General features: G+C 70.0%; 57 protein-coding genes (2 of these 57 running past the window's edge). 31 read left to right on the forward strand and 26 right to left on the reverse strand.

The features are described from left to right. Nucleotides 1-1,076 carry the 3' portion of an NAD(P)/FAD-dependent oxidoreductase gene (locus G406_RS45080; RefSeq protein WP_211241054.1) on the forward strand. 145 nt of this gene lie to the left of the window's left edge, so 1,076 of the gene's 1,221 nt are visible here — the last part of the coding sequence; its start codon lies off the left edge, out of view; its stop codon occupies nucleotides 1,074-1,076. Between the two features lie 53 nt (nucleotides 1,077-1,129). On the opposite strand, the gene G406_RS0106935 is transcribed toward G406_RS45080, so the two are convergent. Further along, the gene (locus G406_RS0106935; protein WP_037075444.1) at nucleotides 1,130-1,933 is read right to left on the reverse strand and encodes an SGNH/GDSL hydrolase family protein; all 804 of its coding nucleotides are present in this window, start codon (nucleotides 1,931-1,933) and stop codon (nucleotides 1,130-1,132) included. A gap of 123 nt (nucleotides 1,934-2,056) precedes the next feature. Here G406_RS0106935 and G406_RS56510 point away from each other — a divergent pair, with 123 nt between their 5' ends. Further along, nucleotides 2,057-2,221, forward strand: a complete 165-nt coding sequence (locus G406_RS56510; RefSeq protein WP_156934709.1) for a hypothetical protein — start codon at nucleotides 2,057-2,059, stop codon at nucleotides 2,219-2,221. Between the two features lie 14 nt (nucleotides 2,222-2,235). Here the strand turns inward: G406_RS56510 and G406_RS0106945 are convergent, their stop codons facing one another. Then, nucleotides 2,236-2,511 (reverse strand): YciI family protein, encoded by a 276-nt coding sequence (locus tag G406_RS0106945; RefSeq protein WP_028933282.1) that lies wholly within the window; start codon nucleotides 2,509-2,511, stop codon nucleotides 2,236-2,238. 44 nt (nucleotides 2,512-2,555) lie between these two features. Continuing rightward, complete coding sequence (locus tag G406_RS0106950) at nucleotides 2,556-3,362, reverse strand: helix-turn-helix domain-containing protein (RefSeq protein ID WP_028933283.1); 807 nt, start codon at nucleotides 3,360-3,362, stop codon at nucleotides 2,556-2,558. A gap of 112 nt (nucleotides 3,363-3,474) precedes the next feature. Between G406_RS0106950 and G406_RS0106955 the strand changes: the two genes are divergently transcribed. Next, nucleotides 3,475-4,329, forward strand: coding sequence for an oxidoreductase (locus G406_RS0106955; protein WP_028933284.1), 855 nt, complete (start codon nucleotides 3,475-3,477; stop codon nucleotides 4,327-4,329). After that, nucleotides 4,326-4,985, forward strand: a complete 660-nt coding sequence (locus G406_RS0106960; protein ID WP_028933285.1) for an SDR family NAD(P)-dependent oxidoreductase — start codon at nucleotides 4,326-4,328, stop codon at nucleotides 4,983-4,985. The genes G406_RS0106955 and G406_RS0106960 overlap by 4 nt, the downstream gene beginning before the upstream one ends. 114 nt (nucleotides 4,986-5,099) lie before the next feature. On the opposite strand, the gene G406_RS0106965 is transcribed toward G406_RS0106960, so the two are convergent. The 4 genes from G406_RS0106965 to G406_RS0106980 all read right to left on the reverse strand — a co-directional run bounded on the left by G406_RS0106965 (nucleotide 5,100) and on the right by G406_RS0106980 (nucleotide 9,243). Further along, entirely contained in the window at nucleotides 5,100-6,026 is a 927-nt protein-coding gene (locus tag G406_RS0106965; RefSeq protein WP_028933286.1) for a PfkB family carbohydrate kinase, read from the reverse strand. Next, nucleotides 6,023-7,471, reverse strand: coding sequence for a purine-cytosine permease family protein (locus tag G406_RS0106970; protein WP_028933287.1), 1,449 nt, complete (start codon nucleotides 7,469-7,471; stop codon nucleotides 6,023-6,025). The genes G406_RS0106965 and G406_RS0106970 overlap by 4 nt, the downstream gene beginning before the upstream one ends. Nucleotides 7,472-7,534: 63 nt before the next feature. Further along, nucleotides 7,535-8,551 (reverse strand): ADP-ribosylglycohydrolase family protein, encoded by a 1,017-nt coding sequence (locus tag G406_RS0106975; RefSeq protein ID WP_028933288.1) that lies wholly within the window; start codon nucleotides 8,549-8,551, stop codon nucleotides 7,535-7,537. Continuing rightward, nucleotides 8,548-9,243 (reverse strand): GntR family transcriptional regulator, encoded by a 696-nt coding sequence (locus G406_RS0106980; protein WP_425414567.1) that lies wholly within the window; start codon nucleotides 9,241-9,243, stop codon nucleotides 8,548-8,550. The genes G406_RS0106975 and G406_RS0106980 overlap by 4 nt, the downstream gene beginning before the upstream one ends. A 107-nt stretch (nucleotides 9,244-9,350) precedes the next feature. On the opposite strand from G406_RS0106980, the gene G406_RS0106985 reads away from it, so the two are divergent. The 3 genes from G406_RS0106985 to G406_RS0106995 all read left to right on the forward strand — a co-directional run bounded on the left by G406_RS0106985 (nucleotide 9,351) and on the right by G406_RS0106995 (nucleotide 11,078). Beyond that, nucleotides 9,351-10,145, forward strand: a complete 795-nt coding sequence (locus G406_RS0106985) for an SDR family NAD(P)-dependent oxidoreductase (protein ID WP_028933290.1) — start codon at nucleotides 9,351-9,353, stop codon at nucleotides 10,143-10,145. Between the two features lie 179 nt (nucleotides 10,146-10,324). Beyond that, nucleotides 10,325-10,642, forward strand: coding sequence for a DUF3040 domain-containing protein (locus G406_RS45085; RefSeq protein WP_037075445.1), 318 nt, complete (start codon nucleotides 10,325-10,327; stop codon nucleotides 10,640-10,642). Nucleotides 10,643-10,673: 31 nt separating this feature from the next. Further along, the gene (locus G406_RS0106995; RefSeq protein WP_028933291.1) at nucleotides 10,674-11,078 is read left to right on the forward strand and encodes a low affinity iron permease family protein; all 405 of its coding nucleotides are present in this window, start codon (nucleotides 10,674-10,676) and stop codon (nucleotides 11,076-11,078) included. Here the strand turns inward: G406_RS0106995 and G406_RS0107000 are convergent. Together G406_RS0107000 and G406_RS0107005 are read right to left on the reverse strand one after the other, a co-directional pair. Beyond that, entirely contained in the window at nucleotides 11,075-11,485 is a 411-nt protein-coding gene (locus G406_RS0107000; protein ID WP_028933292.1) for a RidA family protein, read from the reverse strand. The two genes, G406_RS0106995 and G406_RS0107000, sit on opposite strands and share 4 nt — an antisense overlap. Further along, complete coding sequence (locus G406_RS0107005; RefSeq protein ID WP_028933293.1) at nucleotides 11,482-12,252, reverse strand: IclR family transcriptional regulator; 771 nt, start codon at nucleotides 12,250-12,252, stop codon at nucleotides 11,482-11,484. The genes G406_RS0107000 and G406_RS0107005 overlap by 4 nt, the downstream gene beginning before the upstream one ends. Before the next feature lie 147 nt (nucleotides 12,253-12,399). On the opposite strand from G406_RS0107005, the gene G406_RS0107010 reads away from it, so the two are divergent. From G406_RS0107010 to G406_RS0107030, 5 genes are all read left to right on the forward strand, one after another. Continuing rightward, nucleotides 12,400-13,686 carry an amino acid deaminase gene (locus tag G406_RS0107010; RefSeq protein WP_051341747.1) on the forward strand — a complete coding sequence of 429 codons (1,287 nt, stop codon included), beginning with the start codon at nucleotides 12,400-12,402 and terminating at the stop codon, nucleotides 13,684-13,686. Further along, complete coding sequence (locus tag G406_RS0107015) at nucleotides 13,686-15,302, forward strand: N-acyl-D-amino-acid deacylase family protein (protein ID WP_037075446.1); 1,617 nt, start codon at nucleotides 13,686-13,688, stop codon at nucleotides 15,300-15,302. The genes G406_RS0107010 and G406_RS0107015 overlap by 1 nt, the downstream gene beginning before the upstream one ends. 28 nt (nucleotides 15,303-15,330) lie before the next feature. After that, nucleotides 15,331-16,785, forward strand: coding sequence for a GntP family permease (locus tag G406_RS0107020; protein WP_028933296.1), 1,455 nt, complete (start codon nucleotides 15,331-15,333; stop codon nucleotides 16,783-16,785). A gap of 54 nt (nucleotides 16,786-16,839) precedes the next feature. Then, nucleotides 16,840-17,364 carry a 3-hydroxyanthranilate 3,4-dioxygenase gene (locus G406_RS0107025; protein WP_028933297.1) on the forward strand — a complete coding sequence of 175 codons (525 nt, stop codon included), beginning with the start codon at nucleotides 16,840-16,842 and terminating at the stop codon, nucleotides 17,362-17,364. Between the two features lie 65 nt (nucleotides 17,365-17,429). Then, nucleotides 17,430-18,068, forward strand: a complete 639-nt coding sequence (locus tag G406_RS0107030) for a cysteine hydrolase family protein (protein ID WP_028933298.1) — start codon at nucleotides 17,430-17,432, stop codon at nucleotides 18,066-18,068. A 37-nt stretch (nucleotides 18,069-18,105) separates the two neighbouring features. On the opposite strand, the gene G406_RS0107035 is transcribed toward G406_RS0107030, so the two are convergent. The 6 genes from G406_RS0107035 to G406_RS0107060 form a co-directional block, all read right to left on the reverse strand. Then, entirely contained in the window at nucleotides 18,106-18,465 is a 360-nt protein-coding gene (locus G406_RS0107035; RefSeq protein WP_028933299.1) for an MmcQ/YjbR family DNA-binding protein, read from the reverse strand. Between the two features lie 144 nt (nucleotides 18,466-18,609). Continuing rightward, entirely contained in the window at nucleotides 18,610-20,004 is a 1,395-nt protein-coding gene (locus G406_RS0107040; protein WP_028933300.1) for an MFS transporter, read from the reverse strand. After that, nucleotides 19,997-20,443: a MarR family winged helix-turn-helix transcriptional regulator gene (locus tag G406_RS0107045; RefSeq protein ID WP_028933301.1), complete on the reverse strand. Its 447-nt coding sequence runs from the start codon at nucleotides 20,441-20,443 to the stop codon at nucleotides 19,997-19,999. The genes G406_RS0107040 and G406_RS0107045 overlap by 8 nt, the downstream gene beginning before the upstream one ends. A gap of 58 nt (nucleotides 20,444-20,501) precedes the next feature. Beyond that, nucleotides 20,502-21,818: an MFS transporter gene (locus tag G406_RS0107050; protein WP_028933302.1), complete on the reverse strand. Its 1,317-nt coding sequence runs from the start codon at nucleotides 21,816-21,818 to the stop codon at nucleotides 20,502-20,504. A 34-nt stretch (nucleotides 21,819-21,852) separates the two neighbouring features. After that, on the reverse strand, nucleotides 21,853-23,178 hold the full coding sequence (locus G406_RS0107055; protein WP_028933303.1) for an MFS transporter: 1,326 nt from the start codon (nucleotides 23,176-23,178) through the stop codon (nucleotides 21,853-21,855). Nucleotides 23,179-23,349: 171 nt separating this feature from the next. Further along, on the reverse strand, nucleotides 23,350-24,120 hold the full coding sequence (locus G406_RS0107060) for an IclR family transcriptional regulator (RefSeq protein WP_169736636.1): 771 nt from the start codon (nucleotides 24,118-24,120) through the stop codon (nucleotides 23,350-23,352). A 126-nt stretch (nucleotides 24,121-24,246) separates the two neighbouring features. Between G406_RS0107060 and G406_RS0107065 the strand changes: the two genes are divergently transcribed. From G406_RS0107065 to G406_RS0107095, 7 genes are all read left to right on the forward strand, one after another. Next, a complete protein-coding gene (locus G406_RS0107065; protein ID WP_028933305.1) occupies nucleotides 24,247-24,843 on the forward strand; it encodes an SRPBCC family protein in 597 nt (198 codons plus the stop codon). Then, nucleotides 24,840-25,781: an FAD binding domain-containing protein gene (locus G406_RS45090; protein WP_084215845.1), complete on the forward strand. Its 942-nt coding sequence runs from the start codon at nucleotides 24,840-24,842 to the stop codon at nucleotides 25,779-25,781. The genes G406_RS0107065 and G406_RS45090 overlap by 4 nt, the downstream gene beginning before the upstream one ends. Further along, on the forward strand, nucleotides 25,738-28,080 hold the full coding sequence (locus G406_RS45095) for a xanthine dehydrogenase family protein molybdopterin-binding subunit (protein WP_051341748.1): 2,343 nt from the start codon (nucleotides 25,738-25,740) through the stop codon (nucleotides 28,078-28,080). The genes G406_RS45090 and G406_RS45095 overlap by 44 nt, the downstream gene beginning before the upstream one ends. Then, complete coding sequence (locus tag G406_RS45100; RefSeq protein ID WP_037075448.1) at nucleotides 28,077-28,565, forward strand: (2Fe-2S)-binding protein; 489 nt, start codon at nucleotides 28,077-28,079, stop codon at nucleotides 28,563-28,565. The genes G406_RS45095 and G406_RS45100 overlap by 4 nt, the downstream gene beginning before the upstream one ends. Then, nucleotides 28,562-29,344 carry an alpha/beta fold hydrolase gene (locus tag G406_RS0107085; RefSeq protein ID WP_028933306.1) on the forward strand — a complete coding sequence of 261 codons (783 nt, stop codon included), beginning with the start codon at nucleotides 28,562-28,564 and terminating at the stop codon, nucleotides 29,342-29,344. The genes G406_RS45100 and G406_RS0107085 overlap by 4 nt, the downstream gene beginning before the upstream one ends. 16 nt (nucleotides 29,345-29,360) lie before the next feature. After that, complete coding sequence (locus G406_RS0107090; protein ID WP_245607035.1) at nucleotides 29,361-30,806, forward strand: UbiD family decarboxylase; 1,446 nt, start codon at nucleotides 29,361-29,363, stop codon at nucleotides 30,804-30,806. A 63-nt stretch (nucleotides 30,807-30,869) separates the two neighbouring features. Further along, nucleotides 30,870-31,259 carry a hypothetical protein gene (locus G406_RS0107095; RefSeq protein WP_028933308.1) on the forward strand — a complete coding sequence of 130 codons (390 nt, stop codon included), beginning with the start codon at nucleotides 30,870-30,872 and terminating at the stop codon, nucleotides 31,257-31,259. A gap of 51 nt (nucleotides 31,260-31,310) precedes the next feature. Here G406_RS0107095 and G406_RS0107100 read toward each other — a convergent pair whose 3' ends face one another. Together G406_RS0107100 and G406_RS0107105 are read right to left on the reverse strand one after the other, a co-directional pair. After that, on the reverse strand, nucleotides 31,311-32,531 hold the full coding sequence (locus tag G406_RS0107100) for a M24 family metallopeptidase (protein WP_245607036.1): 1,221 nt from the start codon (nucleotides 32,529-32,531) through the stop codon (nucleotides 31,311-31,313). Continuing rightward, nucleotides 32,524-33,456, reverse strand: coding sequence for an FAD-dependent oxidoreductase (locus tag G406_RS0107105; protein WP_028933310.1), 933 nt, complete (start codon nucleotides 33,454-33,456; stop codon nucleotides 32,524-32,526). The genes G406_RS0107100 and G406_RS0107105 overlap by 8 nt, the downstream gene beginning before the upstream one ends. A 196-nt stretch (nucleotides 33,457-33,652) precedes the next feature. Here G406_RS0107105 and G406_RS45105 point away from each other — a divergent pair, with 196 nt between their 5' ends. From G406_RS45105 to G406_RS0107155, 10 genes are all read left to right on the forward strand, one after another. After that, nucleotides 33,653-34,510 (forward strand): mechanosensitive ion channel family protein, encoded by an 858-nt coding sequence (locus G406_RS45105; RefSeq protein WP_051341749.1) that lies wholly within the window; start codon nucleotides 33,653-33,655, stop codon nucleotides 34,508-34,510. 139 nt (nucleotides 34,511-34,649) lie between these two features. Continuing rightward, complete coding sequence (locus G406_RS0107115) at nucleotides 34,650-35,018, forward strand: DUF6401 family natural product biosynthesis protein (RefSeq protein WP_028933311.1); 369 nt, start codon at nucleotides 34,650-34,652, stop codon at nucleotides 35,016-35,018. Between the two features lie 115 nt (nucleotides 35,019-35,133). After that, the gene (locus tag G406_RS45110; RefSeq protein WP_281172406.1) at nucleotides 35,134-37,347 is read left to right on the forward strand and encodes a glycoside hydrolase domain-containing protein; all 2,214 of its coding nucleotides are present in this window, start codon (nucleotides 35,134-35,136) and stop codon (nucleotides 37,345-37,347) included. Beyond that, entirely contained in the window at nucleotides 37,344-38,660 is a 1,317-nt protein-coding gene (locus G406_RS45115; RefSeq protein ID WP_051341750.1) for a glycosyltransferase, read from the forward strand. The genes G406_RS45110 and G406_RS45115 overlap by 4 nt, the downstream gene beginning before the upstream one ends. Nucleotides 38,661-38,829: 169 nt before the next feature. Continuing rightward, complete coding sequence (locus G406_RS45120; RefSeq protein ID WP_051341751.1) at nucleotides 38,830-39,435, forward strand: TetR family transcriptional regulator; 606 nt, start codon at nucleotides 38,830-38,832, stop codon at nucleotides 39,433-39,435. Beyond that, on the forward strand, nucleotides 39,422-40,330 hold the full coding sequence (locus G406_RS0107135; protein WP_028933312.1) for an NmrA family NAD(P)-binding protein: 909 nt from the start codon (nucleotides 39,422-39,424) through the stop codon (nucleotides 40,328-40,330). The genes G406_RS45120 and G406_RS0107135 overlap by 14 nt, the downstream gene beginning before the upstream one ends. 247 nt (nucleotides 40,331-40,577) lie before the next feature. Further along, entirely contained in the window at nucleotides 40,578-40,862 is a 285-nt protein-coding gene (locus tag G406_RS0107140; protein WP_028933405.1) for a DUF1490 family protein, read from the forward strand. A 14-nt stretch (nucleotides 40,863-40,876) separates the two neighbouring features. After that, a complete protein-coding gene (locus tag G406_RS45125) occupies nucleotides 40,877-43,075 on the forward strand; it encodes a heavy metal translocating P-type ATPase (RefSeq protein ID WP_037075582.1) in 2,199 nt (732 codons plus the stop codon). 80 nt (nucleotides 43,076-43,155) lie between these two features. Continuing rightward, a complete protein-coding gene (locus G406_RS0107150) occupies nucleotides 43,156-44,292 on the forward strand; it encodes a GTP-binding protein (protein WP_028933313.1) in 1,137 nt (378 codons plus the stop codon). Between the two features lie 47 nt (nucleotides 44,293-44,339). Continuing rightward, on the forward strand, nucleotides 44,340-45,677 hold the full coding sequence (locus G406_RS0107155; protein ID WP_028933314.1) for a PQQ-dependent sugar dehydrogenase: 1,338 nt from the start codon (nucleotides 44,340-44,342) through the stop codon (nucleotides 45,675-45,677). Between the two features lies 1 nt (nucleotide 45,678). Here G406_RS0107155 and tatA read toward each other — a convergent pair whose 3' ends face one another. The 4 genes from tatA to G406_RS0107175 are packed head-to-tail and all read right to left on the reverse strand — an operon-like array spanning nucleotide 45,679 to nucleotide 49,160. Continuing rightward, nucleotides 45,679-45,891 carry a Sec-independent protein translocase subunit TatA gene (gene tatA / locus G406_RS0107160; protein WP_245607038.1) on the reverse strand — a complete coding sequence of 71 codons (213 nt, stop codon included), beginning with the start codon at nucleotides 45,889-45,891 and terminating at the stop codon, nucleotides 45,679-45,681. A 43-nt stretch (nucleotides 45,892-45,934) separates the two neighbouring features. Then, nucleotides 45,935-46,243, reverse strand: a complete 309-nt coding sequence (locus G406_RS0107165) for a hypothetical protein (protein WP_028933316.1) — start codon at nucleotides 46,241-46,243, stop codon at nucleotides 45,935-45,937. A 49-nt stretch (nucleotides 46,244-46,292) separates the two neighbouring features. Next, a complete protein-coding gene (locus G406_RS0107170; protein WP_028933317.1) occupies nucleotides 46,293-46,769 on the reverse strand; it encodes a (2Fe-2S)-binding protein in 477 nt (158 codons plus the stop codon). 12 nt (nucleotides 46,770-46,781) lie between these two features. Then, entirely contained in the window at nucleotides 46,782-49,160 is a 2,379-nt protein-coding gene (locus G406_RS0107175; protein WP_028933318.1) for a xanthine dehydrogenase family protein molybdopterin-binding subunit, read from the reverse strand. 408 nt (nucleotides 49,161-49,568) lie between these two features. Between G406_RS0107175 and G406_RS0107180 the strand changes: the two genes are divergently transcribed. Beyond that, nucleotides 49,569-50,153, forward strand: coding sequence for a TetR/AcrR family transcriptional regulator (locus tag G406_RS0107180; protein ID WP_028933319.1), 585 nt, complete (start codon nucleotides 49,569-49,571; stop codon nucleotides 50,151-50,153). Here the strand turns inward: G406_RS0107180 and G406_RS0107185 are convergent. Next, a complete protein-coding gene (locus G406_RS0107185) occupies nucleotides 50,125-50,553 on the reverse strand; it encodes an ester cyclase (RefSeq protein WP_084215846.1) in 429 nt (142 codons plus the stop codon). The genes G406_RS0107180 and G406_RS0107185 overlap by 29 nt on opposite strands. 141 nt (nucleotides 50,554-50,694) lie before the next feature. Here G406_RS0107185 and G406_RS0107190 point away from each other — a divergent pair, with 141 nt between their 5' ends. Further along, nucleotides 50,695-51,666: an asparaginase gene (locus G406_RS0107190; protein ID WP_028933321.1), complete on the forward strand. Its 972-nt coding sequence runs from the start codon at nucleotides 50,695-50,697 to the stop codon at nucleotides 51,664-51,666. 56 nt (nucleotides 51,667-51,722) lie between these two features. Here G406_RS0107190 and G406_RS0107195 read toward each other — a convergent pair whose 3' ends face one another. The 4 genes in view from G406_RS0107195 to G406_RS0107210 are tightly spaced (each overlapping or abutting the next) and all read right to left on the reverse strand, a layout consistent with a single transcriptional unit that may run on beyond the window. Beyond that, nucleotides 51,723-52,856 (reverse strand): alpha-D-ribose 1-methylphosphonate 5-triphosphate diphosphatase, encoded by a 1,134-nt coding sequence (locus tag G406_RS0107195; RefSeq protein ID WP_028933322.1) that lies wholly within the window; start codon nucleotides 52,854-52,856, stop codon nucleotides 51,723-51,725. Beyond that, a complete protein-coding gene (locus tag G406_RS0107200; protein WP_028933323.1) occupies nucleotides 52,853-53,914 on the reverse strand; it encodes a zinc-binding dehydrogenase in 1,062 nt (353 codons plus the stop codon). The genes G406_RS0107195 and G406_RS0107200 overlap by 4 nt, the downstream gene beginning before the upstream one ends. Beyond that, the gene (locus G406_RS45130; RefSeq protein WP_051341752.1) at nucleotides 53,911-55,296 is read right to left on the reverse strand and encodes an MFS transporter; all 1,386 of its coding nucleotides are present in this window, start codon (nucleotides 55,294-55,296) and stop codon (nucleotides 53,911-53,913) included. The genes G406_RS0107200 and G406_RS45130 overlap by 4 nt, the downstream gene beginning before the upstream one ends. Then, on the reverse strand, nucleotides 55,293-55,869 hold the 3' portion of the coding sequence (locus G406_RS0107210; RefSeq protein WP_028933324.1) for a phosphonatase-like hydrolase. Its footprint extends 119 nt past the window's final position; only the last 577 of its 696 coding nucleotides appear in the window; its start codon lies beyond the right edge, outside the window; the stop codon is at nucleotides 55,293-55,295. The genes G406_RS45130 and G406_RS0107210 overlap by 4 nt, the downstream gene beginning before the upstream one ends.

The following is a 55,869-nucleotide window of genomic DNA, read 5'->3' on the forward strand; positions in this document are numbered from 1 at the left end:
TCGTGGGACAGCTCAACGAGACCGAGGTTCTCACCGACCTGGCCAGGATGAGCGCGGACCGCTACGACGCGATCGCCCGCGCGAGCGGCGCCGGGTTCCTGCGGGTCGGTGGCGTGGAAGTAGCGCTCGGCGCGGACGGCCTGCGTAATCTGGAGCACCGTGCCGAGCTGGCGCGCGAACGAGGCCTGACGGCCACCCTGCTCGGGCCGAGGGAGGCGGCGGCGCTCAACCCGCGGCTGATCGATCCGGACCGCTGCGTCGGGGGCCTGTTCCATCCCCGGGACGGCGTCGCCGATGGAGCCACGCTGGCCGGGGCTCTCCGGACGCAGGCCGTCCGCGCGGGTGCGGAGTTCAGCTTCGACACCGCGTTCGAGTCATGGGAGACGGTCCGAGGACGGATGCGGCTGGCACGGACCTCGAGAGGCGCGATCGCGGCCGACGACGTGGTCATCGCCTGCGGGGTCTGGGGTCCGGAGGTCGTCGGGCTCGCGGGCCGGTCACTCCCACTGACCCCCGTCGCCCATCCCTATGTGTACGGGACGACGCATCGGATGACCGACCCGACGCCGTTCGTCCGGTGGCCGGAGCGCCATGTCTGTGCGCGCGACCACGGACGTTGCCTGGGCTTCGGCACGTATGACCACGTGCCGGCGCCCGTCGATGTGGTCGGCGCGTGTGCCGAGCAGGCCTGGCCCGGGGAGCCGTTCGAGCCGGCCGTCGACGCCGCGATCGACCTTCTCCCCTCCGCCACCCGGTTCACGCCGGCCCGGCGGGTCAACGGACTGTTCTCCATGACCGCGGACAACCTGCCGCTCGTCGGCCCGGCCGGCCACACCGAGGGCCTGTGGCTGGCCGAGGCGGTGTGGGTGACCCATGCGGCCGGTGCGGCTCGGGCGCTGGTCGAACTCATGCACGGGGAGCAGCCGAGCGCGACGGGAATGGAGTCCCTCTCACCGTCACGCTTCGACACCGTGTCCGCCGAGGAGCTCACCCGCCGCTCGTTGACCCAGTACCACGACATCTACCGCCACGGCACCGCGGCGGACATCGCACGGGCCCGCACGACCGCACCCTAGCGGGCGTCGGGGTCAGTGCGAGGTGGCAGGGGACTTCCATGACGGGTGCCGCGTCATGGGGTGTGCGCCTCCGGGACGGGACGCAGGTGGGGGCGCTTGGCGGAGCGACCGTCGCCAGACGAGCGGCCGGCGACCCGGCGGACGATCCAGGGGCCGAGGAAGGTGGACGCCCAGCGCAGCTCCGCGACCGGACCCGCGTGCCGGCGGCCGGCGTGCTCGGCAGCGACCGGCCGGGTCCAGCTGTCATCGCTTCCGGGTACCCGCAGCGCGTGAGCAACGGCCGATGCGATGAGCTCGTGGCCGAGCGCGTTGGCGTGGAGCCGGTCCGGCCCGAAGAACCGCCGGTCGGCCACCGCGTCGTGACGGGCGGCGTCCGCCACGACCACGTCCTGACGTGCCGCGGCCGCCCGGATTCGCTCGTTGAGGCGCTCGACCCGTGGCCTCAGCGGCCGCGCGAGCGGCGCGATCCTGGCGACGTCGGGATAGGTGAGCGTAGCGACGCACGCTCCCGAGGCCCGTAGCGCACCGAACATCACCTCCAGCTGACCGGCGACCTCGTCGGCGTCGAAACCCGGGCGCAGGAGATCGTTGACCCCGGCCACGACCGTCACCAGGTCCGGCCTGAGCGCGATGGCCGCATCGAGCTGCCCGGCGCGGACCTCACCCGCGCGTCGGCCACGCACGGCGAGGTTCGCGTACCGCAGGTCCGGGTTCACCCGGGCCAGGCGCTCGGCCAGACGATCCGCCCATCCCCTCAGGCCGGTGGCGTCGTCTCCGTCGCCCACACCTTCGGTCTGGCTGTCGCCGATCGCCACATAGCGGTCGAATCGGCCGTCGTACTCCTCGCCCTGCTGCACCAGGCGACGATAACCGAAATATCACGGCGTTACGATTCACCATCAGGTCGTCCCGTTTGAACGTCACCGGTGCGAGGCCGTACCGTCGACGCACTCGGAGTCCCACACCTTTGGAGGCAGGCCGTGGTCCGCTACCGAGGGGCGAACGAGATCGGCGACGACACGCCCCCTGATCGGCTTCCCGGCACGTCGGACAGCACGCAGTTCTGGGCGACGATCGTCTGGAGCGCGTTCGCGCTGGCGATCGTCGTTCTCGCGGCGATCTTCCTGCCCCTGCCGACGGGCTGAGCGCCCGCGCACGCTCACCCCGTCGGTCCGCTCCACGGCCGGGTCGGATGGAACTCGACGATCCGCGCGGTCGCCACGCCGTTGACGATGAACGGGTCGGCCGCGAGTGCGGCTTCGACCTCCGCCCGCTCACCCTCCACCACCATGAGACCGCCGGTGCGTGGCTCCAGACGACCGGCGAGGCGTACCATCCCGAGGGCGAAGAGCCCGTGCGGATTGTTGTAGTGCTCGTCGAGCAGCTCGTCGATGCGTTCGAGCGGGCCCTGATAGGTCAGCTCCACCAGAAACATGCCCCCCAGGTTATTGCGCGGGCCCGGAGCGGTGGAGGGGTCTCTCAGGTGAGGGTGCGCAGCATCTCGTCGTCGGCACTGCCGGGCGAGGGGAAGTACACGTACAGGACGTGGCCCTCGGGTCCGGTGAGCGCAAAGGTCTCGAAACCCAGGCGCAGGACACCGACGCCCTCGACGCGCAGCTGCTTCTCGCCCATCGTTCGCTCGTACACGTCGTGGGAGTCCCACAGCGCCCGGAACGTCTCACTGCCCTCGCGCAGGTTCGCCACGAAGCCGTCCAGCTCGCCTCGGCGCGCTCCGGCGGTGGCGCGCAGACCGGCGACCGCCTGTAGCGCGATGTCGTCCCACTCGGGGTACACCGTGTGTGCGCGTGCATCGAGGAAAGTGAACTCGATCAGGTTGTGGCCCGGACACCACGCGGGGTTGACCCGGGCCGCGAGTGCGGTGCCGGCCAGGACGTCACGGCGGGGCCCGACGACGAACGCGGGCAGGTCGGCCCACCGTTCCAGGAGCCGCAGCACACCGGGCCGGACGGTACGGGCGGGCGCCACATCGTTGCCCGCCGGTTCCAGCGGCGGTGTCGCCAGCGACCACAGATAGGTCCGCTCGGTGTCGTCCAAACGCAGCGCCCGTGCCAGCGCCAGCAGGATCTCGCGGGAGGGATGCCGGTCGCGGCCCTGCTCGATGCGGGTGTAGTACGAGGGACTGAGTCCGGCCAGCAGCGCCAGCTCCTCGCGGCGCAGCCCTTTCACCCGCCGCCGGGTGTTGTCGATGACCCCAGCGGAGGCAGCGTCGATCCTCTCCCTGCGACTACGCAGGAAAGCACCGAGCTGGTTGTCGTCATGCTCCACCCGACCGACGCTACCGCTGTCGAACTGTGGCCGTCCGCCGCGAGCCTGACCCCGCGAGAGCCACCCTCAAGGGGGTGAGGCGCGATCCTCGGCTCGTCACTTTCATGGAGTCATGCGGAACGACAAGAACACACCGAACGTATGGCTGATCACAGGATGCTCCCAGGGTCTCGGCCGGGCGCTGGCCCGGCACGCCCTGGAACAGGGCGACCGCGTGGCCGTCACTGCTCGCGACCGCGCAACGGTGGCCGATCTCGCCGCCGAGTACGGCGATCACGCACTCGCCCTGGAACTGGATGTCACCGTCCCCTCCTCGGTGGCCGAGGCGGTCCGGCAGTGCGAGCGGACCTTCGGGTGCATCGACGTCCTGGTCAACAACGCCGGATACGGCTACCTGGCAGCCATCGAAGAGGGCGAGGACAGCGCGGTCGGCGCGCTGTACGACACCAACGTGCACGGCGTGGTGACGGTCCTGAAGGCCGTTCTGCCCGGGATGCGTGCCCGCCGCCGAGGGCGCATCGTCAACGTCTCCTCCTTCGGAGGTCTGGCTGCCTTCCCCGCTACCGGCTATTACCACGCGACCAAGTTCGCGCTGGAAGGCCTGTCGGAGTCGCTGGCGGCGGAGGTCGCGCCGCTGGGCATCGCGGTGACGATCGTCGAGCCGGGAGGTCTGCGCACCCAGTGGGCGGGAGGCTCCATGCACCAGTCCCCGATCCGCCTGGAGGACTACGAACAGACCGCGGGCGCCCGCCGTGAGTCGACGCTGGCCGCCTCCGGCCACCAGCCCGGCGACCCGGCTCGCGCCGCCGAGGCCATCGCGGAGGCGATCGGGGCCGATGCGCCACCACGGCGGCTGCTGCTCGGCTCCGACGCGCTCGCCGGAACCCGTGCCCGCCTGGAACGGATGCGCGACGAGATCGATGCGAACGAGGCACTGACGATGAGCGTGGATGGGGACTGGCGATGAGCGACAGGGGCGCATTCGTCGTGGTCGGTGCCGGTCCCGGTCTGGGTGCCGCCGCCGCGAGAAGGTTCGGCCACGAGGGACATCCGGTCGGGATCGTCGCACGCGACACCGCGAACCTGGAGAAGATCGCCTCCGGCTTGGTCGCCGAGGGCATCACGACGGCGTCCGCCGCCGCGGACCTCACCGACGGGAAGGCACTCGCCTCGGCGTTCGACGTACTGCGGCGGCGGCTCGGCGCCGTCGAGGTGGTGCTGTTCAGCCCACGGCCGAGCGTCGAATGGATCAAGCCGGTCCTCGACACCGCACCGGCGGACCTCGAGAGCGCGCTCGCACTGAACGTCGTGGCCGCGGCGGCGGCCGTACGGGCGGTGGCACCGGACATGCGCCGTCAGGGCTCCGGCACCTTGCTGTTCACGACGGGCGGTGCCGCCGTCGAACCGCACCCCGACCGCGCCGTGTCCGGTGTCGCCTACGCGGCCGAGTCGGCGTACACACGCATGCTCCACGACGCGCTCGCCGAGGACGGTGTGTACGCCGCGCAGGTCACGATCGTGGGGCCTCTCGGGTCCGGAGCGAGGCACGAACCGGACGACGTTGCCGGGGAACTGTGGCGGCTGCACACTGCACGTGACCAGCCACTGGTCATCCTGCGGTGACGGCTGCCGGCCCGGATTCGGCACATGCGTCGATGTGCTGAACCCGGCAACTCGCTGTGCTCAGACCGCCGACTCGCCGGGAGCCCGGCAACCACCCGCCGCGAGTCGGGCAGGTCAGCACATCCGTCCGAGCAGCACGGCATCCACGGCCGCGCGCGATGGCGCGGTCGCGGGTCCCGGGATGGTCACGGCGAGCGCCGCCGCGATGTTGGCTCGTCGTGCCGCCAGCTGAAGGTCCGCGCCGCGCAGCAGTTCGGCGGCGAGGACCCCGCAGTGCGCGTCGCCGGCGCCGTTGGTGTCCACCGCCTCGACCTCGTGACCCGGAACTTCACCTAGCTCGCCGTCCCGCACCAGCAGGCAGCCTCGTGCCCCGTCGCGCAGTACGACCGTCGCACCCCGGCTCATCCGCCCGGCGAGGGCCGGACCGGCTGCTCGCGGGTCATCGAGACCCGTGAGCAGCCGCGCCTCACGCGCGTTGCAGCTCAGCACCGTGGTGTGGGACAGCAGCCGTGCCAGCGAACGGTCGTCGATGTCCGCCACGAGCGGCCCCGGATCCATCATGAGCATGGCTCCGGCGAGCTGTTCGACGAAGTCCAGCAGCACCTGCGCCTTACCCCCGGCGAGCAGGCTGTACCCGCTGACATACACGATGTCCTCGGTACGAACGGGGATCGACGCGAGGGCGCCGGCGTCGACGGCCGTCTCGGCGCCGCTGCCGGTCACGAACGTGCGCTCCCCCGCGTCGTCGACCAGGACGACGCACACCCCGGTGTCGACGTCGGGCGTAGCGGCAAGCGCCGCCTCGACCCCTTCCTCCGCCAGTGCCGCCCGCACCGCGTCACCGAACCTGCCGGTCCCATGGCCTCCCGTGTACACGACCCGCGCGCCCGCCCGCGACGCCGCGGCCATGACGTTGAACCCGCCGCCAGGATGGAACGACGTCGCCGAGGCCAGGACGTCCCCGCCGACCGCCGGGACCGAGGGCACCCGCATCACCAGGTCGACCAGCACCTGGCCGGTGTGGATCAGACTGCCGGTCACGAGCGGTCCCGGGCACCGCCGAGCGCCGCGTAACCGGCGGCACCGACGACGAAGGTGATCACCCAGCCCAGGCCGTTCTCGCCGAACCAGGTTCCGGCGAGCGGCCCGGTGAACCAGGGGTCGTCGCTCGGGCCGACGGTGGTGAACAGATAGCCGATCACGATGGCCGCCGCCCACGCGCCGAGGGCTCGCGGCTCGACTCCCCCTCGATACCAGTACACACTGGTCCTGCCGGTGTCCATCAGCCCGGCGGGATCGTAGGTCCGCCTGCGCAGCATGTCGACGACGAACACACCGACCCACGCGGTGATCGGCACGGCGAGGGCGCTGATGAACGCGATGAACGGGCCGAAGAAGCCGTCCGCGACGAGGATGAAGTAGATCGCGCCGAGGAAGGTCACGACGACGTCGACGACCACCGCGTACACCCTGCGCACGCGGACCCCGAGGGTCAGCGTGGTCAGCCCCGCGGAGTAGACCGACAGGTGGTTGGACAGCAGCAGCCCGCCGAACGCGGCGATCAGATAGGGCACCGCCATCCAGGCGGGCAACATGTCCCGGATGGCCGCGACCGGGTCGTCCGCCCGGGACAGTGCCGGGTCGCCCGCGGTGAGCATGCTGCCCAGCGAGATCAACAGGACGAGCGGGATGCCGGCACCCGCGGCGGCCGACAGGACGAGCGCACCGGCCCGCACCGATGGCGCCTGGTAGCGGGACATGTCGGCGGAGGCGTTGGCCCAGCCGATGCCCGTGCCGGCCGCGATCACTCCGACGCCCGCGATCACCGCGCCGACCGGGCCCGGGGGCGCCGCCGCGACGGCGTGCCAGTCGATCGTCGCGACCAGGAAGCCACCGACCAGGATGTTCAGCGCACCGAACACCCAGGTCGCCCATCGCTGGACCGCGACGAGCACCGCGTGACCGAGCCCGGCGACCAGCACGGTCAGCGCCTCGAACACGGCGATCGCGACGACGGTCAGCACCGGATGGTCCTTCGCGGCCGGGCTGGTGCCCAGCGCGATCGTCGCCAGCGACAGCAGGGCGAACGCGGCGGTCGTCGTGTTGACCGTCTCCCAGCCGAGCCGCGACAGCAGCGACACCGCGGTGGGGCCGACGTTGCCGCGCGCGCCGAAGACCGCCCTGGACAGCGTCAGGCCGGGCGCACCGCCCCGGCGGCCGGCGATCGACACGGCGCCGACGACCGCGAACGAGCCGACAGCGCCGACGGCGGCCGCGATGACGGCCTGCCACACCGTGAGGTGCATCGCCACCAGCGTCGCGCCGAGCGGCAGTCCCAGGATCGAGATGTTCGCGGCGAACCAGACCCAGAACAGTTGCCCGGGGCGGCCCGAGCGTTGTTCGACCGGGACCGGTTCGATGCCCCGGGTCTCGAGTGCTCCTTCCCCCGAGGTGGTCGAGGTGTGGGGTGACGTACCGGTGGCCATGGTGCCTCCCGTGCGACTGCGGATGATCGAGGGTTGTCGAAAGAGCACGGCATAGCCGCTGGTTCAGTGATGCCCGGAAGGCGTGCGTCGGGATCGGAGCGCGAGCAGGCCGTCGACCGTCGGGCCGAGATCGAGGGCGTTGACCCGTCGGACGGTCGCCACCAGGTCCGCTGGAAGCGCGCCGGCCCCGTGGTACGCGCCGAGCACGGCGCCGCACATCGCGGCAATGGTGTCGGTGTCGCCACCCACCGAGGCCGCGACCGTGAGGGCGGTCCGGGGATCGTCGCCGAAGCGTTCGGCCAGCGCGAACGCGGCCACCACGGACTCCTGTGCGGCCACGGACGTGCCGATGACCTCCGAGACCGCGTCGACCAGCTGAGCCGTCGTCATTTCCCGGACCCAGCCGCGAGCCCACCGAATCCGGGCCGCGATGTCGCCGCCGGCCGTCCAATGTCCGCGCGACCCGCCGATCGCCGCGGCGTGTTCAGCGTGGTCGAGCGCGGCGTCCAGCGACGCGCCGTCCAGGCAGGCGGAGACGGCCGCGGCGACCGCCGACGCCCCGGCGATCCCGATCCCGGTGTTGTGGGTGACCCTGCTGGCGTCCACCACCGCGTCGACCAGTATGTCGAGGTCTTCGGTGGGAACCGCGACACCCACCGGCGCGATGCGCATCGCCGCGCCATTCGTGGCGCCGTCCCGTCCGGTGCGATCGGGCGACTCGCCGTCGTACAGACGGCTCAGCGCGCGGCGGGTCGACGGTCCGAGCAGGTCCAGCGAGCCCCGGCGGATCATCTCCTTCTCCCAGGACGCAAGTGCCGAGGCGAACTCGAGCGGGTCGACGATCCCGTCCCCCGCGATCAGCAGCTCGGCGAGCATGAGCGCCTGCTCGGTGTCGTCGGTGACCGTCCCAGCCGGAAGGTTCGGAGCGATGGGCTGGTCCTCCGCGCCCGGTAGCAACGTATCGACACGGCCGTAGCGCGATGCGATGGCGGCCCGGGACATCGACTGGGTCGGCATACCGAGGGCATCGCCGAGAGCCAGCCCGGACAACGCTCCGAGTGCGCGGTCGCGGAGCGTCATGACCGGTCCCCGAACGTCAGGTGGAAGCGGAACCGTGCCGGGTCGAGCAGGCTGACCACGTGTTCGACCAAGCCACCGGTGTCGTCGGTGGTCGTCCGGACGGCCCGCAGGAACAGCGCGCCCGTCTCGCGTCCGAGCAGCTCCGCGTCCTCGGCGGTGAGCGGCTCGACCGAGATCCACTGGTCACCGCCCGTCCCGCGCACGTCTTCGGCTCGCAGCGTGGCGGTGATCGAGTCCTCGACGAGACCACGGGTAGGCAGGTCGGCGAGCCCGCCGACGGCGGGCAGCGCGGCGGTCTCCAGCGACACCGGGGTGCCGCTCGCGGTGCTCCGCAGTCGGCGGACGGTCACCACAGGGCCGTAGCGCGCGGTCACGGCCGCGTCACCGCCGGACTCGATGGACAACAGTCTCGCCGTGACGTCCGATCCGGCGAGCGCCCTGGCCCACCCGCTGTTCTGGTCGAGCTGGACACCATCGAAGGTCACGAAGGACCCGACGCCGGTCTCGGTCACGATCAGCTCGCGCCGCTGCAGTTCGGCCAGCGCGTTGCGCACGGTCCCCCGGGAGACGCTGTACCGCTCGGCGAGCCGGTTCTCACCGGGTAGCCGTTCACCGTGGGCGAGCCCTCCGGAGCGGATCCGGCCGGCAAGCTCCTCCACCAGTCGCGCTTGCTTACCGTGCACCTTAGACATGTACATACTTGTACATTGATTGAGCGCACCTGTCCACTCCGTGGTTTAGTAAGCGCCGCACGCAGGTAACCAGCGCTTGCAACTAATGACTATCACGGAGGAGCCTCATGCAGCTGAACCTCACCGGCCGGACCGCGCTCGTCACCGGCTCGACCCAGGGAATCGGGCTCGCCATCGCGGCGGGCCTGGCCGGTTCCGGCGCGCGGGTAGCGATCAACGGACGCTCACCCGAGACCGTCGCGCGCGCGATCGCGCAGCTGAGCGAGCAGGTCCCGGACGCGCAGCTGATCGCGGCACCGGCCGACGTGGCGACCGAGCAGGGAGCCGCCGAGCTGCTCCGAATCCTGCCCGACGTGGACATCCTGACCAACAACCTGGGCATCTTCGGCTCCCGCCCGGCGCTCGAGATCACCGACGCGGAATGGCTGCGCTACTTCGAGGTCAACGTCCTCGCAGCGGTGCGGCTCATCCGCGCCTATCTGCCGGGCATGACCGGCCGGGGATGGGGACGCGTGCAGAACATCGCCAGCGACTCCGCCGTAGTGATCCCGACGGAGATGATCCACTACGGGATGTCCAAGACCGCCTTGCTCGCCGTCTCCCGGGGCTACGCCAAAGAGGCAGCGGGCTCCGGGGTGACCGTCAACTCCGTCATCGCCGGCCCCACCCACACCGGAGGCGTCGAGGACTTCGTCTACCAGCTGGTCGACCGCGATCTGCCATGGGACGAGGCGCAGCGGGAGTTCATGCGCCTGCACCGCCCGCAGTCGCTGTTGCAGCGGCTCATCGAGCCCGAGGAGATCGCCAACATGGTGGTGTACCTCAGCTCCGACCAGGCGTCGGCGACGACCGGCGCCGCCGTCCGGGTGGACGGTGGGTACGTCGACTCGATCCTGCCCTGACGGGCGTCTCGAGGGGCGATTGTTCCGCACACCTGTCGAGCGGCGGCCCGATTGTGCTCCGTCACCGCTCTGTTACCCGAGGTCGGTGACACTCGGGCGTCGCGCGCGTCGGGCACCGCAGGATGGGGACCTCCTACCGGACACCAGGATAGGAATCGACGGAACGGGTACCCCTGACCATGTTCAACGACCGCCCACATGATCCCCGCCTCAGCGAGTCCGAGAATCGCCGGCTCGGTGAGCTGGAGAAGCAGCTCAGAGCCAGCGACCCCGAGCTCGAGGAGGCGCTGCGCACCGGCCGGCGCAAGCCGGGGAACCTCGACCCGGTACAGGCGGCCCTGGTCGGGATAATCGCCACCCCGGTCATTCTCATCGCCTCGTTCCTCGGCGGACCGGTCATCGGGGTCGTCGCGGTCGCGGTAGCGCTGGCGGTCCTGTTCGCCCGGGTGCTGCTGACCAAACGGTCCAGCTCGTCCGGCCCGTCCGCGTACCGCTAGAAACCGTCCGCGCCCGGCTACGCTGACCGGCATGCGCCAGGACAGCGAGCGACCCGCCGCGAAGGACCGCGAGACCGGCGACCGACGCTCACCCTTCGAGCGCTTCGTCGAAACCGCGTGTCTGTGGGTCAGCCGCCCGGTGTTCTTCTACGGCTGCCTTGCCATCGTGTTCGTCTGGCTGATCAGCCTGCCGCTGTGGGCGGACCTGAAGGCATGGCAGGCCGTCCTGCACACCGTGTCGAGCGTCATCTCACTGTTCCTGCTGGCGCTGCTGGAGAACGCGGGCCGCCGCGCGGAAGAGGCCTCTCAGGAGAAGCTGAACGTGATCGCCGAGGCGCTCGCGGCGCTCATGGCGTCCCGCGCGACCGAGGACCACGACCTCGACACGGCGGTCACCAAGCTCCGTGACGCGGTCGGATTGGAAGAACGGCACTAGGAGCTGACCGCGAGCGCGTCGATCTCCACCAGCATCTGGGGAAGCGGCAGCTCGGCGAACACGGTGGTACGACTGGGCAGGACGCCGCTGGGCACGTGCTCGCCGACGAACTCGGCGTACACCTCGTTCATCGCGGCGAAGTCGCCCCGGTCCGTCAGGTACACCCGAAACATGATCACGTCCTCGACACCGGAGCCCCCCGCCTCCAGGATGGCCCGGATGTTGTCCAGCACGCGCCTGGTCTGAACGCGCACGTCTCCCTCGCCGACGAAGGAGTTCGTGACCGGGTCCACCGACCCCTGGCCCGAGACCTGCAGCAGACCACCCTTGCGTACGCCCTGGCTGAACACCGGGAGTGGGGCCGGCGCGGCCTCGGTGTGGACGGCGACCTTGTCGGACGTGCTCATACGGGATGTCCTTTCGAGGGATCTGAGGTTCGCCAGCCGCACTCGCGAGAGATCCTTTCAGTGACGGCCAGCAATGACGGAACGAGCTCGACCAGCTTCTCGTCGGTCAGCACGATGTTCGGAACGGAGACCGACACCGCCGCGACGGTCCTGCCGGACGCATCGCGCACCGGGGCGCCGATGCAGTTCACCGACCGCTCGTTCTCCTCGCGGTCGTGACCCCAGCCCTGGGTTCGCACCCGGTCCAGCTCAGCATGGAACGCCTCGGCATCGGTGATCGTGTTCTCCGTCGCCCGGGTGAACGGCAGTGCGGCGAGCAGGTCGCCGAGCTCGGCGACCGGCAGGTCCGCGACGAGCACCTTGCCCGCGGCGGTGGAATGCACCGGCGCGCGCAACCCGATGCGTGAGGCCATCCGCACGTGGTCGTGGGACTCGAGCTTGTCGATGTAGACGATCTCCGAACCGCTTCGCTCACACAGGTGCGTGGTGTGGCCGTGCTCGCGGTTGAAGCCCAGAAGGTGCGGTGCCGCGATACCGCGGACCTCCCGCTGGTCGAGACCTCGGGAGGACAGCTCGTGGATGCGCGAGCCGAGGTGGTAGCGATGGATGCCGTCGCGGAACACGAAGTGTTCGCCCGCCAACGTACGCAGCAGCCGCAGAACGGTCGTCTTGTGCACACCGACGGCCTCGGCGAGCTCATCGAGACTGGCGGGACTGTCGGCCAGCCGATCCAGGATCTGCAACGCCTTGCCCAGGCTCTGACTCATGTCGTCACCTCCCCCACTCGAGATCCAGCTCACACCTGACCGTTGACCGGCGGCAGGAGTCGATGCTACAACCTACGAAGCACGATGCGCAATGATCGTTGCATTGGGCGCAATCCTGCAGGCCAAGGCGATCTGAAGGAGCGCGGCATGGGCACAGAGACCGACTTCGCACTCCAGATCACCCCCAGCACGGACGTTCTGACCGGCCTGGAGAAGTCACTGCCGGCAGTCACTCGCGGGCGGACCGTCGCGGAGTTCCTCGCCGGTCGACCTCGGCTGTCCGACTGCCACACCCCGCTGCTGACGGTGGACGCCGACGCGGTGACGAACAACCTCACCCGGATGGCCGTCTGGTGTGCTGAGCGTGGGCTCGACCTGGCGCCGCACGGGAAGACGACCATGGCGCCCGCGCTGTGGGAGCGCCAGCTGAACGCGGGTGCCTGGGGCATCACGCTCGCCAATCCGGCACAGCTGCGGATCGCACTTCGTGCCGGCGTCCCCCGTGTGCAGCTGGCGAACACCCTGGTCGACCCCGGTTCGATCACCGAGCTGGCCAGGGCGCTCGACGCCGACCCGGACCTGACCGTGCACACCTGGGTCGACTCGGTCGAAGCGGTCACCCTGCTCGCCACCGTCCTCGGCAGTGGATCGAGGCGCCAGTACACCGTTCTGCTGGAGCTCGGCGCACCGGGTGGCCGCACCGGCGCCCGGGACCTGGCGACCGCGCTCGCCGTCGCCGATGCCGTCGTCGCCACCCCACAGCTGCGGCTCGGCGGGGTGTGCGGCTACGAGGGAGCGCTCGCGCACGACCGGTGCGAGCGTGGGCTGGCCGCTGTCCGGACCTACCTGGCCGACCTGGCCGGGCTGCATCGGGAGCTGCGGGCGACGGGGCGTTATCCGGACGGCGAGATCGTGGTCAGCGCCGGGGGAAGCGCCTACTTCGACGAGGTGGCCGACGTTCTCGGCCCCCTCGCCGGCGCGGACACCCGAGTGGTGCTGCGCTCCGGGGCGTACCTGATCCACGACGACGGCTTCTACCAGGGCATCTCACCGCTCGACGGCACGTTGCGCTCAGCGATGCACGGCTGGGCACGTGTCGTGTCGCGCCCGGAGCCGGGGCTCGCACTGCTGGACGCGGGCAAACGCGACCTGCCCTACGACGAAGGTCTGCCACGACCGCAGCTGGTGGCCGACCGTCTCGGTGGCCCCACCCGGCCACTCGACGGTGAGATCACGTCGGTCAACGACCAGCACGCCTTCCTCCGAATCGAGCCCGCCACCGCGTTGCGGGTCGGAGACGTCGTCCGGCTGGGGCTGTCGCACCCGTGCACGGCGTTCGACAAGTGGCGGTGGATTCCCGTCGTAGCCCACGCCCCCGGCCCGGGCACCGAGGACGATCCCTTGATCACCGATCTCGTACAGACCTACTTCTGATGAGCGGCCGCACCCTGATCCGGCACGCCACCGTCGTGGACGGAACCGAGACCGCCCGCTACCTCGCCGACGTCCTGGTCGCCGGCGGCAGGATCGACGACATCGCACCGGCGCTCAGGCCGCGAGACGCTGACCCGGACCACACGGTCGACGCCGACGGTCTGGTGCTCGCCCCTGGCTTCATCGACATGCACGCCCACTCCGACCTCGCGCTGCTCCGGGACACCGAGCACATGGCCAAGGTCAGCCAGGGCGTCACCACCGAGGTCCTCGGCCAGGACGGGCTGTCCTACGCCCCCGTCGACGACGCGACACTCACCGTGCTGCGCCGCCAGATCGCCGGGTGGAACGGCGACCCGGGCGAGGCGCTGTTCACCTGGCGCTCCGTGGCGGGCTACCTGGACAGACTCGATACGGGTGTGGCCGTGAACGCCGCGTACCTCGTACCGCACGGCGTGTTGCACGCCTTGGTGTGTGGCTGGGAGGACGGTCCCGTCACGCGGGCGGACATCGCGGCGATGTGCCGGCTGCTGCGCGCCGCCATGGCCGAGGGCGCGGTCGGGATGTCGGCGGGTCTCACCTACACCCCCGGGATGTATGCCGGGTCCGAGGAGCTGCGCGCATTGTGCTCCGTCGTCGGCGAGCTGGGCGGCTTCTTCGCCCCACATCACCGCTCGTACGGCAAGGGCGCGCTCGAGGCGTACGCCGAGATGATCGAGCTCGCCACGCTGGCCGGCTGCGGCTTGCACCTCGCGCACGCCTGCATGAACTTCGAGCCCAACCGGGGCCGGGGCGCGGACCTGGTGGCGCTGCTCGACGAGGCGATCTCGGCGGGTGCCGACATCAGCCTCGACACCTACCCGTACCTGCCGGGAGCGACCACACTGGCCGCCGTGCTGCCGAGCTGGGCCACCTCGGGCGGGCCGGACGCGACGCTTGCCAGGTTGCGCGACCCGGGTGTGCTCGCGAGGGTCCGCGCCGCGCTGGAAGTCCACGGCTCGGACGGCTGCCATGGCGTGACCGCGGACTGGGACGCGATCGAGATCAGCGGCGTGACCACGTCCACGCTGGACGACACGGTGGGTCGCACGATCGCCTGGCTCGCCCGTGCCAGAGGCATGGACCCGTTCGACGTGTTCACCGACATCCTGGTGCGCGACGACCTCGGCACCGGAATCCTGCAGCACGTCGGCCATGAGGACAACGTCCGGACGATCATGCGGCACGCACGGCACACGGCCGGGAGCGACGGTCTGCTCGTCGGCGCCAAGCCACACCCTCGGGCCTGGGGCACCTTCCCCCGCTATCTGGGCCGCTACTGCCGCGAGCTGGGCCTGTTCTCGCTGGAGGAATGCGTCGGCCACCTGACCGGCAGGGCGGCGGCCCGCATCGGGCTGCGAGACCGGGGCCTCGTACGGACCGGTCATGCGGCGGACCTGGTGTTGTTCGACCCCGACAGCGTCGCGGACACCGCCACCTATGACCGGCCGAGAGCACAGGCCACCGGCATTCCGTACGTCTGGGTCAACGGAGACCTGGCGCTGGACGACGGCGCACGCACGTCGAAGGCCTCGGGACGGGCGCTGCGCCGCCACCGTCCCGGGGACGTCCGGTGAACCGCTCTAGCAGGAACGAGGTCCGATGATGGGCGCCTTCGTCGACTGGCTGCACCACGACACGGCAGGGCTGTTGACCCTGGCGACGGCGAGCGTCGCGGTGCTGCTGCTGTTGATCATCAGGTTCAAGGTGGAGCCGTTCATTGCGCTGATCGTGGTGAGTGTCCTGGTCGCACTCGTCGGTGGCGTGTCCATCGCGGACCTGGTCGGGACACCCATCAAGTCGTCGAGCTCGCTGCTGGAGACCGGTTTCGGCAGCATTCTCGGGCACATCGCGCCGATCATCGGGCTCGGCACGGTGCTCGGCGCGATGATGGAACGCTCGGGTGGCGCCGACGTCCTCACCAGCAGGCTGCTCACGTTGTTCGGCCCCAAGGGCGCGCCGCTCGCGATGGGACTCACCGGCCTGATCCTGGGCATTCCGGTGTTCTTCGACATCGGGATCTTCGTGGTAGCTCCGCTGGTCTACGTCGCGGCCCGGCGCGGTGGCCGGTCACTCGTGCTCTACGCGATGCCGATGATCGCCGGCCTGTCCATGACGCACGCGTTCCTGCCGCCCCACCCGGGGCCGGTCGCGGCCGCCGGACTCCTGCATGTCAGCCTGGGCTGGCTGATCATCATGGGCCTCGCCTGCGGCATCCCCGCCTGGCTCGTCGCCGGAGTGTGGTGGGGCTCGTTCATCGGGCGGCGAATCCACGTCGAGGTTCCCGAGGACATGGTCGCCTCGGGGCCGTTCGAGGACGAACCTGACGACCGCTCACTGGACACCGGTGGATCGTCGACCGCGACGACGACCCTGCCCCGGCACCGGCCACCGTCGCTCGCCCTGATCAACCTGATCATCCTCGCACCGATGGTGCTGATCCTGGGCGCCACGGTCGGCACCATCGCTCTCCCGGACGGGTCGCGGCTGCGCTCGGTCCTGTTGTTCCTCGGCACCCCGGCCATCGCCCTGACCATCGCGGTGCTGCTGGCCATGTACCTCCTCGGCATCCGTCGCGGCACGACCGTCTCCGAGCTGGGTGAGATCACCGGTGAGTCGCTCAAGCCGATCGGCATGATCCTGCTGGTCGTCGGGGCCGGTTCGTTCTTCGGCGCGGTCCTGCGGGCAACGGGCGTAGGCGACGCGCTGGCGCACTCACTGACCGCCGGTGGCATGCCGGTCATCCTGGCGGCCTACCTGATCAGCTGCGCCCTGCGGCTGGCCCAGGGGTCGGCGACGGTGGCGATCGTGACCACCGCGGGCATCATCGAGCCGCTCGTCACTGCGGGCGGGTTCGGCCAGGCACAGGTCGCGTTGATCGTCATCGCCGTGTCGGCCGGTTCGATCATCGCCAGCCATGTCAACGACGGTGGGTTCTGGATCGTGGCCCGTTACTTCAACATGTCGGTGAAGGACACCCTCAAGACCTGGACCACGTTGGAGACCATCCTGTCCGTGGTCGGGTTCGCCGCCGCGGGTCTGCTGTGGGTTCTCATCTGACCCGCACGCGACGATCACCGATGGCTTCGTGTCCGTACCAGAGGAGAGAAACCGATGACCATCGTCCCACCGGTGATCAACTTTCCGCGATGGATCGCGGAACACGAGCACCTGCTGGCACCACCGGTCAACAACAAACAGGTGTGGGCGCCGATGGGTGACTTCATCATCCAGGTCGTCGGCGGCCCCAACCAGCGCACCGACTATCACATCGACCCCTATGAGGAGTGGTTCTACCAGGTCAAGGGCAACGCACACGTGAACGTCATGACCGAGAACGGCCCTGAGCGCGTCGACATCGGCGAGGGCGAGATGTGGCTGCTGCCCAGGAACCTGCCGCACTCTCCGCAGCGACCGGAAGCCGGGTCGATCGGCATCGTGGTGGAACGCCTGCGTGAGGAAGGCACGCTGGAGCGCTTCCGCTGGTACTGCGAGCAGTGCAGCGCGCTCGTGCACGACGTCGAGCTGCAGGTACGCGACATCGTGGCGGACCTGCCGCCGGTCTTCGCGGAGTTCTACGCCAGCACCGAGGCCCGGACCTGTCCCCGTTGCGGCACGCTGCACCCAGGTAAGGGCTGACGCGATCACCCGGCGAGAATGCCGATCGGTTCCTCAGTGTTCCCCGCGTACTGGACGGAAGTGACATGGGCTATCGGCTCGACCGGATCGACCCGGCACACACGGCGTTGATCGTCATCGACATGCAGCACGACTTCCTGGCGCCGGGAGCCGCGTTGGAGTCGCCCGAGGGGCGGGAGATGCTACCGACGCTCAACGGCGTGGTCGCGGACTGCCGGCGGCTCGGCGTCCCCGTGATCTTCACGGCACACGTGCACCGGGCCGACGGCTCCGACATGGGCCGCTACGCAGACCTCTACCCTCCGATCGCGCAGCGGGTCGCGCTCATCGACGGCCAGCCGGGCGCTGAGCTCTACGGCGACGTGGCTCGGGAACCAGGTGACCTGCTGATCAAGAAACACCGCTACAGCGCGTTCTACGGCACCGACCTCGACATGATCCTGCACGGCCTCGGCGTCGAGACCGTGGTCACGGTCGGCGTGACCACCGAGGACTGCGTCCACGCCACCGCGCGCGACGCGATGTTCCGCGACTACCACGCCGTGGTGCTGTCCGACGCGTGCGCGACCTACGACCACCCGGACCTCGGCCACGGCGCCATGTCGGCCGCCGAGGTACACGCCGCGACGCTCGTGGTGCTGGCGCAGTCCACCGCCGACGTCATGACCAGCGTGGAATTCACCGCCAAGATCAGCACGCCCTGACCGGCCGCGGACGAAGAAGACCTGACCTCGGTGTATGTCAGGCGTCGACGAGCTCCTGCGGGGTCGGATGGTCGGCCAGCAGTTCCTCCGGCGCCGACAACCGCCACGCCTCCAGGACCAGTTCGCTCAGCTCGTCCAGCTCGATCCGCTCCAGGTAGACGACCACCCAGCCGAAGCCGCCCGCGGTGAACTGCACCTCGAACACGTCCGGCCGTTCGGTGACCAGTGCGATCTGCTCCGACATGGTCTGCTTCAGCCCGACCGTACTGGTCCTCGGCCACAGGTAGCCGAACTTCCTGCCCCGCACGCTCAACGTCGTGTAGTTGGTGTGCACCGCGTTCTCCACGTCCGGCAGCCCGTTCACCAAGCGCAGCAACCGCGCGACCTCGACACCCATGCGAGCAGATAATCACAGCCTCGTCACCACGCACGCGGCCGCCACCCCGAAGTCCGCGCCTGGGTCGAGAATCAGCGGGCGCTGGGCTGCCACCGCGCACAAGCCGATCGGACAGCGCTATTACGCACATCGAACGCGTACCCCTCAACTCGGGGTTGCCGAGCTACCGCCGTGAGATCGGTCGCGAACGCCGGCCAACGTCCTGTCGAGAACGGTCAGGAGCAGGAAGACCACACCCGCGCCGAGCATGGTCCAGGCGAGGTCGTGCATCCCAGCGGTGTCCGCGCGCTGCCCGAACGAGACAGCGGTGATGGCGGAGGCAACCATCGAGCCGACGTAGGCGAAGGTGCGCAGCAGTCCGGCCGAGGAAGCGGTGCGCTCCGGGTCGGCCTGCAGGTAGACCGAGTTCTGGAGGGCCAGGTTGTTCAGACCCTGTGGGACACCGAAGATCAGGGCGACGACCACCAGCAGCCACATCGGGCTGCCGCCGGTGAGAGTCAGCATGACCGCACACGCGACGATCTGCGCGAGCGCACCGACGACGAGCTTTCCCCGGACACCTCGGCGCCGCCCGGACACCAGCGAGACCCCGATGGCCACCAGGAACATCGGAATCTGCACGAGGCCGGCGTCGAGGGGGGAGAGCCCGAAACCCTGCTGTGTCCACTGGGTGAATCCGTACAGGAACGAGTATGCGACGACGTACGCCACCAGCGCCCGCCCGTAGGTGAGCACGAGTGGCATGTTGCCGCCCAGCAGCCGCAGATCGATGAACGGCGTGGAGGCGCGTTGCTCTCTCGCCGCGAACGCCACGCTCGCGGCCACAGCGAGCACGAGCAGGTACCAGTCTCGCAGGTGCAGGTTCATCAGGAAGAGCAACAACGAGACGAGCATCGCGGCGAACAGGGCCATGCCGGACAGGTCGAGCTGTGCGACGACACCGCCGACCCGTGGACGGTCGACCCTCGGCAGCCGCAGCGCCCCCAGCAGTACCGCGGCCACGGCGAGCGGCACGTTGAGCACGAAGGTGGCGCGCCACCCGCCCACCGCGACCAGCGCCCCGCCGAGCAGCGGACCGAGGACGGCGATGGTCTGGTTGGCGACGGCCAGCGCGGTCAGCACGCCACCTGGACTGTCCTGACCGGTGCGTGCGGCTTCGGCGCGCAGCAGCGCCATCGCGGCGGGATACCCGGCGCACGTGCCGAAACCGAGCAGGACTCGCGCGCCGATCAGGACGCCGAGGCCCGGCGCGAGGGTTCCGACGAGCCCGGCGATGCCGACGAGGCTCGTGCTGATCAGGAAGAGCCTGCGCGGCCCGAAGATGTCGATGAGCCGGCCCACAACCGGTTGCCCGAGGGCCGTCGCCAGGTAGAGCGCGGACACCAGCCATGCGGTCTCCGACGGTGGCGCACCCAGCGCGTCGCCGATGGGGATGAGCGTGACCGCGATGATCGTCGAGTTGATCGGGTTCAGTACCGAACCCAACAGCATCGGCGGGAGCAGCCTCCGGTCGAAGCCCGCCGCCTTCCGATCAGTCATGGGTCAGGCGCTCGAGTACCGCCATGGCGGCTATGACGACCTGCCGTTCGTCCTCCGTGCACCTGCGCTGCAACTCGCCGGCGAGCCATCCGTGCCGGGCCTGTCGCCCCTCCTCCACTCGCCGCTGCCCCTCGGGAGTCAGTGAGATCAGCAGACGCCGTCCGTCGCCGGGGTCGGCCCGCCGTTCGACCAGACCCAACGCGGCCAGTGCCGAGATGCTCGACGTCACCGACTGGTGCCGCACACCTTCGATCGACGCCAGCTCGCTGGCCGTGACTCCCTGCCTGGCCGACAGGTGGGCCAGAACCGACGCCTGTCCGAGCGTGATGTCCTCGGCTTCGGCCGCGTTCAGGATCCGGCGCCGCAGCCGGCTGATGACCGTACGGACCTCCCGCGACGCCTGAACCGCTGACGCACACGGACTCGAGCTTTCCGTCATGCGCCCACACTAAATTTCTACAGCTCACACTGTACAGTTTGAGCTGTAGAACTGTGAGCTATTCGATCGCGTGGATCGTGCGTCCTGTCCGGTCCGGCACCGTGAACGCGAACAACGCGCACAGAATCGGCCCGACCACGCCGAGGGCCAAGGCCACCGACACGGAGCCCCCGATGCTCAGTGCCGCCAACGGGAACAGGCCCGCCCCCAAGCCGCGCCCCGCGTAGTAGCTCGTGTTGGAGCCGGCGGACCGGATTCGGGTGGGGAAGTACTCGGCCATCCACACGCCGAGGACGCCGAACCCGCCACTCCCGGCCGCGCACAGCATGATCGCCCAGAACGTCTGGTCGACCCAGAACGTGGCGCCGACGTGCGCGGAGCCGGTGAGCACGAGCACCATGAGCCACCCGAACCCGGCAACCCCGACGAGACTGGACAGGAAGACCGCCCGCCGACGGTTGGTCACGTCCGACAGCGCACCCGTCAACGGGTAGGTGACAGCGGTGACCAGCGAGGTCAACAAGACGATCACGCTGGCCGTACCCAACGGCACCTTCTGGACCCGCACCAGGAACGTCGTCAGATAGGCGATCATCGAGTTCGTGGTCAGGAACATCGCACTGGCGAGCACGATGAACAACAGCGTGCCCCGGACGTGGTCACGCCGGAACAACTCCCCCAGCGGGACCTTGGCCGGCCGCAGCTCCTCCGGCACGCGGCCGGCGGCCAGCTCGGCGCGATAGTGCAGCCAGTGCCGTGACTCCGGCAGCAGGAACGCGGCGAGTGCGCCGATCACCAGCGTGGCCGCGCCGATGACCACGTAGCCGCCACGCCAGCCCAGCGCCTCGCCGAACTGGGCCGTACAGAAGTAGACGATGCCGACGGTGACCATCTGGCCCGCGAAGTACATCGCCTGGATCGCGCCACCCATGGCGCCCCGGCGGCTCGTCGTCCAGTACTCGGCGAACATCGCGAACGCCAGTCCGAACAACCCGCCCATCCCGACGCCCGCCACCAGCCGGGTGACCAGGAACAGCGCGTAGTTCGGGGCGAGTCCGCCGAGCACCGCCGCGATCCCGAAGATCAGCACCGAGCCTGTGTAGGTCCAGCGTCGTCCGTACCGGTCACCGAGCCAGCCGCACAGCAGGCCGCCGACGATGGATGCAAGTCCCTGCAGGGTCGTGACCTGAATGAGCTCGACGGTGCCCACTCGCAGGCTGTCCGCGATGTAGGCCATCGGGTACCCGACGAGGTTCAGCTCGGCGCCGTCGAACAGGGTGCCGAGGAACGCGAAGACGAGCACGAGGACGACCCGGCCGCGGCCGGGCGCCGCGACGACGGTCGCGGGGGCGTCGGTACTACCGGAAGAAAGCATGGAGGTCCCTCGGAAGGTCGAGACGGCGGTGGGGTCACTCGGGGAGCGGACGGCCTCGGGTCTCCGGGCACAGCGGCGCGACGGCGAGGCCGAGGATGTAGATGAGGCCGACGACGGTCGCGGCGACGCCGTACCCACCCAGGTGGGAGATGATCGCACCGGACAGCAGAGGGCCGAGGAATGCGACGAAGCGGGCCGCGTTGAACACGAACGCCACACCGGTGGCACGCAGGTGGGTCGGGTAGAGCTCCGGCAGCCACACCGGCATCCAGGTGTACTGGCCCAGGGTGAAGAAGCCGTTGACGATCAGCACGATCACGACCAGCCGTAGGTCGTGGACCAGCAGGAACAGCACCGGGGTGAGGACGAGCGAGGCGGCGAAGTACAGCAGCACGGTCGGTTTGCGACCGATGCGGTCGGCGAGGAATCCGAACGAGACGTAGCCCGCGATCGCCCCGACGTTGTAGATCATGCCGGCGCCGCTCGCCCACGCCGAGGCGCTGTGCCCCGCCGAGGTGGCCAGTGACGCGACGTACAGCGGCACCCAGGTCGAGATGCCCCACCAGCCGAGGGTCGTGACCAGGGACATGACCGAGGCGACGATGGTCAGCCTGCGCAGCTTCGGGTCGACGAAGATCTGGCGCAGCGTCAACCGCGTGTAGGACTGTTCCTGCTCGGACAGTTCGGAGGTCGAGCGTGCACGCAACCGTGTTCTGCGGCCGTGAGCCTGCTTCCACTGCTCGGATTCGGGGACCGAGCGGCGCAGCCACAGCGCGAAGACCGCGGGGAGCACGCCGATGAGGAACATCAGCCGCCACGAGTCGGGGCCCAGCGGCGCGATGAAGTACCAGCAGGCGGACGCGATGAAGAAGCCGAGCCCGAGGCCGCACTGCATGAGGCCCGCCGCCTTGGCCCTGGCATTGCGCGGCCAGATCTCGGCCACCAGCGACGTCCCGGTACCCCATTCCGAACCCAGCGCGAAACCGGTGACGAAGCGCAGCACCAGGAACGAGGCCCAGGACCAGGACAGCGCGGTCAGGCCGGTGAAGGCCGCGTACAGCACGATGGCGGTCAGCAGTGTCCTGCGTCTGCCGAAGTAGTCGGCGAAGACCCCACCCAGGATTCCGCCCATCCCCCAGCCCAGCAGGGTCACGGCGATGGTGACGCCGGTGAGGAACGCGATCGACGGCCCCGGCGCGGCCGGATCGAGCCGCCGCAGCACGGTGCTCGCGGTGAGGATCAACGCGTAGGTCTCGAAGCCGTCGAACAACCAGCCGAGGTTCGCGGCGACCAGCGAACGCCACTGCGCGCCGGTCAGTCCCGCGCGCCATCCTTTGCCGACGACAGCGGTGTCGTGCACGGGTTCACTCCCTTGCTCGCCTGACGCCGACAAGCCCTGCAGATTGGACAACTTGTCCTCTATGCAGGACTGGCGGCGAGGTGGCGAACGCTAAGCCGGTGCTCAGTGCGTCGTCAAGAGTGAGTCGAGACAGCTCCGTGGATACGGAGAAATTGGCTCTCTGACACCGATTCAGCGGATCGGGAGCTGACCGCCGATGCGATGTGTGATGCGCAGACCGGTGTCGCGGATGAGCGCGCCCGCGTTGGCCACAGTGGACTCGTTGAGGTCGGAGGAGAACGCCAGGGAGCACAGCGCGATGGTCACGCGCCCCCGTTCGTCGAAGACCGGGGCCGAGACACCCGACTGACCGAGGTCGTACTCGCGCACGCTCGTCCCGTACCCGCGATCGCGGGTCGTGGCGAGCACGTCGCGCAGCGCGGAGGGCTCCACGACCGTCTCCCGAGTGAACGCGGTGACCCCGTGTTTCACGACCAGCTGGTCGACCTCGTCCGGATCGGACCAGGCCAGGAAGGCGCGCATGATCGCGGGCGCGGAGAACGGGAAGACGTCCCCGACACCCACGGTGATGCGCACGCCCGATCCGGCGTCGGACTTGGCCAGCACCGAGTACTCACCGGACCCGTGCCGTCGCACCGCGAAGGACAGGTAGCCCAGCCGCTTGCTCAGCGAGTCCAGCTCCACCTGCACGACCTCGCTGACCCAGTCCTGCGAGACGTCGGCGAGGGCCAGCAGCCGCGGACCCAGCCACCACCCGGCGCGTTCGCCACGGCTGGCCGCCCAGCCCGCCCTCTGCAGGGTGCCGAGAATGTTGTAGCAGGTACTGCGGTTGAGCTGGAGGTCCTCGATCAGCACACCGGTCGCGACCGGTTCCGGCCATTCCCTGGCGATCCGTTCCAGCAGTCGCACCGCGTTCGTCACCGCCGGCACATCACTCGCCATGACCACCCCTTTTCCCGCACTGCCGCGATCAACGGTAGCCCGGAGCGGCTCCGGACCGGTTGACGCCTGAGCAACGAGTGTTAATGTCCTCCATACGAGATACATCGTCCTCTCTGGCGGTCATTAATGAAACTCGGTTCCACCTTTCCCGTCCCGGCTTCACGCGATCGGGTCTTCGCCCACTTCCTCGACCCGGACTCGATGCGTGCCTGTGTGCCCGGCTGTTCCGAGCTGGTGAAGTCCGACGACACGCACTTCCGGGGTGCCTTGGTCAACGAGATCGCCCATGTGCGGTTCTCCGCCGCCTTCAGCGCGGAGATCACCTCGCTGGAGGCCCCGGCCCGGGTCGAAGCCGTCCTGCGGGGCGAGGACCGCAAGCTCAGCAGCTCCATCAAGGTGGACGCGACGCTCGCGGTGCACGAGACCGGGCCGGACTCCTCCTCGGTCGAGTTCGGCATGGACCTCGCGCTGTGGGGCACCCTCGGCCGGCTGGGCGAGTCAATCGTCCGGCGGCGCTCGGAGGACGTCCAGCGCCAGTTCGTCGAGGTCTTCTCCCGGGTGTGCGCGGCGGGCCCGCCCGGAGCGGACAACGCGGTGGTGCGCCGGCTGCTCGCCCCGCCGGCCGAGGTCGGACAGGCCGAGGGCGAGGTGGCGACGCGGCTGAGCTGGTGGCGGCGGCTGCTCGCCCGCCTCGGCGTGCGTCGCGCGGCGGCACCACGATGACCTCGACCGAGAGCGTGACCCGACTGCACCGGCCGGACTCCCTCGACGAGGCCTGCAGGCTGTTGACCGCGCTGGACATGCCGATGATCTACGGCGGGGGCACAGCGGTACAGATTCTGCTGAAGCAGGGTGTGCTGTTCGCCTCCGATCTCGTCGACCTCTCCCGGATCGCCGGGCTCGATCGCATCGACGCCACCGAGAACGGCATCCGGGTCGGCGCGATGGTGACGCTGCGCCGGATGGAGACCGACGCGCAGGTGCACCGGACCGCGCCGTTGGCCGCGCGGGTGTACGGCCACGTCGCCAACCCCAGGGTCCGCAACACGGCCAGCGTCGGCGGCAACCTCGCTCACGGTGACTACCGGCTGGACCCACCCACCGCGCTGCTCGTGCTCGACGCGCAGGTGGAGCTCACGTCGACGGCGGGCTCGCGAAAGCTTCCGATCCGGGAGTTCTTCACCGGGTTCCAGCAGACCGCGATCGCGCACGGCGAGCTCGTCAGCGCGGTCCACGTTCCACGCCAGCCGAGCCCGCACAGCGCATTCGTGAAGCTCAGCAGCCTCTCGGTGAACGACTGGCCGTGTGCCTCGGCCGCCGCGCTGGTCGTGCCGGTCGGCAGGCGGAGAGACAACAGTGAGCTACGGCTCGGACTCGGCGCCTTGGCGTCCCGGCCCGAGTTCCTGAGCCTGACGCTTCCGTCGGACACCGGTCTCCATGATGCCGTCGACGCGGCGGCGCGCGCGGCCGCCGAGGTGATCGATCCGATCCCGGACATCCGGGGGTCGGCGGACTTCAAACGTCGGCTCGGGCTCGTCGCGGTCCGCGACGCCGTCCGTCAGGCGTGGGAGTCGGCACAGCGAGCAACGGGGGACCACGACAGTGAGGAGGGATCGGATGCCCAGCGAGCTTCACGCCGTCGTTGGTGGCGCGGTCGGTGAACGGTGGGCCCGCACGGACGCGCGGGCCAAGGTTCGCGGCGAGCTGCGCTACGCGGCCGACCAGCCGCTTCCGCACTGCCTGGACGTCGTCGTCCACCGCGCGACCCGCCCGCACGCGCTGATCGACTCGGTCGACACCGCGGAGGCGCTGGGCATCGACGGTGTCGTCGCGGCGGTCACCGGTGCGCAGCTCCACGAACGCTTCGGCGATGCGCTCATGACCGGTCCGGCGTTCTCCGACCAGCCCTGTCTCGCGGTCGGCAAGGTGCGTTACGTCGGTGAGCCGGTCGTCGCGGTCGTCGCACGCGGTATCGACGCGGCGCGGATCGCGTCGGAACGGGTGATGGTCGACTACCGGGAGCTGGCTCCCGTGCACGACGTGGACGCGGCCGCCTCAGGGGGCCCGTACGTCCACGACGAGCTCAGGCCGTCCTCGGTGTTCGGCGACCTCAAGCACCTGCGCGGCAAGCGCGATACGAACGTCAACTACGAGTTCCACCTGCGCCGGGGCGACGCCGCCTCGGTGGAGGACTCGGCGGTGGGCGGGGTCACGGTGCGCGAGGAGTTCTGGTGCCCGCCGACGCATCACGTCCCGATCGAGCTGCCCTTCACAGCGGCGTGGCGCGACGGTAACCGGCTGGAGATCCTGTCGACCACCCAGACCCCCTCGTACGTCCGCCAGTCCGTCGCCGACCTGCTGGGGCTCCCCCTCAACCGGGTGCGGGTGCGCTGCGCACCGCTCGGCGGGAGCTTCGGCGCGAAGATGTACGACCGGCTCGAACCGCTGGCAGCGGCGCTGGCCTGGACCCTCGACGTGCCGGTGCGCATCGCACCCACGCGCGAGGAGGCGTTCCTGCTGACCACCCGGCACGGCGCCGCGGTGACCGGCAGCATGACCGCCGACGCCGAGGGGCGCATCGTGGCGGCGACGGCCGACGTGCGCTACGACACCGGCGCCTACGCCGACGTCGGGCCCCGCATCACGGCCAAGTCCGGGATGGTGGCGACCGGCCCGTACCGGATGACCGACGTGACCGTCCGGTCGCGCTGCATCTACACCAACAAGCCGTCGGCGGGACCGTTCCGCGGCTTCGGCGTGCCGCAGGTGACCTGGTCGCACGAGTCACTGGTCGACGAGCTGGCCAGGGCCCGAGGTGAGGATCCGGCCGAGTTCCGGCGACGCAACCTGCTGCGCGAGGGCGACGTGTGCGCGATCGGCACCCCGATGCACAGCGCGGACTTCCACGGCTGCCTCGACGCGGTGACCGAGGCGATCGGCTGGGACACCCCGCTGGTCCGCGAGGAGGGAAGGTTGCTGCGTGGCAGAGGTGTCGCCGTCGGTCTCAAGGCTGTGCTGACCCCGACGATCTCCAATGCGGTGCTGCAGCTGAACCAGGACGCCTCCGCGACGCTGTTGATCAGCACGGTCGACATGGGTCAGGGCAGCGACACGATCATGGCCCAGATCGCCGCCGAGGCGCTGTGCCTCGGCGAAGGACAGGTGCGGGTCGTCACGGCGGACACCGACGTCACCCCGTACGACACCATCACGGCGGGCAGCCGGTCGACCTATCACACCGGCAACGCGGTGCGGCGGGCCGCCGAGGCCATGCGCGACAAGCTGACCGAGCTCGCCGCGCAGCGGTTCGGCGTGCCGGTCACCGATGTGAAACTCACCGGAGAAGGCCTGGTCAGTGCCCAGAACCAGGAGAAGGTGTCGATACCCGAGCTGCTGCACGGGCACTTCGGCGCGCGCGGGACGACGTTGACCACCGAGGCGAACTTCTCCACGTCGTGGCAGCCCTACGACAAGGAGACCGGGCAGTCCGAGCGGGTCACCGAGCACTGGTTCGCCGGAGCGGCGGCCGTCCAGCTGACCGTCGACACCGCGACCGGCCGGATCCACATCGAGCACCTGGCGATCGCCGGGGACGTGGGCAGGGCGATCAACCCGGCCCTGGTCGAACAGCAGCTCACCGGCGCCGCCGTGATGGGAATCGGACATGCGCTGTTCGACCAGATGGTGTTCGACGAAGGCCAGGTGGTGAACGGCACGCTGCTGGACTACCAGCTGCCCTCGGTTCTCGACCTGCCCGACCGGATCACCCCGATCATCGTCGAGAGTCCGCACCGGACCGGCCCGTACGGCGCCAAGGGCGTCGGCGAGACCACGATCATCCCGCTGGCTCCCGCCATCGCCAACGCGGTGCGCGACGCGACCGGCATCCGGTTCACGCGGCTGCCACTCACCTCGGAGCGGGTTCTGTCCGCGCTCGTCGACCAGGAGGAGCGATCATGACCACCGACGTGCGACTGTCGGTCAACGGAGTGCGGCACCGGCTCGCCGTCGACGACGACGAGCTGTTGCTGACCACGCTGCGACGGCTGGGACACACGAGCGTCCGCGAGGGATGCGGGGTCGGCGCGTGCGGTGCGTGCACCGTCCTCGCCGACGGCCGCAGCGTCAGCAGCTGCCTCGCCAGGACGGTGCGCTACGACGCCGTCCCGGTCACCACGGCCGACGGGCTGCCCGACGGCGACGACGTCGTCGAGGAGTTCGTCGCGGCCCGTGCCATGCAGTGCGGCTACTGCATCCCCGGTTTCGTGATGATGAGCCACGAGCTGCTCGCGGAGAACCCGGTGCCCACCCGGGAGCAGATCGCGGCGCACCTGGAAGGCAACATCTGCCGGTGCGGCACCTACCAGGAGATCTGCGCCGCTGTCGCTGCCACCTCGGCCCGGCGACAGGAGCGTGCACGCGGCGACGAACGGAGACCGGCGTGAGGATCGAGACGCCCCGCGGTGACTTCGAGGTCACTGTGACCGGCTCCGGTGGACGCCCGCTGGTCGCGCTGCACCCACTCGCGCTGTCCGGTCGCGTGTGGGACCCGATGGCCTCGGTGCTCGCCGGGGCCGGCCGGCACACCGTGCTGGCACCCGACGCGCGCGGCCACGGGCGGTCCGGCTGGGACCGCGGCCCGTTCAGCATCGCCGATCTCGCCGACGACGTCGCCGCGATCATCGAACGGCACGGCCAGGGCCCGGCGGACGTCGTCGGGTTGTCCATGGGCGGCAGCACCGCGATCCTGCTCGCGGTCCGGCACCCACACCTCGTCCGTCGTCTGGTGCTGGCAGACACGACGGCCGACTACGGCGACGACCGCGAAGCGCAGTGGGGCGAGCGAGCGCGGAAAGCGGTGGACGTGCCGAGGGCGAAGCAGGTCGAGTTCCAGGTCGACCGGTGGTTCTCCCCCGCGTTCCTCGACGCCGACCCGGCCGAGGTCCAGCGGGTCTCGGACATCTTCGTCGCGACCGACTCGCGGGCGCACGCCGCGGCCTGCCACGCGTTCGCCGGGCTGGATGCGGTGGGTTCGCTGCCCGAGATCAAGGCACGCACCCTGGTGCTCGTCGGCAGGGACGACTACGCGACCCCACCCGCGATGGCGGAGGTTCTCGCCTCGGCCATTCCCGACGCGACGCTGACGGTTCTGGACGACACCCGTCACCTGAGCCTGGTCGAACGTCCCGACCTGTGGGCTCGGATCGCGGCACACCTGACATGACCGAGGAGGACCGAGGGTGCACAACGAACCGCTGCTGAGCCTGCGCGACCACATCACGGCGGTGGCGGACATGGGCGAGCTCCGCCGCGTCGACGGGACGCACTGGGACCTCGAGCTGGGCGCGGTCGCCGAGCTGAGCTACCAGCTGCCCCGACCGCCCGCTGTGCTGTTCGACGACATCGTCGGCTATCGCAAAGGACTACGGGTGCTGACCGGCAGCACGGGTTCGGCGCGCCGGTTGGGCCGTACCCTGAGGTTGGGCCACGACCTGGACGACGCGGGGGTGGTCGAGGCGCTCAGGGGCCGTCCCTCCCGGTGGGCGGCGGCCGCATCGGACTTCCCGGTCGAGATCGTCGACGACGCCCCATTGCTGGCCAACGAGCTGACCGGTGACGACATCGACCTGCTGGCGTTCCCGGTTCCCCGCTGGCACGCCGCCGACGGCGGTCGGTTCATCGGGACCGGGTGCTTCGTGGTGACCAGCAACCCGGACACCGGCGTGCACAACGGCGGGTGCTACCGGATGGAGGTCCAGGACGAGGGCAGGAGCGCCACGATCGCGGCGGTGCCCGGAAAGCACGGGGCGCAGAACATCGAGCGGTGGATCGCTCGTGAGGGCCGCGCCCCGGTGACGGTGTCGTTCGGGCACGACCCGCTGCTGCTGGTGCTCGGCGGGACGGAGGTGCCGGCCGGGATCTCCGAGCTCGACTACGCGGGAGCGGTCCTGGGCGCGCGCGTACCGGTCGTTCGGGCACCGGACACGGGGCTGCTGATCCCCGCCGGCAGCGAGATCGCCGTCGAAGGGTGGCTGACGCCGGACAACCTGCGTGAGGAGGGCCCGTTCGGTGAGTGGACCGGGTACTACTCGGGCCGCAGGCGCCCGTGCCTCAACCTGGACATCACGCGTCTGTGGCACCGTGACGACCCGATCCTGCTCGGTGCGCCACCCGGACGGCCACCGCACGACTACTCCTACATGCGCACCGTCATGAAGTCGGCGATGATCGAGGACGAGCTGGTCACGCTGGGGGTTCCCGGTGTGCGGTCGGTGTGGGCGCACGAGTCGGGCGGCGGCAGGCTGTTCATCGCGGTGTCCCTGGAGCAGCGCTACCACGGTCACGCTCGGCAGGTCGCGGCGCTCACGGCACAGTGCCCCGCGGCGGCGTACATGAACCGGTACGTCGTGGCGGTCGACGACGACATCGACCCGTCGGACCTGGAGCAGGTCATCTGGGCCATGTCGACCCGCAGCGACCCGCAGCGCGACATCGAGGTCCTGCGGTACGGCTGGGGCAGCAAGCTCGACCCGCTGCTGCCGGAGGGCGAACCGGCGTACAACAGCCGGGCGATCATCGACGCCTGCCGGCCGTTCGAACGACGTGGTGACTTCCCCGCTGTGGCGCGCAGCGACCCCGAGTACCTCGCGGGTGTGCGGGAGAAATGGCGCCATCTGCTCGGCTGAACCGTCGGCACTGACAGACTGGCGGCGAACCGAGCCGGAGGTGCCCTCATCGAACCGCAGCAGATGCCGCCGGCCGCTCGTGTGCCGGGGATCGTCGTCGCCCGGCGGTTCGTCGGCCAGGCCGACGACGCCGTCGTGATGCTCCTGGAGATTCGGGCCTACTCGCAGGGCTGCCTGCTCGACTTCGTGGCGACCGCCCGGTCCGTCTCCCCTGCCGAGCGGCCTCGGCTCGACGCCGACCTCGGTGACCGGGTCGCCGGCGAGTACGTGGTGCGCCGGCTGGACGACCCGCTCACCGGCGCGCCCCGGCTGTGGATCTCACCGCTCCCGCCGGTCGAGGGGTTCACGCTCGTCGTGGAGTGGCCGGGCTTCGGCATCGAACAGCGGACCCCGGTCGACGGCGGCCCGATCAGGCAGGCCGCCTGGGAGTCCTTCCCCGCGCTGCCCGCGTGACGGCTCGTGAGTGGTACGGGCGCCTTCAGGCGCCCGTACCACTCACGAGGTTCACAGGGGGATGATCTCGGCCGCGCCGTGGGTGAGCACCCGGGTACCACCCTCGACGAGGGTGAACGTCTGGCTCAGCCCGACTCCCCGGCGGCCGAACGAGCGCATCGAACCGGGCATGTGGAACGTCATGCCGGTCTCGAACGGCTCGTGGTTCGAGGTGGAGATGTAGAACGGGGCTCCGTCCATCCAGTGCGGCGGATGGGCGAGCCCGATCGGATAGCCGAACATGTGGTGGAAGACCTCGTCGTCGCGCAGCGGTCCGATCTCCCGGATCGCCGCCTCCGCGACATCGGAGACCGTCACGCCCGGCGCGGCGTTCTCCAGGACCGTCGCCAACGCCGTCTGGGCGAGGCTCTCCAGCCTCCTGGCCTTCGGTGACAGCTCACCATGGCCGAGCGTGCGCATGACCGGTGCGTGATAGCGGTAGTGGGTGCCGGCGAACTCGATGAACGTGACGTCGGCCAGCAACGGACCGTTACGCCAGGTGGAGTGGGCGATTCCGCCGCGCTCGCCGGTGGCGACCACCGGACCCCACGCCGACTTCGAGTTGGCGCCCGCGATCAGCGCGTAGGTGATCGCGGCGCCGATCTGAGCGTCCGTGCCTCCGTCACGTGCCGCCGCCACAGCAGCGTCCACCCCGAGCTGGGTCACCGTGGCGGCCTTCTCGACATACCCGATCTCCGCTTCCGACAGCACCAGCCGGCACCGCTCGACCAGCGCCTCACCGTCGACGACGGAGAGACCGGCGTCCTGGAGCATCGCGGTCACCATCGGCGGAGTGCCGGTCGACGAGTTCTCCAGCGCGACCACGGCACCCGCCGACAGGACGCTCGCCACGTGCCCGGTGACCGACTCCAGCGCGCGGTGCATGGTCGAGTAGTCGCAGTACAGGATGTCCTCGACGGTCGAGCTGGCGAGCGCACGGCCGATCTCCAGATCGAGCACGTAGAGGTACCGCGCGTCCCCGGTCACCAGCAGTGGTTGCGGAGCGGTCTCCGCCGAGTGGTAACCCGACAGGTAGTCCACACTCGACGGCCGGAAGACCAGGATCGCGTCCGCTCCACGTTCGGCGAGCAGTCCTCGGACCCTGGCGAGACGACCGTCGTACTCGGTCTCCGCGAACGGTGGCGGGTCCGCCCGTTCGACAACCGCCATGATCTCCGGGTCGAGGCACCGGGCAACGCGGACGTTCCCGAGCGGGGCGATGTTCCTAGGCACTCTTGATGACCTCCACGACTTCTTCGGCGCAGCCCCAGGACAGCGTGACCCCGGCGCCGCCGTGACCGTAGTTGTGCACGTATGGCCGGCCGGCGACCGACTCGAGTTCCAGCCGCACGCCGGACGTTCTCGCGGGACGCAGACCGACCCGGTGTTCCAGGATCTCGGCGTCGGCCAGGCGCGGATCCAGTTCGGCGCACCGGCCGCGAATCCGCAGGGCCAGCGCCGGGTCCGCCGTGGTGTCCCATTCGTGCTCGTCGGCGGTTCCGCCGAGGATGCAGCTGTCCGGTTGCGGGATGACGTACGACTCCCCACCGGGCCGGTCGAAGTCCGACAGCACCTGGTCGATGCCGGGATTCGTGACCCGGACGACGAGACCTCGAATCGGGTAGACCGCGTCGTCGGCAACCAGGTCCCGTGCGCCGAGTCCGGTGCAGTTCACCACCACGTCCCCGGGTGCCTCGTCGAGCGCACCGAGACGCGCGCTCTCGATCCGGCCGCCACCTGAGACGAACCGCTCCACCAGGTACGGCAGGTACCGCCGCATGTCGATGACCGGCTGATCGAACACGTAGCTGTCGACGAAACCGGCGGGCAGCTCGGTCAACCGGTGAAGGTCGGGCACCGCCTCCGCCCACCACGGCTCCGGTGCCGGTGTCCGCCAGAACTGCCGGCATTCCCGCACGAGCACACCGCCCTCGCCTCGCTCGACCAGCCCGTCGAACACCGTCCGGCTCACCCTGCTCCACCGGATCGCCCGGTCCGGTGGTTCGACCTTGTAGGGGAACCAGGTAGCGCCGGCCACGGCCGACGTCGTGTCGGCGGGCCCGGCCGCCGCGAGGACCCTCACCCGATAGCCGCTGTCGCGCAACACGATCGCGGTACTGAGGCCGATGACGCCGGCCCCGACAACGCTCACATCCATTGCCCCGAGCTAACACCAGCCGGTGGACCCGGGGCAATCGATCTCCCGGACCACACCCCGGATCCGTCCGACCACACAGGCCACACCGGTCACAGTTGACCCGAACGAGGGCCCTGTGAGAGGTGTCATACGAGCGGACATGGGTATTTCCCCTACACAGCGCGCCTCATACCTGGCCAACTGGAAGGAAATTCCGATGGTGCAGCTACTCGCCCAGGCTCCCGCCGAATCCGGCGGTGGGTTCAACATTCTGCAGAGCCTGCAGGCAGCATTCACGACATTCGTCAGCTATCTCCCGCAGATTCTCGGCGCCCTGGTCGTCCTGATCATCGGCTATATCATCGCCAAGATTCTCGACAAGGTCATCACCAAGCTTCTACAGCGCGCGAAGCTGGACAGCAGGCTGACCTCCGACACGGGCCCGAACTTCGTCCAGAAAGTGAGCCCCGGCGGTAGCCCTGCCCGTCTCGTGGGCGGCGTGGTCTTCTGGGTGATCATGGTCTTCGTGATCTCCTCGGCGATCGCCACGCTCAACATCCCGGCGCTCACCGGGTTCATGAACCTGGCGCTGAGCTATCTGCCGAACGTGATCGCGGCGCTGCTGATCTTCATCGTGGCGACCGCCGTCGCCGGCGCGATCGCCGGTCTGGCCCAGCGCACCATGGGTGACACTCCCACCGGGCGGATCGTCGCCACCGGCGCGCCCGCGCTGGTCATGGCCATCGCCGTGTTCATGATCCTGACCCAGCTGGGCATCGCCCCGGTCATCGTCACCGCCACCTACATCGCCCTGATCGGCGCGATCGCACTCGGCTCGGCACTCGCCTTCGGTCTGGGAGGCCGGGACGCCGCCGCCGACATGATCAACACCGGCTATCGGAAGGCGCAGGAGCAGTCCTCCACCCTGCGTCAGGACGCCCAGCTCGCCCGCGAGCGGGGTCAGCGCGATGCGCAACTTGCGCACGAGCGTGCCGCGGCCGACTCACGACTGTCCGACCAGGGCCGTGCCGACCCGCTCGCCACGGAACAGCCCACCACAGGCGGAACCATCTGACCAGCGGTCACCAGCTCGACCCGTCGCCGCCGGCATCCCTCTCGGATGCCGGCGGCGACGCTCGTGCTCAGGTGATCGACTCCCGTCCCGGGTGCTCCCGGCCGCCGGAGCCGCGATCCGGCGTCGGTAATATCGTGGCGTGGTCGGTGTGCCTGGGATCTTCATGGAATTCTCCGCACGGCGGTGGCTGAGCAGGTTGCAGCGAGAGGTGGGCCTGACCGGGCTCGCGGCGGCTGCCGCGCTGCCCGGGCTGTCGGCCATGGTCGACCAGCACGCCGCCGCGGTGCGCGACGCGACGACGTTCGGTCTCGAGGGAACCGCGGCCGTGGCCGGGCTCGTCCTGCTGGCGAACTACGGCCACGGTGTACTCGCCCACGCCCGCGAGCGCGGTTGGGCTCCCCCGCCGACGGACCCCACGGCGTGGCGGACGGCGGACTGGACGAGCCTGCGACTGGCCGCGGTCTGTCACCTCGCCGCGAAGTACGCGCCAGCACCTCGCAGACCCTGACGGGGCGCCGGCCGTTCGCGGTGGCGAACGTGCACGTCACGTTTACTCCGGTGTAACCACCCGGGGCGGGTAGCGATCCTACAGTCTGGCCATTCTCACCGAGATCGATCCATTCATCGGAACGGCCGCGACCAGCCTGCCTCCCGCGAGCGGTCTCGCGGCCACCTGGTGGCGTCCCAAACCGCAGGTCGGTAACACCCACCCCGGCGCGACCTCACCGCTGGGAATGGTGTCCGCTTGCGCCTACTCGGGCGCCTACCCGACCGGTTACGGGCGCTACGGCAAGAACACCGAGGGCGTGCCCGAGGCCATGTTCGAGAACTTGCGAGCGTCCGGTTTCACGCACTTCCAGCAATCGGGGACCGGCGCCATTCGCAAGTACTACAACTACGTCCGCGTCACGCCGATGGTGCAGCCGCTGGACGACCTGGGCACCACCTGGCAATTGCACGACGAGACCGCCTCGCCCGGTTATTACGCCACCACACTCGACCCCGGTATCCGCTGCGAGGTCACCGTCGGCGACAAGGTCGCCGTCCACCGCTACACGTTTCCGGAGACGCGCAGCGCCCGGGTCGTGGTCGACCTGTCCTGCGGTGGCCTCGCCATCGCGCACGGGCGGACGATCCCACTGCGCGCGTACGCGGAGAGCCTGGGCCACGGCCGCGCACAGGGCACGGTCGTCGTGGAAGGTGTGCCGCTGTCCGTGCACGTCGAGGTGCACGCCCCGGGCTGGCGCCAGATGCTGTGGCACGATCGCAGGCTCATCGAGGGTGGCACCCGGCTGGATTTCGACAGCATCCGCCAGACGACCCTGCGCGCGTTCGGGCTGCTGTTCATGGGACCGGCCCGCGCCGGCCGGACCATCGAGGTGCGCCTCGGCTTCTCGCTGCGCGGGTGTGATCAGGCCCGCGCGAACCTCGACCGCGAGTGCGGCGGCCCCACGACCGCGTTCGACGCGGTCCGGACAGCGACCACCGGGCGCTGGGCCGACCACGTCGATCGCGTCCAGGTCGACGGAGGAACACCGGCGCGGCGCCAGGTCATGGCCACCGCGCTCTACCACTCCCTGATCAAACCGTGCTTCGGTGACGATGAGAGCCCGTTCTGGCCGACACCCGGACCGTTCGCGTTCGACGTCTGCACGATGTGGGACATCTACAAGACCCAGCTGCCGCTGCTCATGGCGATCACGCCGGACCGGGCCGCCGACCTGCTCGAGTCGTTGATCCGGGTCTGTGAGGAGGAGGGCAACTTCCCGATCGGCTACCGCATGGCCCGAGGCGCCGACCGTTTCTTCAGACAGGCCAGCGCACTGGCGCACACCGCGTTGGCCGACGCGCGGTCGATCGGGCTGGGCGACCTGGACTGGAACTGGGCGCTCGTCCACATGGAGGACGACCTGCGCCGGCTCTACGGTGAGGACTTCATCGAGCACGGCGTCGTCCACCCGATCACCCACACGCTGGACCTCGCCTACGGACATCACTGCACGGCCCAGGTCGCGAGGGCGGTCGGCGACCGACGTCTCGCCGACGAGCTCGACGAGCGCGCCCGTCTGTGGGTCAACGCCTTCGACCCGTCGTCCGGGCTGCTGCGCGACTCGGAGTACTACGAGGGCGGCAAGTGGAACTACTCGTTCCGCCTGCTGCACGACATGCGGGCGCGCATCGCATTGGCCGGCGGTGACGACGCGTTCCTCGGCATGCTCGACGCGTTCTTCGGGTTCGGTGCCGGCGCGGTGACGCAACCGGGCCTCGCCCCGTCCACCGCGGAGATGGCCGCGGGCTATCGGCTCAACCGGTTCGAGGGCCTCAACAACGAGCCGGACATGGAAGCGCCGTGGGCCTACCACTACGCGGGCAGTCCACATCGCACGGCCGACGTCGTCCACGCGGCTCTGACCTGGCAGTTCGGCACGGGCAGAGGCGGCCTGCCGGGCAACGACGACTCGGGCGGGCTCAGTTCCTGGTACGTGTGGGCCTCACTGGGGCTCTTCCCGGTCGCCGGTCAGAGCCTGTTCCTGATCAATGCACCGGCGTTCTCCCGAGCCACCGTGCGCGTGCCGGGCGGCGAGTTCGTCATCGAGTGCACCGGCCACCGTGAGGACCCGATCGGAGCCGACGGCATTGAACGGACCCCGGCCACGCAGTACGTCCAGTCGGCGACGCTCGACGGCCACCGGCTGGACAGGACCCACCTCAGCGCGTGCGACCTGCACCGCGGCGGGGTCCTCCGGCTGGAGCTCGGCCCCACCCCGTCCCGGTGGGGTTGTCTCACCCGCCCACCCTCGCTGTCCGACGCACATCCGGGAGGTCCGACGACATGAGCTGTCCCGACCGCCGACTCGTCATCGTGGTGCGCGCCGACCCGGTCATCTGCGGCCACTCGGGAGAAGCACGCAATCTGGCCGAGGTCGCCGTGACGCGAGGCTTCGCCGACGTCCGGCTGCTGACCTGGCCGATCCCGGTGCTGGAAGCGGCCGGACTGCCACTGAAACCGCTCGACCGCATCCAGCCCTACAGCGACGGGATCAGCGTCGAGCGCCCCGACCCGGTCGGGGACTACCGGGTTCCGGACGGACGTCACGTCGCGGGGCTCACCGGACGGCTCGTCGAGCTGCTCGCCGAGCCGGTACCCACGACCTGCCTGTCGATGTACCTCACGCCACACGCGAACGTGGTCATCGACGCCGTCCGGGCCGCCGAGGCCGCCGGCTTCGGTACGGACGTCCACACGATCGCCAAGGCGGTCGGTTCCGACGTCACGAACGTCATCCGCTCCTGCCTGCGGACCGGCCGGTTCGGAGCCGCCGTTGCGACCCTGACCACCTACCTCGCGCACGACGAGGTGGTCGCCGTGTCCGAGTACACCCGTGACGAGATCGTCGGTGCCGCCGAGGCCGTCGACCGCCGTCTGGGTACGCGGTTCGCCGAGCAGTGCCGGCGCAGGGTGACGGTCAGCTACCCGCCGATCGACACCTCGGCCTATCTCGATCCCGACCCGTCGGCGGTCGACGCGACCCTGGCCCGGCGCGGCCTGGTCCGCGACGGGTACGTGCTGTTCCTGTCCAGGGTGACCCGCGCCAAGGGGGTCCACGACCTCGTCCGGGCGTACCGTGCGTCCGCATCCCGGAACCGGGTGAAGCTGGTCCTCGCCGGTCGGGGTCCGGCGCTGGCGGAGGTGCGCGAGCTGGCTGGTGCCGATGACCGGATCCTGTTCCTCACCGACGTCGACGACGACGAGAAACCGCTGTTGATGCATGGCTGTGCCGCCTACGCGCTGCCGACCAAACCCGAGCCGGACTTCGTCGAGACGTTCGGCATCGCGCTGACCGAGACGATGCTTGCCGGCGGCGGACCGGTCATCACCACGCTGACCGGCGGTACCGGTGAGGCTGTCGGTGACACGGCGGTCATCGTGGAGGCGGGCAATGTCGCGGCACTCACCTCCGCGCTCGACCACGTGATCCTGGAGATGACGGCCATCGAACGGCGTGCGGCCGCCGATCGGGGGCGGGAGTACGCGCTCGCGTTCGACCGAGGCCGAATCTTCGACGATCTCTTCCGTGCACGGGCACACGCCCCCGCCACGGTCACCACCCTGCACCCGCATCAGGAGCCCACCGCGGACGCGGGCTGAGTTCAGTCTCGCTGGTCACTTCAGTACGAGTTCGCGGAACGCCCGAAAAGCCCGGCCCGCGAGCGTGCTGGTGTCGGTGTTCCGCGTCTCGGTCGGTTGCGCGAGCCGAGCGGAACGGCGATAGTTAGATCGACCAATCGGTCTACTTCGTTGTCGGAGGGACATTCTCGTGGCTGCCACGCGCGGACCGGGTCCGAGAGAGCGGCTGCTCGCCGCCGCGACGACCCTCAGCTACCGGCACGGCGTGTCGGTCGGGCTCGATGCGCTGCTGAGCGAGGCGAGCGTCGCGCGCCGCTCGCTGTACCAGCACTTCGGCGGCAAGGACAACCTGATCGCCGAGGTGCTGAGCGAAGCGGGAGCGGCGGACCGCGAGCTGCTCGCCGATCGGATGGAACGGGCCGGAGAACGTGGTGCGGCCCGGGTGCGCGCGGTACTGGAGTTCTTCCTGGACCGCGCCGAGGCACCCACCTTCCGGGGGTGCCGCTACGCGGCGGCCGACCTCGGGCTGCCGGACCCTCGGCACCCCGCGCACCAGCACACGCTCGCCCACTACGACCACGTCCACGGCCTGCTCGCCGCCGAGCTCACCGCGCTCGGACATCGCGACGCCGAGGGCGCCGCGGATCGGCTCCAACTCATCATCGACGGCGCGCTCGTGCAGCGCGGCACCCGCCCCGCACCGGGGTCCGCCGTCGCCGCGCGCGCTCTGTTCGATGCCGTTCTCGCTGAGATTCCGCACACCGACCGGGAGGAAGCCCCCGATGTCCACTCATGATCCAGTCCTCATCACCGGCGCGGGCGGCGTCGTGGGCCGTGCGGTCCTCGACCTGCTGACCTCGGACGGCATACCCGTCCGCGCCCTCGTCCGCCGGGACGACGAGCGTGCCGACGCACTGCGCGCGGCGGGCGTCGAGGTGGTGATCGGAGACCTGACCCGGCCGGAGAACGTCGCCGAGGCCCTCGACGGCGTTCGCCGCATGTACTTCGGGATGAGCGTCTCCCCCGACCATCTCATGGCGACGACCGTGCTCGCGACCGTCGCGCGTGAGCACGGGACGCTCGACGGGCTCGTGGACATGTCCCAGATGACCGTGTCGCAGATGACCGCGACGAGCACCACGGAGTCGCGGCAGCAGCGGTTGCACTGGCTCGCCGAGCACGTGCTGGACTGGTCCGGGCTCCCGGTCATCCACGTCCGGCCGACCATGTTCCTGGACAACCCGCTGTTCACCACGCTGGCTGCCGGGTCGATCCGGAAGAACGGCACGCTCGCGCTGCCGTTCGGCTCCGGACGCACCTCCCCGGTCGCGGCGCAGGACGTCGCGCGGGTGGTCGCCACCATCCTGCGCGACCCGGCCCCGCACGTCGGCCACATCTACGAGCTGACCGGGCCGAGTGCTCTCGACATGCACGCCGCCGCGGAGCAGTTCTCCCGGGCGTTGGGTCGCCCGGTGGACTATGTGGACGTTCCGCTCGACCAGTGGACGGCCGAGGTGCTCGGCGCGGCCGGTCTGCCCCCACACACCGAACAGCACATCGCCACCATGGCGCGAATGCATCGGGAGAATCGCTACGACCGCACCTCGCCGGACGTCGAGCGGGTCACCGGTGAACCCGCGCAGAGCATCGAGTCGTACGTGGCCGCACGCAAGGACTTCTACCTGGGATAGGTGAAATCCGGAAACCGCGGTAAAGGGCACCCCCTGACGATCCGGTATCGAGAACTCACCCGGTAGCTGCCTTCAGCGCACCCGAAAGCGTGACCTGACGTGCACCCGAACAGGCGGATATCGAGATGCATGAATGCGCACTCGACAACTTTGGGGTTGTTTTCCGCGCATTCTCAGGCTGATCGACGGCGCCGCACAACACGTCGGCTAAGCTCGAGAAATCAACGAGTTGGCGGGTGGTTAAAGAATGTCGGTTGGCGACTTAGCGGCACGGACTGCCGGCCTGATTGTCACGGGTTTGACCGGCGCGGCCGCGTACGACGGTCTCAAACGGCTGGCCCGCGGCCGGACGGTTCGCACGATCGCGGTCAGTGCGACGGCGGCCGGCCTGCGTGGGGTGAGGGCGGCCGAGGTCGGCGCCGAGCGCGCGCGTCTCACCGCGGCCGACATCGTCAGCGAGGCCCGGGAGCGCATCGGCGAGCAGTCGCCACCGCCAGGAGCGACGACGAACTCCCACACGCACGACCACTGAGCGCTGTGGAGCGCGTGAGCAGCATCGAGATCCGAACGGTCTCCGACGCGGCCGGCCGCGTCCGGTTCGCCGCCCCGGCCCTCGTCGGACGGTCCGCACTCGCCGTCGCGGTGGAGGATTCGGTCGACGCGGTCGTCGGTGTGCGTCAGGTCCATGCCTATCCGCGATCCGGATCGGTGGTCGTCTGGTACGACGCCGAACGGCACAACAGGACCGAGCTGACCGAGGCGATCGAGAAAGGTCTCGGCGCCGACGACGAGGCCACCGCCGACCGCACGCCTCGGTCGGCGGAGGTGCGCAGCCGGGACCTGGTCCGACTGGTCGTCGGTGGCGCCGCCCTCGCGGTACTCGGAGTGCGCCGCTACGGGCTGCGCAGGCCCCCGCTGCTCGGACCCACCAGCCGGACGGTCGCGACCGGTGTCACGATCTTCACCGGCTATCCGTTCCTGCGTGGAGCGTTCCGGTCGCTGGCCGGCGGCCGGGGCGCCGGCACCGACGCGTTGGTGTCCGCTGCCACCGTCGCCAGCCTCGTGCTGCGCGAGAACGTCGTCGCACTGACCGTCCTCTGGCTGCTCAACATCGGCGAGTACCTCCAGGAGCTCACCCTGCGCCGGTCCCGGCGGGCGATCTCCGAGCTGCTCACCGGCACACACACGACCGTGTGGAGCCGGATCCGCCAGGACGACGGCTCGTTCGTCGAGGTCGAGGTCCCGATCGACTCGCTGCTGCTCCAGGACGAGGTCGTCCTGTACGAGCACGTCGTCCTCCCGGTGGACGGGGTGGTGATCGAGGGCGACGGGGTCATCGACCAGGCCGCCATCACCGGCGAGACGCTGCCGGTCTCGGTCGGGGTGGGCTCGCCGCTGCACGCGGGTTCGGTGCTGCTGCGCGGCCGTCTCGTGGTCCGTGCCACCGCGGTCGGTCACGACACCGCGATCGGCCGCATCATCAGCAGGGTCGAGCAGGCCCAGGAGGACAGGGCGCCGATCCAGACCGTCGGGGAGAACTTCTCCCGCCGGTTCGTGCCGACCTCGTTCGCGCTGGCCGCGGCCACTCTGCTGATCACCAGGGACGTGCGGCGCGCGATGACGATGCTGCTCGTCGCATGCCCGTGCGCGGTGGGGTTGTCCACTCCGACCGCGATCAGCGCCGCGATCGGCAACGGGGCCCGCCGGGGCATCCTGATCAAGGGCGGGGCGCACCTCGAAGCGGCGGGCCGGGTCGACGCGATCGTGTTCGACAAGACGGGCACGCTGACCCTGGGCCGGCCGGTCGTGACGAACGTGGTGTCCTTCAGCGACGACTGGACCCCGGAACAGGTGCTCGCCTACGCGGCCAGCTCGGAGGTCCACTCCCGGCACCCGCTCGCCCAGGCGGTGATCCGGTCGACCGAGGAACGCCACATCGCGATTCCGCCACACGAGGAGTGCGAGGTACTGCTCGGCCAGGGTATGCGGGTCCAGCAGGACGGTCGCACACTCTTGATCGGCTCCCGCGCTCTGTTGCGTGAGCAGAAGGTCCCGGTGAGCCGGCAGGCGCACACCTGGGTGCGGCGCCTGCAACGAGCCGCCGAGACACCGCTCCTGCTCGCGGTCGACGGCCGGTTGGTGGGCCTGGTGTCGCTGCGCGACACCGTCCGGCCGGAGTCCCGCGCGGTGCTCGACGCGCTCCGCGCCGACGGCGTCCGTCGCATCGTCCTGCTCACCGGCGACCACCCGGAGACCGCCGCCTCGGTCGCCGAGGAGCTGGGGATCGAGGAGTTCTACGCGCAGGTGCTGCCCGAACAGAAGCAGGACCTCATCCGGTCGCTGCAGGCGCAGGGTCACGTCGTCGCGATGGTCGGCGACGGGACCAACGACGCGCCCGCGCTGGCACTCGCGGACATCGGCATCGCGATGGGTGCGGGCGGCACCGACGTCGCGGTGGAGACCGCCGACGTGGCGCTCGCCGGCGACGACCTCGCCACCCTGCTGGAGCTCCGTGACCTGGGCAGACGATCGATCGGCCTGATCCGCCAGAACTACGGCCTCTCCATCACGGTGAACACGATCGGCCTGGCGGTGTCGGCGGGTGGCGCCCTGTCCCCCGTGGTCGCGGCGATCCTGCACAACGCGTCCTCGGTGGCGGTGGTGGCGAACAGCTCACGCCTGATCCGCTACCGCCTCGGCGGCCCACCCCGCTCAGGCCGTCGGCACACCCCTCACACGGACTGAGTACACGCCACACCGAGCCCGACTTCGCGGAACGAGATCACGCGCGACAACCTGAAATGACAATGGTTATCATTTCAGACATGTCGTCTGTCGATCGTGTTCCCGTCACCGTTCTGTCCGGCTTCCTCGGATCGGGCAAGACCACGTTGCTCAACCACATCCTGGGCAACCGCGAGGGGCGCAAGGTGGCGGTCATCGTGAACGACATGAGCGAGGTCAACATCGACGCGGCGCTCGTCGCCGGCCAGGCCAGCCTGGACCGGACCGAGGAGAAGCTCGTCGAGCTGAGCAACGGGTGCATCTGCTGCACGCTGCGGGAGGACCTTCTCAGCACGGTCGGGGCACTGGCCAGGGAAGGCACCTTCGACACGATCCTCATCGAGTCCAGCGGTATCTCCGAACCGATGCCGGTCGCCGCGACCTTCGACTGGACCTTCCCCGACGACACGAGCCTGTCCGACCACGCACGGCTCGACACCATGGTCACCGTCGTCGACGCGGCGGGTTTCCTGGCCGAGCTGCGGCGCGGCGAGCGACTGGAAGAGCGTGACCTGCAGGCCGCCGACGGGGACGAACGCGCCATCTCGGACCTCCTCGTCGACCAGGTCGAGTTCGCGGACGTTCTCGTGCTCAACAAGACCGATCTCGTCTCGGCCGCGCAGCTCGGCACGGTCGAGGCGGTGCTGCGCAGGCTCAACCCCAGCGCGCACCTCGTCCATGCCCGCCACGGCGTCGTCGATCTCGACCACGTCCTCGACACCCATCGCTACGACCCGCTCACCGCACAGCTCACGCCCGGCTGGGCAGCCGAGGTCGCGGGCAGCCACACCCCGGAGACCGAGGAGTACGGCATCCGGTCGGTCGTGTACCGGGCGAGCCGGCCGTTCCATCCCGCCCGCCTGCTCGATGCGTTGCGGGACTGGGAGGGTGTGCTGCGAAGCAAGGGATTCTGCCGGATCGCGACCCGCCCCGACGTGGTCGCCGTGTGGTCCCAGGCGGGCCCGAACCTCACGATCGAACCGGGCGAGCTCATCCCCGACCTCGATCGGGCCCCCGGCCACGAGCTGGTGTTCATCGGTGTCGACCTGGATCCCGAGGAGCCCAGACATCGTCTCGACCAGGCTCTGCTCACCGACGCGGAGCTGATCGCCGGACCGGACACCTGGCGGAGCCTCCCCGACCCACTGCCGGAGTGGGACCTGGCGCACCACGGCTAGTGTCGCGCACGTCGTGCGAAGTCGGCCGATCATCGGGAGACTGAAGCATGCGCCTCCTACGACGGCCGAGGGTCGTGTTCGGCCTGGCCGTCCTGATGACCGTCAGCGCGGCCTGTGCATCCGGGCCCAGCGCCCCCGCTGCGGCCGCGGCCGAAACGAACGGCTTGGTGCCCGCGACGGTCGCGGTGCCTGCCCGGCTGGCGGCCTCACCGTTCGACGAGCCACGCCAGGCACTGGTCCCACCGTCGTGGACGATCTCGGTATGGGCCCGGGTTCCGGGCGCTCGCCTGGCCGTTTGGGCACCGGACGGAGCGCTGCTGGTCTCCCGGCCGGGCGCCGGCGAGGTGGTCCGGCTCGTACCGGACGGCGCGGCAGGCGTCACCTCGTCGCCGCTGCTCACCGGCCTCACGCAGCCGCACGGACTGGCCTTCGACGGCGACACCCTCTACGTCGCGGAGAGCGACCAGCTCGATGCCTACACCTACCTGAACGGAGCCGCGTCGGCTCGCCGGACCGTCGTGGCCGGGCTGCCCGACGCGAAGAGCTCCGAGCTGGGCGGAAGCTACGCGCACGCGTTGAAGAGCGTCGCGGTCGGCCCGGACCGGTCGATCTACTACTCCATCGGCTCCACCGGCAACATCTCGGCGAACGACCGCGAGGCCGTCCCGCAGCGCGCGAGCATCATGCGGATCCTTCCGGGCGGTTCGGCCCCGGAGGTGTTCGCCCGGGGTGTCCGCAACGGCACCGGCCTCGCGATCGCGCCGGACGGTGTGCCGTGGACGGCGGTCAACAACCGCGACAACATCGCCTTCCCGCACGACCGGAGCTTCTCCGGCGGGTCCGGCTCCGACCGGGGCCGGGTCATCCCGGCCTACGTCACCGACCACCCTGGCGAGGAGCTGGCCAGGCTGACTCCTGGCCGCGACCTGGGCTGGCCCTACTGCAACCCGGACCAGGACCCGACGCAGGCGGGATCACCGCCGGACTTCAGCTCACCGCCGTTCGTTCGTGACGTCGAGACCAACCCGGACGGCGACAAACTGGACTGCGCCGCGCTCGCCCCGATCGAGCAGACCTTCGGGGCGCACTCGGCGCCGCTCGGGATGAGCGTCGTGACGTCGGGACTGCCCGCTCCGTACGCGCAGGGTGCGCTGGTCGGCATCCACGGCTCCTGGAACGCGACCCCGCCGAGGGCACCCGAGGTGTCCTTCTTCCCGTGGGTGAACGGGACCTTCGACACCCAGCGCACGCTGGTCGGCGGCTTCCAGGCCGCCGACGGCTCCCGCTGGGGTCGCCCCGTCGCCGCGGTACAGGGCCCCGACCATGCCATCTACATCACCGATGACAGTGCCGGGGCCGTGTACCGGCTGTCGCCGCCCGCCTGAGCTAGTGTCCCGCCGGCCCGCCTTCTGGCGCGGCGGCGGCTCGCGGTGCTCCCGCCGTCGACGCACGCTCGTCACCGTCGGCGGTGAGCTCGCGCATCTCGCCGCGCAGGATCCGGGTCGACTGGCCGACCGATCGGGCGAGGTCGGGGAGCTTCCTCGCGCCGAACAGCACGAGGAAGACACCCACCACGATCAGCCAGTGGGTGGGGCTCATCGCGCCCATCGCACGCTCCCGTCACGCACCGGGCCGGTGCAGGTCACTGCAGCGGGCCGTTCTTCGCCAGCCCGCCGAGCGGACCCTCGACGAAACGTGAGTCGGGATCCACGAACTCGGTCTCGGTGCCGTTGGCCCCGTTCGGGCGGTTGTCCCCGTTGGCGGCGTCGCCGAACGAGTCGGCCGAGCTACCCAGGGTCGAGGTGCCGGCGTCGGCACCCTGCGTGGGGCTCTGGGTGCTGGGGTAGCCCTCGGTCGGGTCGTCCTTGTCGTCGGCCTGGGCGATACCGGCCCCGACGAGCAACAACGCCGCGCCGACCAGGGCGATCGTGGCGATCCTGCGCATGTTCATGGTGAGGTCCTTCTCGGTGGTGGGATGGGTCTGTTCGGGTACGGCCAGGTCACATGTGCTCGGCGCCGGCCTTGATCGCCTCGCGGATGCGGTTGTAGGTGCCGCAGCGGCAGATGTTGCGGATCTCCTCGAATGCCGAGTCGTCGACGTCCCGGCCCTCGTCACGACACTGCTTGACCTTCGCCACGGCGGCCATGATCTGGCCCGGCTGGCAGTAGCCACACTGTGCGACGTCGTGGTCGATCCAGGCCTGCTGCATCGGGTGCAGATCACCCTCGGCGGTGTCGGCGAGGCCCTCGATCGTGGTGACCTCGTCGTTGTCCTCGATGTCCGCGACACGAACCGAGCACGGGTTGAACGCCTTGCCGTTGATGTGGCTGGTACAGGCTTTGCACACGTTGATGCCGCAGCCGTACTTCGGCCCGGTCACCCCGAGCAGGTCCCGGATCACCCAGAGCAGGCGCACGTCGTCGTCGGCATCGACGGTCACGGACTTACCGTTGAGTTTGAAGGTCTGCGTTGGCATGGGCTGACTCCTCTAGTACGTGGTGCTCAGACCGTTGGTCGGCGACGGCGGGATCGGCGGGACGGTCGGGTACGGGTCGAACGGCAGCGGGTCCTTGTGGTTGACCGGGAAGTACTCGGGCACCTTCCCGGTCGCTCTCGCGTAGGCGCAGGCGATCGCCCCGCACGTGGCGGCCACACCGAACTCCCCGACGCCGCCCGGCTCCGGGGACTCGGAGTCCTCGATGACGACGATGTTCAGCTCGGGCGGGGTGTTCCACTGGCGGGTGTAGAAGTAGTTGTCCCAGCTCGCCTCGAGAAAGTGGCCGTCGTCGAGGTGCAGGCTCGAGGTCAGCGTCATGGCCAGCGCGTCGTTGATCCCGCCCATCATCTGCGCCTCGACACCGCGCGGGTTGATCACGAGCCCGATGTCGACCACGTAGGTCACCTTGGTGACCCGCGCCCCGGTGCGGGCCTGCCGGATCTTGCGGTCCAGGGTCTCCGGCCGGCAGTCGATCTCGACCACGCATGCCGCGACACCCTTGTACTCGACGTGCATGGCGATGCCCTGCGCGGTGCCGTCCTCCATCGATCTGCCCCAGTCGGCCTCCTTGGCCGCCCGGTCCAGGACCTTGCGCCAGCGGTCCAGCTTGGTCGACTCGGCGCGGAACTTGTACGGATCCTTGCCCATCTTGGCGGCGATCTGGTCGACCATCAGCTCGCGCGCGGTGGCGACGTCCGGTGAGTAGATGTTGCGGGTCGCGGAGGTGTTGAACCGCATGTCGACCTCGTTGAGCAGCCGGGTCGAGTTGCCGAAGTTGTACGGCGTCACCTGGGTCAGCTCCCAGATGATCTCCGAGACCGACAGGTTCCCGCCGGGTGCCTTGTTGGCGGCCGCCGTGATCGGCTCGGACAGACCGGGGTTGACCTCGGTCGCCACGCTGGTGTGCCGCAGCTCGAAGCTCAGCACCGAGTCGCCCTCGACGACCGCACGCACCCGCGAGGTCGCCATCGGGTGGGTACGGCCCTGGCGCGCGTCGTCGGCCCTGGTCCACATCAGCTTGACCGGCTTGCCGAACACCTTCGACACCTCCGCGGCCTCCAGCGCGGCGTCGAAGAACAGCTTGCGGCCGAACGACCCACCACCCTCGATGACGTGGAACGTCACCGCGTTCTGCGGCAACCCGAGGATCTTGGCGATCTCGCCCTGCGCGGCGATCGGGCTCTTGCTCGCGCCCCAGATCTCCGCGCGGTCCTTGCGGACGTCGGCGATCGCACAGTTGGTCTCCAGCGGGCTTCCACTGCGGAAGTAGAAGGTGAACTCGCCTTCCACAGCGTCGCCGCCGACCTTCGGCGCGATCAGCGGGAGCTCCGCCTTGCGCAGCTTGCGCAGGACCGACTCGTCGTTCTCGCCCGCGACCGTGCCTCGGTTCCAGCGGACCTTGAGCGCATTGACCGCATCGATGCACTGCCCGAAGGTCTCCGCCCGCACCGCGTATCCGGTGCCGACCTTCGCCACGTCGGTGACGCCCGGCATCGAACGCACCTCGTCGAGGTTGTCGGCGCTCTTCGGGAACCCGTTGAGGTCAGGCGCGCGGCAGATGACCGTGGGCAGCGCGTCCGGCACCTTCAGGTCGGTGGTGAACTTCTTCTTGCCGGTGACGATCGCGCGAGCATCGGTCTTGTTGTGCGGCTTGCCGATGATGGTGAACTTCTCGCGGTCCTTCAGCACCACCTCGGCGGCCTTGGTGACCGGGCTGGCGGCCTTCTCGGTCAGCTCACCGAACGGCAGCGACTTGCCGTTGTTGCCGATGATCAGCCCTTTTCGGCTGGTCAGTACGGCCTTCTCCTGACCGAGCTGAGCGGCGGCGGCGCTCAGCAGACGACCCTGCGCCAGCGCGGCGGCGACCCGGATCGGGGTGTAGGTGGTGAAGGTGGCGCTCGAACCGCCGGTCAGCTGGTTGAACACGAGCTCGGGCCGGGCGTCGGCGAGCGTGACGTGCACCTGGTCGACGTCGAGACCCATCTCCTCGGCGATGATCATCTGGGTCGAGGTGATGGTGCCCTGGCCGTTGTCCGACCTGGGCAGCGCGAAGGCCACCGTGCCGTCCCGCTTGACCTCGATCTTGATCAGGTTGGCGGTGGGCCGGGCACTGTCCCGCAGCGCGTCCAGGAGGTCGTAGAACTCCGGGGTCTGGGGTGGCGACGGAATCTTCGGCAGCAGCGACGTCGCATCGGCCCAGGCGGGAGCCGTGTTGAACAGCGTGCTGCGCCCCAGTTCCGCGGCGACCACGAGGGTGGGCGCCGCGACCAGGTAGCCGAGGAACCGCCTGCGGCCGACGCTGCGGGGTGCGCTGTCAGTGGTGGTGGTGCGGTCCGGGCGCGGACGAGTGGTCGCGCGATGAGAAGGCATCGTTGTCCTCTCCTGTGGAGACAGGATCCGATGCCGACCGACAACCGCGGCGATTCACGCCGTGACCTCGTCGTTCGATGGACACCGGTGTCCCTTCGACGGCCGCGGCAAACGGGGGAGCATCCGCGGTCGATGTGAATGTCTCCTTAAACGACGTCGATCAGCAGAGGTTCTGTAGAAAGATGACCGCGTAAGAGTGAGACACCTCTCACGTTCGAGTGATTTGCGGCACAATCAGTAGTCATTTCCGAACCTGAGGGGTTCATGAGTCCGAACAGCCGCGGACGCGGAAGTAGGCGCGAGCCTCGAACCACCCTTCCCGAGACCCGAAAGCACGCTCGGACCTCCCGGACACCGGCTCAGCGGCGGTGCTGGACAGTACTGTCAAAGATGGAGCGGAGGTCCGGGATGGCGGGAGTACGTCAGTTCGATGAAGCGGCGGCGCTCGGTCGCGCACTAGAGGTGTTCACGAGCCGGGGGTTCCGCGCGACGTCCATGCTCGACCTGGCGGCGGGCACCGGCGTGCAGCGTGGCTCGCTCTACCACGCCTACGGCGGCAAGGAGGAGATCTTCCTCCGGGTCTTCCGGGCCTACGCCCAGCGGTTCCTCGACGACGCCGCCGAGGCGCTCGCCCGCCCGGACACGTCCTCGGCACTGCTGAGCTTCTTCGATTACTGCATCGGGGCCATCACGCGAGGGACGCCGAGCCACGGTTGCCTGTCGACCCGGACCGCGCTCGACGCGAGCCGGGACGCACCTCGCATCGACACCGCGGTGCGTGAGCTGCTCGACGGCCTTGAGACGGTCGTGCACGACGGACTCACCGCGATCAAGGACGGTCGAGGCCTGACCGTGGAGCCGCGAGCCGCCGCGCGTCTTGTCGTGACCACGACCCGAGGGCTCGCAGTGATGGAGCGCGCGGGATTCGATCCCGATCAGCTCCGGGACATCGCGGCCACCCAGGTCAGCTCGCTGGTCGCCCAGCCGCGGTGAGCCGGCCGTAAAGCTCCCAGGATGCCCGTTCGACCCAGTTGTGCAGGAGCTTGCCGTCCTCCCGCACTGCCCACACGGCGGTTCCGGTGAACGACAGCGGCTGACCGTCCGGCACGGTGCCCAGTATCCCGTTGTTCCTTCCGCGCACCCGCCAGCGGGATGCGACCCGGCTGCCGTCGTGGTTCTGGAAGGTCTCGACGACCTCGAGCTCGAGGTCGTCGATCGTGGCGAGGAACGCGGCGACCCAGGCCTTGAAGTTCTCCCTGCCCTCGACCCGCTCTCCCCCCGAGGTGATCACGAAATCGTCGACGACGAAGTCGTCCACCCGCTCGGGGTCACGCCCGTTCCACACCGCATCCCAGAACGCCTCCACGATCTCGACCGAGCTCGGACGCTCCACCACGACCTCCACAGCTATGTTTGACACTGGTGTCAAACATAAGTCGGCTGACGTGCCTCGGCAACCGGGTGCGCTCAGGAGCACACTCCCCCGAGGCGAGTCCTCCGTGCGCTTCTCCTCGCGATGGGATAGTCCTGACCGGTGACAACCTCAGTGGTCGTGGCCGAGATGCTTCGCGGCGGCGTCGTGGAGAGCCGTCATCACGGCTCGGCGGTGGTGACCGCACCGGACGGCACCGTCGAATGGTCGACCGGCCCCGTTGCGCGGCCGATGTTCCCCCGGTCGGCGAACAAGCCCATGCAGGCGCTCGGGATGCTCCGATCCGGCTTGCGCCTGGACGGCGAGCTACTGGCATTGGCCGCGGGCTCACATTCCGGGGAGTCCATCCACGTCGAAGGAGTCCGGCGCATCCTCGGCGACGCCGGTCTGGACGAGACCGCGCTGCGCAACCCGCGTGCCTACCCGTTCGACCCACGCGCCCGCAAGGCGTGGATGCGCGCGGGCCTGCGGAAGAAGGCCGTGACGATGGGCTGCTCGGGGAAGCACGCGGCCATGCTCGCCACGTGCGTGACGAACGACTGGCCGATCCAGGGCTATCTCGCTCCGGACCACCCCCTCCAGCTGGCGATCCGCGCGGCCGTGCAGGACTTCGCTCACGAACAGGTCGCCGCGGTCACCGTGGACGGCTGCGGGGCCCCGCTGCTGGCGGTGAGCCTGACCGGGCTCGCGCGCGCGTTCGGCCGTTTCGCGTCGGCACCGCCCGGGACCGACGAAGGCCGGATCGCCAGGGCGTTCCGGGAGCATCCGCACTACGTGAGCGGTACCAGGCGGACCTCGGCGAAACTCATCCGGTCCACGCCCGGCCTGTTCTGCAAGACCGGCGCCGAGGGGGTCGTCGCCGCCGGCCTTCCGGACGGGCGGGGCATCGCGGTCAAGATCGACGACGGCAACTCGCGGGCGCACCTGGTCGTCCTCGCCGCGGTGCTGCAACGCCTCGGCGTCGACAACGACGTCATCCGGGCGCGCAGCGAACGCCCCGTGTACGGCGGCCGCACCCTGGTCGGCGTCCTGCGTCCCGCCGCGGACCTCATCGACACCCTGCCCGTTCCATGATCATCACCGCGTCAGGGCTGATTTCGCTCGGGAAATCAGCCCTGACGCGGTGATGATCATGGCGGGGTCCGCCGGCCGGCGATCCAGGTCGCTGTCACGGCGGGGATCGGGCCGGGGGTGACCGCGATCAGGTCGGCGGGGCTGCCCGGCCGGAGGGTGCCGGCGTCGAGGGCGATCGCCGCGGCCGGTCCCTCCGACATGAGTCGCACGGCCTCGGACAGACCACACACCGACGTGGCCGCCAGTGTGAGTGCCGCTCGCACCATCGAGCCGCTGTGGTAGTCCGACGCCAGCGCGTCGACCAGACCGGCACGGACGGCGTCACCGGCGGACAGACCTGCGAGGTGTGATCCGCCCCGCCAGGCGTTCGGTGCACCCATCACGACCGTCAGCCCGGAGCGGCGCGCGGCGCGGGCGGTGTCCAGGGTCAGGGGAAACTCGCTGATGACCGCACCCTCCGCCGCCGCGCGCTCCGCCGAGGCGGGTGAGTCGTCGTCGTGCGAGGCGAAGGGACACCCGTACTCGTGAGCGAGCCGGGCGACCGCGCCGGCCCGTTCATCCGCGGAGCTCCGCTGCGCGGGCAGCCAGGACAGCCACTCGTCGAGCGCACGATCGTCGGCTCCGGTCCGGTCACGCATCGCGTCCCGCCAGGTGTCGACGCGCGCGTACTGACGTCGGCCCGGTGTGTGGTCCATGGCGGAGACCAGGGCGATCCTCCGGCCGAAACGGTCGAGCAGCACACGGGCGTCGTCGAGACACCGGTCCGCGCCGACGTCGACCCGCAGGTGGACGGGCACCGTGAGCGGGAGGGCACCGTCGAGCTCTCGCAGGGTGCGCAAGACGTCCAGGGCCCGGCGCAGGCCGTTGGCGGGCTCGGGGCCCTCGCCGACCGCGACGCACAGGAACGGCCGGGTGATGCCGTGCCGGACGGCGTCGAGGGTGAAGTCGTACACCGCCACGTCGAGCGGGATCCGGGTCCCGGCCCTCGGGCTCTCGAAGCGGCCGAGGGAGTCGGCGTGCAGGTCCACCAGCCCCGGCCACAGCTGTGCCTCACCGAGGTCGATCCGCTCCGCGCCGGGCGGTGGTGTGTCCCCGACGGCGCTGACTCGATCTCCGTCGATCGTCACCCAGCCCCCGTCGGCATGGACGTCGGTACCGGTGACGACGGTCCGGGCCCGGATGCTGATCACGGGGTGATCGCCTGCCGGAGTACCTCCGGTGAGGAGCGCGCCGCCGCGAGTGCGGCGTCGATCCGGTCGAGGCGGTGCCCGCGTCCGACCAGCTCGGCGAACGGGTACCGGCCGTGGTGCTCGGCCAGGAACCGGACGCCGGCAACGAGGTCCTGGGCCCGGTAGTTGTGCACCCCGGCGATCGTGAGCAGCCCGCGCACGATCCGCTCCGGATCCACGGCGACCGGCCGTCCGGCCGACACCGAACCGGCGAGCACCGCGCGTCCACCCGTGCGCAGCGCGCGCACTGAGGTCTCGACGGCGTCCGGGCTACCGGACAGCTCCAGCGCCACGTCGAACGACTCGGTACCGCCGATCGACCCGGCGACCTCCGCCGCGCCGAACCGACGCGCCAGCGACCGCCGCCGTGCGTCCGGATCGACCACGACCACCTCCGCGTCCGCTTCGGCCGCCATCGCCGTCGCGGTCACGCCGAGCATGCCGGCTCCGCTGACCAGCACGCGCCGCCCGGCCAGCGGTCCCGCTGCCGCGAGGGTGCAGGCGACGGTCGCGGTGGCGCACGACGCCGGGCCGGCCACCGCGTCCGGAACCTGGGCCGGCATGCGCACGATCGCGGTGCCCGGCAGCAGTTCACAGTGCGTGGCGAACCCCCCGCTGAGCAACCATCCGTCGTCGATGCGCTCATGGCCGTACTTGCGCAGCCCCCGGCACTTCTGCCGGAGCCCCCGCTCGCACAGCGCGCAGCGGCCACACGACACGGTGACCGACCAGACGACCCGGTCACCGACCGCGAGCGGGGTCCCGTCGACCGCGAGCGAGGGCTCCTCGTCGCTGACCCCCACGACCGTCCCGACCTGCTCGTGGCCGAGCACACTGGGGCACGGTGAGACGCGATGCCCGAGCACCGTGTGCAGGTCGCTCCCGCAGACGGTGGCCAGGTCGACCGCCACCAGCACGTGCCCGGGACGCAGGGGCTCGGTCAGGGAGGTGCTGGCCACGCAGAACGGCCGCCCGACACCGTCCCAGCGCGCGTAGCGCGCGGTGATCGACCCGGTCACGCGGCGGCCCCTTGCCGGGTGTCGACGAACGGGTCGTCGTCCTCGGCGTCCAGCGCGAGGTCACGGGGCTCCCGGAGCAGCAGCGTCGTCGCGATGCCGAGCGCGAAACATCCACCGGCGATCAGGACCGTCGGGCGCAACCCCAACCCGGCGAGGGTCACCGGCGTGGTGAGTGCACCGGCGAACGCGCCGATCTTCGCGATCCCCGCGGACAGGCCGTGTGCCGTGCTCCGGATCGACGTCGGATAGCTCTCCGCCGCGAGCAGCATGGTGGTGAAATTCGGTCCGAGCGCGATGCCGAACAGCGACACCCCGAAGATCAGCGCGAACGGCACGACGGTCGCGGTCAGGCCGGGAATCGCCGCGATGGCGAGCATGGACAGCGCGCTGAGCCCGAATCCGAGAATCTGCAGGTGCTTGCGCGGCATCCGGTCGAGCAGTGCCAGCCCGACCAGCGCCGCGACGAGGCTGAAACAGATCACCAGGCACGTGTTGATCGCGATGTTGGCGAGCGTCCCGGTGTTCGGCGCGATGCTCGCGATGAGCAGCGGCTGACTGACCGAGTTGCCGTAGACCGCGACGTTGAAGAAGAACCAGCTACCCGCCGTGCCGGTCAGTGTGATGAGGAACGTGCGGTCGCGCAGCAGGGCGACGGGACGGTATCTCGTGGCTCGCGGAGTACTCGCGTCCGCGTCGACGCCGCGGCCCGAGAAGGATTCGAGGTCGCTCGCGGCACGGTGAGCGTCGCCGGTCACGGCGAGCGTCCAGCGCGGTGACTCCGGCATGTGCCTGCGGTTCCACAGCACGACCAGCGAGGGCAGTGCGCCCAACCCCAGTATGACGCGCCACGCGATGTCCTCGGGTGTCCCCAGGGCCAGCACCAGCAGCGCCACGACGTAGGCGGCGACCTGGCCGAGTACGTAGAACAGGAACGTCAGGCCGACCAGCCTGCCTCGGTTACGTCGGTTGGCGAACTCGGTCATGATCACTCCGGACGCCGGGTAGTCGCCCCCGATGCCGATACCGAGCACGAACCGGGCGATCAGCAGCCAGGTGAAGTCCGGGGCGAGGGCGGATCCGAGCGCACCGACGATCATGATCACGGCCTCGAGGCCGTAGACCTTACGGCGTCCGAGCAGGTCACCGAGCCTGCCGAACAGGATCGCGCCGATCGCCACCGCGAGCAGCGTCGAGCTGGTGACCAGCGCGACCTGCCCGGCGCTGAGCCCGAACTCCGGCTTGACCAGCAGCATGACGGTGCCGATCACGTTGAGGTCGTAGGAGTCGGTGAAGAAGCCGGCACCCGCTGTACAGGCCGCCTTGAGGTGGAACAGGCTCAACGGCGCCTCGTCGAGTGCCTTGCGTACCCCGGCCCGCGTCACGACCTCGCCCCGGTCACCGTGAGGTCCTGCCGCTCCAGGGCCTCGGGAAGGTCGGCGACGCTGTCCAGGACGTGCGTGTGCGGCACGGTGGCGAAGTCGCTCGCGGTGTGCGCGCCGGTGAGTACGCCGGCGATCACCGCGCAGCCGGCTCGGTGTCCCGAGAGGAGATCGCTGGTGGTGTCGCCGACGGTCGCGACCTCCTGGACCGACGTCGTGCCGGTGCGCAGCAGCGCGGTCAGCACCATGTCCGGGTAGGGGCGCCCACGACCGGCGTCGACCGGCGACAACGCGAGTGGGACGAGCTCACGCCATCCCAGCACGTCCAGGATGCGGTCGCGGGTCGCCGGGGAGAAGCCGGTGGTCAGCACGACCCGACGGCCGGCCGATCGCAGCTTCTCGATCACCTCGGCGGCGCCGGGCACCGGTCGGACCGCATCGATCGACTCCGCGTAGGCCGCTTCGAACGCCGAGTTCGCCTGCTGTGCCCGCGCCTCGTCGCCACCCAGGATCGCGCGGAACACCTCGATCTTCGACTGTCCCATCGTCTCGACCGCGTAACGCCTGCCGGCGGCG

This window comes from Actinospineispora spinosispora DSM 44797, assembly GCF_000429025.1.
Classification (GTDB): Bacteria; Actinomycetota; Actinomycetes; order Mycobacteriales; family Pseudonocardiaceae; genus Pseudonocardia; species Pseudonocardia spinosispora.

What these genes read in the sequence shown, in the direction of transcription:
- G406_RS0106975 (WP_028933288.1), bottom strand. Translation starts at nt 8,551, where the DNA reads ATGACGCTCCGCGACCGCGCACTCGGAGCGTTGTCCGGGCTGGCTCTC.
- G406_RS0107015 (WP_037075446.1), top strand. Translation starts at nt 13,686, where the DNA reads ATGAGCGGCCGCACCCTGATCCGGCACGCCACCGTCGTGGACGGAACC.
- G406_RS0107050 (WP_028933302.1), bottom strand. Translation starts at nt 21,818, where the DNA reads ATGCTTTCTTCCGGTAGTACCGACGCCCCCGCGACCGTCGTCGCGGCG.
- G406_RS0106985 (WP_028933290.1), top strand. Translation starts at nt 9,351, where the DNA reads ATGCAGCTGAACCTCACCGGCCGGACCGCGCTCGTCACCGGCTCGACC.
- G406_RS0107180 (WP_028933319.1), top strand. Translation starts at nt 49,569, where the DNA reads ATGGCGGGAGTACGTCAGTTCGATGAAGCGGCGGCGCTCGGTCGCGCA.
- G406_RS0106960 (WP_028933285.1), top strand. Translation starts at nt 4,326, where the DNA reads ATGAGCGACAGGGGCGCATTCGTCGTGGTCGGTGCCGGTCCCGGTCTG.
- G406_RS0107060 (WP_169736636.1), bottom strand. Translation starts at nt 24,120, where the DNA reads ATGGCGAGTGATGTGCCGGCGGTGACGAACGCGGTGCGACTGCTGGAA.
- G406_RS0107010 (WP_051341747.1), top strand. Translation starts at nt 12,400, where the DNA reads ATGGGCACAGAGACCGACTTCGCACTCCAGATCACCCCCAGCACGGAC.
- G406_RS0107030 (WP_028933298.1), top strand. Translation starts at nt 17,430, where the DNA reads ATGGGCTATCGGCTCGACCGGATCGACCCGGCACACACGGCGTTGATC.
- G406_RS0107165 (WP_028933316.1), bottom strand. Translation starts at nt 46,243, where the DNA reads ATGAACATGCGCAGGATCGCCACGATCGCCCTGGTCGGCGCGGCGTTG.
- G406_RS0106995 (WP_028933291.1), top strand. Translation starts at nt 10,674, where the DNA reads ATGCGCCAGGACAGCGAGCGACCCGCCGCGAAGGACCGCGAGACCGGC.
- G406_RS0107020 (WP_028933296.1), top strand. Translation starts at nt 15,331, where the DNA reads ATGGGCGCCTTCGTCGACTGGCTGCACCACGACACGGCAGGGCTGTTG.
- G406_RS0107170 (WP_028933317.1), bottom strand. Translation starts at nt 46,769, where the DNA reads ATGCCAACGCAGACCTTCAAACTCAACGGTAAGTCCGTGACCGTCGAT.
- G406_RS0107150 (WP_028933313.1), top strand. Translation starts at nt 43,156, where the DNA reads ATGTCGTCTGTCGATCGTGTTCCCGTCACCGTTCTGTCCGGCTTCCTC.
- G406_RS0107140 (WP_028933405.1), top strand. Translation starts at nt 40,578, where the DNA reads ATGTCGGTTGGCGACTTAGCGGCACGGACTGCCGGCCTGATTGTCACG.
- G406_RS0106980 (WP_425414567.1), bottom strand. Translation starts at nt 9,243, where the DNA reads ATGTCTAAGGTGCACGGTAAGCAAGCGCGACTGGTGGAGGAGCTTGCC.
- G406_RS0107155 (WP_028933314.1), top strand. Translation starts at nt 44,340, where the DNA reads ATGCGCCTCCTACGACGGCCGAGGGTCGTGTTCGGCCTGGCCGTCCTG.
- G406_RS0107025 (WP_028933297.1), top strand. Translation starts at nt 16,840, where the DNA reads ATGACCATCGTCCCACCGGTGATCAACTTTCCGCGATGGATCGCGGAA.
- G406_RS0107065 (WP_028933305.1), top strand. Translation starts at nt 24,247, where the DNA reads ATGAAACTCGGTTCCACCTTTCCCGTCCCGGCTTCACGCGATCGGGTC.
- tatA (WP_245607038.1), bottom strand. Translation starts at nt 45,891, where the DNA reads ATGAGCCCCACCCACTGGCTGATCGTGGTGGGTGTCTTCCTCGTGCTG.
- G406_RS0107000 (WP_028933292.1), bottom strand. Translation starts at nt 11,485, where the DNA reads ATGAGCACGTCCGACAAGGTCGCCGTCCACACCGAGGCCGCGCCGGCC.
- G406_RS0107005 (WP_028933293.1), bottom strand. Translation starts at nt 12,252, where the DNA reads ATGAGTCAGAGCCTGGGCAAGGCGTTGCAGATCCTGGATCGGCTGGCC.
- G406_RS0107095 (WP_028933308.1), top strand. Translation starts at nt 30,870, where the DNA reads ATGCCGCCGGCCGCTCGTGTGCCGGGGATCGTCGTCGCCCGGCGGTTC.
- G406_RS45095 (WP_051341748.1), top strand. Translation starts at nt 25,738, where the DNA reads ATGCCCAGCGAGCTTCACGCCGTCGTTGGTGGCGCGGTCGGTGAACGG.
- G406_RS0107105 (WP_028933310.1), bottom strand. Translation starts at nt 33,456, where the DNA reads ATGGATGTGAGCGTTGTCGGGGCCGGCGTCATCGGCCTCAGTACCGCG.
- G406_RS0107035 (WP_028933299.1), bottom strand. Translation starts at nt 18,465, where the DNA reads ATGGGTGTCGAGGTCGCGCGGTTGCTGCGCTTGGTGAACGGGCTGCCG.
- G406_RS45085 (WP_037075445.1), top strand. Translation starts at nt 10,325, where the DNA reads ATGTTCAACGACCGCCCACATGATCCCCGCCTCAGCGAGTCCGAGAAT.
- G406_RS0107175 (WP_028933318.1), bottom strand. Translation starts at nt 49,160, where the DNA reads ATGCCTTCTCATCGCGCGACCACTCGTCCGCGCCCGGACCGCACCACC.
- G406_RS45105 (WP_051341749.1), top strand. Translation starts at nt 33,653, where the DNA reads ATGGTGCAGCTACTCGCCCAGGCTCCCGCCGAATCCGGCGGTGGGTTC.
- G406_RS45115 (WP_051341750.1), top strand. Translation starts at nt 37,344, where the DNA reads ATGAGCTGTCCCGACCGCCGACTCGTCATCGTGGTGCGCGCCGACCCG.
- G406_RS0107045 (WP_028933301.1), bottom strand. Translation starts at nt 20,443, where the DNA reads ATGACGGAAAGCTCGAGTCCGTGTGCGTCAGCGGTTCAGGCGTCGCGG.
- G406_RS0107040 (WP_028933300.1), bottom strand. Translation starts at nt 20,004, where the DNA reads ATGACTGATCGGAAGGCGGCGGGCTTCGACCGGAGGCTGCTCCCGCCG.
- G406_RS45090 (WP_084215845.1), top strand. Translation starts at nt 24,840, where the DNA reads ATGACCTCGACCGAGAGCGTGACCCGACTGCACCGGCCGGACTCCCTC.
- G406_RS0106945 (WP_028933282.1), bottom strand. Translation starts at nt 2,511, where the DNA reads ATGTTTCTGGTGGAGCTGACCTATCAGGGCCCGCTCGAACGCATCGAC.
- G406_RS0106970 (WP_028933287.1), bottom strand. Translation starts at nt 7,471, where the DNA reads ATGGCCACCGGTACGTCACCCCACACCTCGACCACCTCGGGGGAAGGA.
- G406_RS0107135 (WP_028933312.1), top strand. Translation starts at nt 39,422, where the DNA reads ATGTCCACTCATGATCCAGTCCTCATCACCGGCGCGGGCGGCGTCGTG.
- G406_RS0106955 (WP_028933284.1), top strand. Translation starts at nt 3,475, where the DNA reads ATGCGGAACGACAAGAACACACCGAACGTATGGCTGATCACAGGATGC.
- G406_RS45100 (WP_037075448.1), top strand. Translation starts at nt 28,077, where the DNA reads ATGACCACCGACGTGCGACTGTCGGTCAACGGAGTGCGGCACCGGCTC.